Consider the following 51481-nt stretch of genomic DNA (forward strand, 5'->3'; position numbering starts at 1 on the left):
GTAAAAGCTAAGCATATTTTGGTAACTAGTGAAAAAGAAGCTAAAGATATTATTGCCGAGCTTAGTAAGTTAAGTGGAAAAGCTTTAAATGATAAATTTGCTCAACTTGCAAAAGAAAAATCAATCGACAAAGGTTCTTCGGCTCAAGGTGGTGATCTTGGATGGTTTGCTGAATCAACTATGGTAAAACCATTTGCTGATGCAGCTTTTTCTATGAAAAAAGGCACTATTTCTAAAACACCAGTAAAAAGTGATTTTGGATATCATATTATTTTAAAAGAAGATGCTAGAGCGAAAAGTACTATGAGTTATAATGAAGTAAAAGCAGGTATTGAAAGCAATATCAAAATGGAAGAATTTAAAGAACTTATGAATAAAAAAGCTCAAGAGCTTCGTCAAAAAGCAAAAGTGGAATATAAATAATGGGTGTATTAGATCTTGTCAAACCAGGTGTTTTAAGTGGCGATGATCTAAATACCGTATATAATTATGCAAAAAAAGAAGGATTTGCTATCCCTGCGGTAAATGTCGTGGGGACAAATTCTATTAATGCGGTTTTAGAAAGTGCTAAAAAAGTTAATTCACCTGTGATTATTCAATTTTCAAATGGTGGAGCTAAATTTGTAGCAGGAAAAGCTTGTCCAAAAGCTGATGTGCTTGGTGCTATAAGTGGTGCAAGACATGTGCATTTAATGGCAAAAGCTTATGGAGTTCCAGTAATTTTACACACAGATCATGCTGCTAGAAAATTACTTCCTTGGATTGATGCTTTGATTGAAGCAAATATTGAGTTTAAAAAAGAAACAGGTAAGCCTTTGTTTAGCTCTCATATGATTGATTTAAGTGAAGAGGATTTAGAAAGTAATCTAGGCACTTGTGAGAATTATTTAAAACAAATGTCTGAGCTTGGAATTTCTTTAGAGCTTGAGCTAGGATGTACGGGTGGTGAAGAAGATGGAGTGGATAATACTAATATTGATAATGCAAAATTATACACTCAGCCTGAAGATGTAGCATTAGCTTATGAGAGACTTTCTAAAATTAGTGATAGATTTTCAATTGCAGCTAGTTTTGGTAATGTACATGGAGTATATAAACCAGGAAATGTGATTTTAAGACCTGAAATTCTTAAAAACTCTCAAAATTATGTAAAAGAAAAATTCAATCTTGGTGATGATAAACCAATCAATTTTGTTTTCCATGGTGGCAGTGGTAGCGATATAGAGGATATCAAAGCAGCACTTAGCTATGGTGTAATTAAGATGAATATTGATACAGATACACAATGGGCTTTTTGGGATGGTGTTAGAGAATATGAGCTTAAAAATAAAGCTTATTTGCAAGGCCAAATTGGTAATCCAGATGGAGAAGATAAGCCAAATAAAAAATATTATGATCCAAGAGTATGGCTTAGAGCGGGCGAAGAGAGTATGATCAAACGCTTAGAATGTGCTTTTAGTGATTTAAATTGTATCGATAGAAACTAAGAGTTTTATAACTCTTAGTTGATTTTCCTGTGAAGATTTTAAATTTTTAGAGTAAAATTAACAAAGGTTTATAAAATGGAAGTTAAAACAACTGATGATTTTTCTGATCTTGTATTGCCTGAGGGAAAAGGTAGTACAGGAATTGTTGCTTATTTAAAGATTATTTTTATCCCTGCTATATTGTATATTTTAGTGCTTTTAGGGTATTTTGGAAAGATTGATTTTAAAGTAGAATTACATAGTGTTGTAATGATAGGGATTATTTTTTTAGTGGCTTTGATCTTTGCTAGACATAGTGCTGATTATGCTTCAAGTATTTTTGAGCAACAAAAAGATGAGTTTAAGCTTATATTAAAACGCTATATTATGAAGCATTTTTTAGTTATAGGTAAAGAAACAAAGTCAAATGCTAGTTTTGATGATTTTGCATATGCTTATGTAAAAGATTTAAGAAATGAAAATTTTGCTTCTGTGGGTGCAGCTATTTTTCCTATGCTTGGTATTTTAGGAACTTTTATAAGTATAGCCATGTCTATGCCAAATTTTAATTCAAGCGACACAGCAGGCTTAGAACAAGAGATTTCAGTTTTATTAAATGGAGTAGGAACAGCCTTTTATGTATCAATTTATGGAATTTTCTTAGCACTTTGGTGGATATTTTTTGAAAAATACGGTAGTAGTAAATTCCAAAAACTTCTAAATCGTCAAAAAAACGCAACAAGCGATTTTTTTTGGTCTAAAGAAGAAATTGATAGAAAATACCTTCAAGAAAGTTTGCAACATTTTGAAAAAATAGGCACGATTTTTGAACATGTAAGCAATGAGGAATTTTTTAAAGAACTAGATAATACAATAGATAGAAAATTCAAAGTTTTTCAAGAACTTGTAAATGCTGAAGAAAAAGCTGTAAGATTAAGCAGTGAGCATGTAAAACAAACTATGAGTGATTTATCTAAAACCCAAAGAGAGCAAAAAGATATTGTTAAAACTTATAGCGAGATTGCAAATGCGGTAAATATGTTAAATTCAAACATAAAAGATTTAACCTTAAGAATTTCAGAGCAATATAATAGACTTTTAGATGTGAGTTCAGATAAGATTGTGCATTTAGATAAAAGTGTGAGTGCTTTAGATGAAAAGGTAAATAATTTTTCAAATAATATTGAAAAATATCAAAATCTTATGCTTGATAATCAAACTAAGCTTTTTGAAGGCTTTAGGGCAAGTATTATAGAGGGTATGCATACTTTTAAAGAAGCTTATGAAGATGAAAAAAATATTGACGAAAAAATTTCACTAATGCAAGAATTTAAAGAAGAAAGCAAAGAATTAGATGAGCAAACCACACAAGTTATTGCAAAGCTTGAAAATCAAAAAGAAGATGAAAAAATAGATGATAAAAAATAATTCTAGCAATGAAGAAAATAATTTTTGGATAGCTTATGCAGATTTAATGGCAGGCTTGCTTTTTATATTTATTTTGCTTATTGGAGCTATAGTTGTTAAGTATGTTTTAACTCAAAGTGATTTACAAATCATAAAAGAAAATTTGCAAAAACAAGAAGAACGCTTAAGAGAGAATAAAGAAGAATTAAATCAAAAAGAAGATATTTTAAAAAGTCTTAGCCAAAAATTAAGTAATACCTCAAGTACGCTTGATAATATCAGCAAACAAAAACAAGCTTTAGAAGCTAATATTACTAAACTTAATCAAGATTTAAATTCAAGTTTAGATGAAAAAGATCAGCAAATTTTTGCTTTACTTGAAAGATTAAATAAAAAAGATGAGGAAATCAAAGAATTAGAGCGTAATTTTGATGAGGCGAAAAGCAAAATCAAAGAACTAGGATTAATCAAAGAAAATACTATCAAAAATCTTCAAGCAAAATTTGATACTAATATTACCTTAGATTCTAATACAGGCGCGATAGTTTTACCTTCTGAAGTGCTTTTTGATATAAATTCTTTTACTCTAAAAGCTCAAGCAAAAGAGAATTTAAAGGCAATTTTAACACAGTATTTTGACAATATCTTAAAAGATGAAAATATCTTAAATAGTATAGAAAATATAGTCATAGAAGGGCATACGGATAGTGCAGGCTCTTATATATATAATCTTGATTTATCACAAAAAAGAGCTTATGCTGTGATGAGTTTTATACACTCATTTTACAAAGATCCAAGATTGCAAAAACTTTTAATGGCAAGTGGTAGATCTTATTCTGATGTGATTATGAAAGATGGTAAAGAAGACAAAGAGGCAAGTCGTAGAATAGAGATTAAGTTTAATATCAATACAAATAATGCTTTAGAAAAGGTTGAAAAATACCTTGATAGCAAGTAGAATTGATGTTTTAAAATACAAAGATTTTGAATTTTTACTCAAAAGAGATGATTTATTAGGTTATATTAATGGAAATAAGGCTAGAAAACTAGCCTTTTTTGAAAAAAATAAACATTTATTTAAAAAAGGACAAAGATTTATTTCTTTTGGCTCCTCTCAAAGTAATGCTTTAGTTGCTTTAGCTAAGTTTTGTTACGAAAATGATTTTTTGCTTATTTTTGTTTGTGAAAAAATGAGTTCTTTTTTAAAAGAAAATCCCCATGGAAATTTAGAATTTGCATTAAAACACAATGTGGAGTTGATAGAAAATATAAATTATCCCACAAGAAGACTGCAAGCTTTAGCCTTGAAAAAAGATGATGATATTTTTATAGAAGAGGGTGCGGCTATAAAAGAAGCTGAATTTGGATACCAGCAACTAGCCTTAGAGCTTAGTGAGCAGTTAAGTGAAAATGTAAGTATTTTTTTACCTTCAGGTACAGGAACTTCTGCGGCTTTTTTGGCTAAACATAGTAAATTTAAAGTTTTTACATGTGCTTGTGTGGGCGATAGTGCATATTTAAAAGAGCAAATTTTAAGCTTAGAGCCAAATTATGATTTTGGTAATTTAACCATATTAAATTCACCTAAAAAATATCATTTTGCTAAGCCTTATTTAGAATTTTATGAGCTTTATAAGGATTTAAAAAAAGAATGTGGAGTGGAGTTTGATTTGCTTTATGATATGGTGGGTTTTAAAACTTTATTAGCTCATAAAGAGCAATTTGGTAGAAAAATCTTATATATCCATCAAGGAGGCCTTGAAGGAAATATAAGCATGTTAAAGCGTTATGAGTATAAATTAAAAAATTCCAAAATAAAAAATCACTAAAATAATCAAAGGTATAATAAATTTAACATAATAATACCATAGTTTAAAAATACTTCCTTTTAGGATATTTTGATTGGAAAGTTCATAAATAGCATCTTTTTTAAGCACCCAACCTACATAAATACAACAAAAAAATGCGGTTAAAACAAAGAATATATTTCCACTAATAAAATCAAAGCTATCAAAAATATTTTTTCCCTTGATGATAGTAATATCTCTTAAAGGACCATAAGTAAGTATGCATGGTAAATTTCCCAAAACAAAAATACTTCCAAGTGTTAGATTGATAGCAGTATTTTTAGCTAGTTTAAATTTTTCCTCCAAAACACTAATGATTACTTGATAAATTGGCAAGCTTGTAGTAAGTGCAGCGATGATTAAAAGTAAAAAGAAAAACACGCAAATTATACTTCCAAAAGGTATATGTGAAAATGCAACAGGTAGGGTTTTAAAAACCAAAGATGGCCCACTATCAGGGGTTAAACCTACGCTAAATAAAGCTGGGAAAATCATAAATCCAGCAAGCACTGCTATGAGAGTGTTTAAAATTCCTGTATAAACAGAAGTTTTGATTAAATTCTCATTTTTCTTAAGGTGAGATGATAAGGTTATCATTACACCAAAACCCAAAGATAAGGCAAAAAATACTTGCCCTAAAACATCTATAAACAATTTGGGAGTGATTTTAGAAAGATTAGGAGTAAGGTAAAATTTCACACCCTCGCTTGCTCCTTCGAGAGTTAAATTGCGCGCAACAACAACCAAAAGACAGATAAATAAAAATGGCATAAGGTATTTTACTGACTTTTCTATGCCATCAATCACACCTTTTTTTAAGATAATCCAATTAATTATCACAAATATAGTAGTAAAAATTCCTATTAATAAAGGATTATTTTCTATAGTAGAGCTATAAAATTCGCTTGTATATTGAGCGTTAATGGGACTTGAAAGATTAAAATCGCCTATGATAATTTTAAAAATATAAGCTAAAACCCATCCGCCTATTACCATATAATAAGCCATGATTCCAAAACTTCCCAAAAGTCCCATATAGCCAACACCTTGCCAAGAATTAGATATTTTAACTCCATCGCTTGTTTTTCCGCCAAAAGCATCGACTGAATTTAGCATTCTGCGTCTTCCTATGACATTTTCGACCAAAATCACAGGAATTCCTATAAAAATCATAGCTATACAAAATGCCAAAACATAAGCACCGCCTCCATTTTCACCCACTAAATATGGAAAACGCCAAGTGGCTCCAAAACCAATAGTCGCTCCTGCTACTGTAAGGATATAAGTTAGCGTATTGCTCCAAGTTTGTCTTTGCATGCTTTTTCCTTGTTAAATTTAAATAAAAAATATTTTAAGATAAAAAATAATACCATTATGCCAAATTTTTATTTATTTTTTTATCAAATTAAAGGAAAATCCATGCAAAAAAAGAAAATTTTGTTTTTAGGTGCAGGATATGCTACTTTATCGGTTATAAAAGCCTTACCTGATGAGTTTTTTGAAAAAGCACAAGTGAGTTTGATTAATAACAATTCTTATCATTATCATACTATTTTACTACACAAAGTAGCTTCAAATGAAGATATTTATAGTTCAAAATATGATCTTTTACCTTTATTAAATCCAAAAATCAACTTTATCCAAGATGAAGTTTTAAAAATTTCTAAAGACAAAGTTTTTACTAAAAATAATGAATTTGACTTTGATATTTTAGTATGTGGGCTTGGTTTTGCGAAGGAAACTTTTGGTATTAAAGGTATGCAAGAATATGCTTTGAGTATAGATAATTATGAAAATGCTTTAAAAATTAATGAAATAATATATGAGAAAATAAAAAATTACAAAACCACCCAAAATGAAGATGATTTAAAAATCGCAGTTTGTGGTGGGGGTTTAAGTGGGGTTGAATTTGTAGCTTCTTTAGCTAAAGAGCTTAAAATATTTTGTCAAAAAGAGCAAATTTCTTATGAGAAATTAGAACTCTCTATTATTGAAGCTATGGATCAAATTTTACCTATGTTTGATAAAAGTTTGGCTCTAAAAACAAAGCAAAGACTAGAAGCACTTGGTGTGAAAGTATATGAAAAATCTAAAATTATAGAATGTGAAAAAAATGGTATAAGGCTTGATGGGGGAGAATTTATTAAAGCTAATACTATCATTTGGACTGCAGGAGTTAGAGGTAATAGCGTTATAGAAAATAGCTCAGATTTTCCAAGCACAAGATCGCGTATAGAAGTAGATGCTTTTATGCATCCATTAAATGTTGAAAATTCATCAAAATACTTTTTTATAGGCGATAATAGTTTATTTAAAAACCCTAAAACTAACACTCCATATCCTCCAACAGCCCAGCTTGCATTAAGAGAAGGAGCTTATGTGGCTAAAGCTTTAATGGCTATGATTGATGAGAAAGATTTTAAACAAGAATTTTCTTTTGTGAGTGGAAATACCGTTTGTTCAATAGGAAGAGATTATGCAGTTGGCACGGTTTTACATAAACCAATTAGTGGTCTTTTGGCAATAAAACTTAAAATTTTTATAGAAAAACTATGGCAATATCAGCTTGAAGGATTGAAAGGTTTTTTGAAATAAAATTAATTTTAAATAGAGTCTTTTTAAGGAACTCTATTTAAAAATTCATTTGCATCTACATAGCCTATAACGCGTCCTTTTTCTTCACTTTTGTTAAAAAATATCATCACAGGAGGCCCAAAAACTCCAAATTCTTTCATAAGAGCTAAATCTTCTTGGCTATTATGTGTTACATCTGCTTTTAAAAGTGTGTAATTAGCAAGTAAATTTTGTACTTTAGCATCTGTAAAAGTATATTCTTCTAAGAGCTTGCAGTTTTCACACCAAGCGGCTGTAAATTCAAGCATAACAGGTTTGGTAGAATTTTGTAATTCTTGCTCAAGCTCTTTTAAATTTTTAATGGTTTTAAAACTTAAACTAGGGCTATTTTCTTTTGAAGTAAGGTTAAACTCAAGAGGTTTTAGTAAGCTTTTTGAACCCATTGAGCCGCCTAAAATTAGGCTTAAACTATAAGCTAAAATTAAAATCATACTTGCTTTTTTAAATTTATCAAAATTAGTTTTAGCTTCATCAAATAAACCCATAAAACTAACAAAAAATACCCCTATAATTCCATAAAGTATCAAAATGATATTTACACTAAGTATTCTTTCTAGCATCCAAACTGCCATAATGAGCATGATAAAACCAAAGAAAATCTTTATCTTAAGCATCCAAGCCCCACTTTTTAAAAGATTTCCTCCAAGACCTATTAAAAGTAAAGGCATGCCCATACCAAAACTCATCACAAATAAAGAAAGTCCTCCTAAAAATACATCGCCACTATTAGTAATATAAAGCAAAGCCCCTGCTAAAGGTGCAGCCACGCAAGGTCCTACAATAAGAGCTGATAAAAAGCCCATGATAGCTATACCAAAAACCCCGTTTTTGCCTTCTATTTTTTTATTGATAAAATTTTGAAATTTAAGTGGCAGTTGTAATTCATAAAAGCCAAACATAGAAAGTGAGAGCAATACAAAAATACCTGCAAAAGTAATGATAATCCAAGGTTGTTGTAATAAACCTTGCACATTAGCTCCTGCAAGGCCCACTAAAGCACCTGCTATAGCATAAGCTAAAGACATAAAAAAGACATAGATAAAAGATAAATAAAAGCTATGTTTTTTAGATGGTTTGTCTTTGAGTTTCATTGCGATTAATGATGAAAGAATAGGTATCATTGGTAAAATACAAGGAGTAAGTGCTAATAATAAGCCATAACCAAAAAAAGTTAAAAGTGTGATAAATATATTTTGTGTGCTTAAATCATTAGCAATTTGCTCATCTTCGTTTTGCTTTTTAAATTGATCTTTAGTGGATTTTATAGTATAAATTCCATTTTGTTTATTAAGTTCATAATTTACATATACAGGACGATAGCATAAACCTTCTTCTGAGCAACCTTGATAAGCTAGGGAAAGTTTTGCTTTGTTATTTTTAACAAAATCATCTAATAATAATTGAGGTATGAAAAGTTCAAGTTGGCTAAAGATTACTTCTTTGTTTTCTCTAGTTTGAGTTTGTGGGAAATTTAATAAAGAAGTAATGTCATTAGAGTCTAATTCTACTTTGATTTGATCTTTGTAAAGATAAATTCTATCTGCAAGATTGATTTTTAAAAAAATTCCTTGATTGTTGCTATGGGTATTGAGTTTAAAAGCTTCATTGAGTGATAATACTCCATTATTAGCAAAAGATAAATTGAAAAAAATAAAAAATACCGCTAAAAAACGCATTTTTCTCCTTGAAATTGAAAATTAAATTTGTTTTATTTTACTTATTTGTGGTAAATTTAAGTTAATAATTATCCTAAATTAAGGAGTTTGTTGTGGATAAGGATAAATTTACTCTTATTAAAGTGAAAAAATCAACACTTGAGTATGAAAGCGAGCTTAGAAGATTACAAATTGAGCTTTTAAAATTTCAAAATCATGTCAAAGATAAAGGATTAAAAGTTTTGATTTTAATTGAAGGGCGTGATGCAGCAGGAAAAGGTGGTGCTATTAAAAGATTAATTGAACATTTAAATCCTAGAGGTTGTCGTGTGGTAGCACTTGAAAAACCAAGTGATGTGGAAAGAACTCAGTGGTATTTTCAGCGTTATGTGACACATTTGCCTGCAGCAGGAGAGATAGTAATTTTTGATAGATCTTGGTATAATAGAGCGGGGGTGGAACCTGTGATGGGTTTTTGTACTCCAAATGAGCATAAAAAATTCTTGCGCGAGGTGTCTTCTTTTGAAGAAATGCTACTTGATAGTGGAATTTTGTTTTTTAAATTTTATTTTTCAGTTTCCAAACAAGAGCAAAAAAGGCGTTTTGAGCAAAGGAGAACAGATCCGCTAAAACAATACAAACTTTCTGTTGTTGATGAAAAATCACAAGAATTATGGGATAAATACACTCTAGCCAAATATTCTATGCTTTTAGCTTCTAATACACCAAAATGTCCTTGGGTGATCATTAATTCAGATAGTAAAAAGAAAGCAAGGATAAATTTATTTAAATATCTACTTAATTCTTTAGAGTATCCAAATAAAATTAAAAATAAGTATTTTAAATATGATAAAAAATTAGTCCGTAGCGGTGAGGAAGAAATTCGTAAGATGGAACTTAGTTTAAATGATGAAAAACTTAAAAAATTTGATAAAAAATAAAGGCTAGAATTGAATCATCTTTTTATAGTGCGTAATAAATTTAATGAGCATAAAAAAATCAGTCCAAAGGTGTTTGCGGTTAATGCCTTTTTGCTAGCATTTTTATTGTTTTTATTTTTTTATTTATCTTTTTTAAGTGCTAGTTATAATTTTGATTTTATGGCAATTTATGAGTATAAAGACAAAATGATACAAGGTTTTTTTACAAGTTTTTTTATTAGTGTTTTGTCTTTGATTGTAGGTGTGATTTTTGCTTTGATTTTGTGTTATATGAGTCTTTGTAAAATCGTGCTTTTTAATATGTTTGCAAGAGTTTTTATAGAGCTTATTAGAGGCACACCTTTGCTAGTGCAAATTTTATTGATTTATTATATTTTTGCAGATAATTTGGGGCTTGATAATCGCTATGTTTGTGGAGTTTTGATTTTAGCTTTATTTGCTAGTGCTTATATTTGTGAAATATTTAGAGCAGGGATTTTAAGTGTTGATAAAATGCAATATGAAAGTGCTAAGGCTTTGGGTTTGAGTGAGTTTGAAATTTATAAAAGTGTGATTTTTCCTCAAGCTTTAAAAAATATCTTAGCACCACTAAGTGGACAACTTAGTAATTTGATCAAAGATAGCTCTCTTTTAAGCGTTATAGCTATTTCAGAATTAACTCAAAATGCTCAAGAAATTAATGCTTTTACCTTTTCTACTTTAGAAATTTATATTCCCTTAGCGCTTTGTTATTTGGTTTTAACTTTACCTATTTCTATGTTTTCAAGAAAGCTTGAAAAGAGTTTTTCTTAAAAGAAAAACTCAAGCTTTTGTTCTTTGAAAACTTCTTGCATATCTTTGAGATATTTTTGACTTAGTTTATCAAAAAGACCATTTTTTTTAGATTTTAAAATAAACTCATTGAGCTCTTCTTTTAATTTGGTATTGTTTTTATTTAAAGCCATGGCCCATTGCTCAGGTGTTTTTTCAAAAGGGGTAAAAATAGCTTTTGTTTGCTCAGGATGTTTTTTCCATGCTTTATAAATACTCATTTGATCATAAATAAAAGCATCAGCTTTTGCTTGAATGACTTCTAAAATAGCTGCATTTTCTTTATCAAATACTAGGATTTTTGCATTTTTAAGATTTTTTTGAGCATATAAATGCGCACTTGAACCTCTTTTTAAAGCAAGGATTTTCCCTTTTTGATTTAAATCTTCTATGGAATTAATATTTGATTCTTTAGCGCTTAATATCGCTAAATTTGCCTTAGCATAAGGCAAGGTAAAATCTATTACTTTTTTTCTTTGCTCGCTTATACTCATAGAAGACATGATGAGATCTATTTTTTGAGTTCTTAAAGCAGGTATAAGTCCATCCCAAGCTATATTTTGAATTTTTAAATCATAGTTTTTTTCCTTAGCAAAGGCTTGTAAAAACTCTACACTAATACCACTTGGATTGCCTTTAGTATCACTCATTTCAAAAGGAGGGTAGGCCAGTTCCATACCTACGATTAATTCTTTTGCATGAAGTGTAAAAAATAAGCTTAGTAAAAAAAGTATTTTTTTCATTTTTTAACTCCAAATTTAGCCAAAGCCCTCTCATAATCTTCTTTTGTATCTATACCTATGCTTTGACTTTGTATTTTTAACATTTTGATTTTTTTGCCATTTTCTAAGGCTCTTAATTGTTCTAATTTTTCACATTCTTCCAAAGCTGAGTTTTTCAAAGTACAAAATTCTTGTAAATTTTTAACCCTATATGCATAAATTCCAAGGTGGGTTTTAAAATTTTGTTTATAATTTGCCCTTTCATAAGGAATTTTAGATCTTGAAAAATATAAAGCATAATCATTACTATCAGTAACTACTTTAACCAAATTTGGATCATCGCAAGCTTTTGCATCTACTTCTTTGTAGCAACTACTCATAAAACAAAGCTCATCTTCAAAAGCTTTTTGGCTAAATTCTTTAAAATCTTTAATATTTTGTGTTTCTATAAAAGGCTCATCAGCTTGGACATTAATAATTAGCTCATTTTCATTTAGTTTTAAAATTTGACAAGCTTCGTTGATTCTATCAGTGCCACTTTCATGATTTTTGCTTGTTAAAACTGCTTTTATATTGTGTTTTTGTGCTATTTTTAAAACCTCTTCATCATCAAGTGCCACATACACTTCATCAACTTCTTGCATTTTTTTAGCTGTATAAATAAACATAGGTAAATTATCAATCTCACATAAAATTTTATTTTCAAAACGACTTGATTTTAATCTTGCTGGTATGATTATCATTGTTTTATCCATTCTATAATAGTTTGTTTTAGATTTTTGAGTTTGCAAACTTGATTTTGTTTTTGAGTGCTTGTAAATAAGCTTGCAATATTTGGATGAATTTCTTGCTTAAATTCTTTTGCAAGTTCTTGCATACAAGCTTGTTCATCTTGACATTCTTTGTTATAAATTGCTTGATACATACTTGGGGTAAATTTACTCCATTGTGCTGTGGAAGTGATGAGTGTCGTGGTGTTAGAATCAAGCATTTTAAAGCAAGTGCAAGTGTGAGGATCTAAAAGTCCTAAGTGGCTGTATTGTTTGATATATTGCATGCACTCATTATCATTGCAAAAATCAGCTTCAAAGTCTTCTTGTAAAAGCTCTAGTTCTTTTTGGCTAAGCTCATAATATTTTTCATTCTTTAAAGCTTGCATTAACTCTTTGGTGCGTTCATCTTTGAATTTATCAAAAAGCAATCTTTCTATATTTGATGATATGAGTATATCCATAGCAGGGGAAATAGTCTTTTGTAAGTTTTTATTTCTTAAATCATATTTGCCTGTATTAAAAAACTCACTTAAGATATTGTTTGAATTGGAAGCAATTTTAATTTTACCTATATTTGCTCCCATTTTTTTAGCATAATAAGCCCCTAAAGCATCGCCAAAATTTCCACTTGGAATGATGATATCAATTGTTTTATCAATTTTCAAACTAGCATAATAATGATAGATGATTTGAAAAAGTATTCTTCCAAAATTAACTGAATTTGCAGCACTTAGACTTAACTTTTCTTCTTTTAAAGTATTTTTAAAATCTTCATCATTTAAAAGTGTTTTTAGAGCATTTTGCGCATCATCAAAATTACCTTCAATGGCTATGGATTTTAAATTGCTTGCATTTGAGTGTGTCATTTGTAAAGCTTGAGTTTTGCTTGTGCCTTCATTTGGGTAAATGCAAACTACTTTTATGCCTTTTTTATTTTCAAAGCTTTTTAGCGTAGCAGGCCCTGTATCGCCACTTGTAGCACACATGATTAAAAAATCATCATCTTTTTTTAAGTATTCTAAAAGCACGCCAAAAGGCTGCAATGCCATGTCTTTAAAAGCTCTTGTTGGCCCATGAAATAATTCATTAATATAAAGCTTATCATTAATTTTTCTTAAATTAATAGGGCAGGTTTTATCATCAAAACTCTCATAAGTTTTCAAAGCTTTTTCAAAAACTTCAGGCTCTAAATCAAAATCAAAAGCTGCGATGATTTTTAAGGCTAATTCTTTGTAGTTTAAATTTTTTAAAGCTTCATTATCAAGCTTTGGTAGATTAAGTGGTGCATATAAAGCATTATTAGGTGCACTAGGGCTAAGTAAGGCCTTTGAAAAGCTTACTTGGTGATTTTTATCTTGGGTTGAGTGTAGTAACATTTTTTTCCTTGTTGTTAAATTTATCAATATAATCTTGTAAAATTTGCTTAAAGCTGTCTTTTAAAATAATATCAAGATGAATTAATTCTGTTTTAAAGCCAAAATCTTTTACCTTGACATAGTCTTTAAAGGTTAGCATTAAGGTATCACAATTGTGTTTTTTTAAAAGTTTTTCTAATTCTTCTTTTTGAAAAGTGTAATGATCAGCAAAAAAATAACAAGCCCTAGCTTTGATAAAATGCTCATATAATCTAAAAGGCTTTGCAATAGAGCTTATTAAAATAGCTTTTTGATTTTCTTTTACATGAGAATAACGCACAAAATCTTCATTTTCTTTAGCTATAAAATCAGCCCTTTTAGTAAAAGATTTTGGCAAACGATAAGCCCCACTAGGTAGGGTAAAATCAAAAAAAGGCTCATCTTTGCTTTGTAATAAAATATTAAGTTTTTTAATATGAAATTTAGAAAAAGCATCGTCTAAAAGTATGATTTTTGCTCCAAGTTCGATAGCTTTTTGTATGCCTTTAACTCTATCTTCACTTACTATCACTCCGCTAATATGCTTTGTAAGTGCATACTCCATAGCTTCATCGCCACTTTCTTTAATGCTGCATAAAATTTTATCTTTGTGTTTAACGATGATTAAGCCTTTACTTTGTCTTTTATAGCCTCTTAAGATGATAAAACAATTTTCAAATTCAGCAGCTATGGCTTTACAAATGGGAGTTTTTCCATTGCCTCCTAGGGTTAGATTGCCTATGCTTATAATGGGTAAATTAAAATCAAGTTCTTTTTTAAATTTAGTATTTAAAATAGCTATAATCATATATAAAAAGCTAAAAGGTAAAAGCAAAAAGGCTAGAATTTTTTGCAAAAAATTAGGTTTAAAAAAATACCGATCAAGCCAAGTCATATGTATTCTTTAATGTTGTTGGAAGTTTTCTTTTAAAGGCATTATTTTGCATACGCTCTAAGACTAAATTTTTTAAATTTTCATCAAAATTTTCCAAACTTTGATTATTTTCTAAAGCTTTTAAAACTTCATCTAAAACTTCATATTTATAGCCAAGATCTTTTTCATCGCTTTGATTTGGCCAAAGATCAGCACTAGGGGCTTTTTGTATGAAATTTTCATGTACACCTATAAATTTAGCAAGCTCGAAAACTTCACTTTTATAAAGTGTAGCTAAAGGATTAAAAGCACAAGCTAAATCCCCATAAATAGTTCCATAACCAAGCATAAGTTCACTTTTATTAGAAGTGCCTACCACTAAAGCATTATGCAAGGCTGAATAATCATAAAGCAAGCTCATACGCACTCTTGCAGCTAAATTTCCAAAGCGTAAAGGGTTTAAGTCTTGACAAATTTTTTCATAAGCACAAAGTACTTCATCAATATAAATGATCTTGTGATGAATTTGCAAATGATCACATAGCATTAACGCATCATCTAAATTTTCTTTTTTAGAATGTTTTGTAGGCATTAAAAGCACAAAAAGTTTTTCACCTACTGCTTTTTTGCAAAGATGAGCTACTAAAGCTGAATCTATTCCACCGCTTAAACCTAAGATGAGATTTTTATCTCTTGCTTGTTCTTTTATAAAATTGATCAATAATTCTTGTAATTTTGTATAATTCATAAAAAATCTTTAAATATTAATTTTTTAAAATTATATTTGATTTAGTTAAAAGGAAGTTTATATGCGTATTTTGAAACAACCATGTGGAATGTATGAAACAAATTGTTATATTATAGATCATAATAACAAGCAAATTATCATCGATCCAGGAGAAAATGCTTATAAGTTTATCAAAGAAAATACAAGCAAACCTTTAGCTATTTTAAATACCCATGGTCATTATGATCATGTTTATGATAATGCTAAAGTTAAAATGGCTTATGAAATTCCAATTTTTATCCATAAAGATGATGCTTTTATGCTAAAAGATCCTTTTAATTATGGTTTTGAGCATTCAAGTGCTGATGTATTGATAGAAAATGAAAATGAATTTAGTATAGATGAGTTTAAGTTTAAATTTCATTATTTCCCAGGGCATACTCCAGGGTGTTGTATGATAGAACTTGTGGGCGAAGATGTGTTTTTTAGTGGGGATTTTTTATTTTATCGTAGTATTGGTAGGTGGGATTTTCCTTACTCAGATGCAACTAAGATGAAAGAGAGTTTGCTTAAAGTTTTAGCTTATGAAAAAGATTTTAAGCTTTTTCCAGGGCATGGAGAAGAAAGTTCTTTAAGAGAAGAGCAAAGTGCAATTCCTGCTTGGTTAAGGTATTTTCATTAATGGATAAGGTTTTATATTTTTTAAGTTTTTTACTGATTTTAAGTGCGATTTTGAGTTTTTTTAAACCCAAAGAAACAAAAAAGAAATTTTTTCACAAATGTCCATGTTTTAGAGCAGTAGAAAATGGTTTAATGAGTAGAATTTGCATTTATGTAGGAAGTTTTGGTTTTATGTATTCTGTGCTTTATATTGGTTTTGGAGTGTATGATAAAAAGCTTTTTATGATTTTGCTTTTATCTTTTGCGATATGGTATTTTGCTTGGGTTTTAAAAAAAGAATAGCTAGAATTAGCTATTCTTAAAAATTATTTTGTATTAATATATAAAGGTTCAAAAGGACCATAACGATGTTGCTCTATACTAAATTTATCATGTTTAGCATAAGGTTTTACATCCATATCTGCAGGTTTTACATCACGATCTGGAAAGTCTTTATTTCTATTCTTTTTAATAGGTCTTGGTTGAGAATTAATATAAGCTGCCACATCATAAGCTTGTTCTAGAGTTAAGGTTGCATCATCTTTTGGCATATTTGCTTTGATATAACTTGCAGCTTTGATAAGTCTATACATGCCAGCACCTGTGTTGTAACTATCATTTCCCCATAAAGCAGGATATATGTAATAACTCATACTAGGATTATTACTTTTTGTTCCCTCTCCATTTTCTCCATGGCAGGCTACGCACTTATTTTGATAAATTTCTTTACCTTTTTTAGGATCTGCTGCTCTTTTTAAAAAGGATATTTTAGGTAATCCTTGTCCTTGTGTTTTTGCTCCTACTTCTATACCTTGAGAAATATAATGCATATAAGCAAGTATGGCTTTCATTTGAGGAGAGTTGTTTGGAAGCCTTTTACCATTCATGGATCTTTCCATACAGCCATTAATTCTATCTTCTAGAGTGATTATTTTATCCGCTCTTGCATTATATTGTGGAAAGCGTGCATAAATTCCTACAAAACCTGATTGATTTTTTATAGTTCCAGCATTAGCATGACAGCTTGAGCAAGAAAGATTGTTACCTGCATAACGATTTTTAGGATTTTTTGCTTGAGGTCCTATATAGCTTGTGGTGTAATTTAAAATTTTATTACCCAAAATGACTGCTTGAGTATAAGGTGAATTTGGAAGCTTATCTTCAATGATAATACCATTTTCTATAGTATTTGGGACTTTCCATTGTGCACTTTGTAAATGGATACCTGTTTGCTTTTTTGCTTGAAGTTTTGCTTGATCAATGGCAAAAGCAGAACTCATTAAAAAAGATAAAGATAAGACAGAATATACAATTTTTTTCATTTTACCTCCTTGAACTTGTCTTATTTTCATCTTATAACTTGAAATTTAAAAAAATATTAAATATTTTTAATGTAAAAGTATCTTTAAATACTACTATGCCGTTTTTAAAGATAAAAATGATATTATTAATATTTTTTAGAATATGTAATTAATGTTACCTTTTTATACATTTTATCAAAGGAAATTATCAATGAGAAAAAGCATAGCAGAATGGGAAAAACAGGAACTACTTTTACTTTCATTACCCCATAAAAATAGCGATTGGAGCCTTTATTTAGAGGAAATTATGCAAAGCTATGAGGAATTTATTAAAGCTGTGGCAAATTTTCAAAAAGTTTTACTTATTGTTCCAAGTGAAAAAGATTTTCAAAGATTTAAACATATAAAAAATGTAGATTTTTTTAAATGTGATACTAATGATACTTGGATTAGAGATTTTGGTGCAATTGATGTGCGTGAAGATGATAAAATTATAGGGCTTGATTTTATTTTTAATGCTTGGGGTGATAAATTTCAAAGCACTTTAGATAATGCGGTAAATTCAAAGCTTTTTGCACAAAAATTATCTGGAAAATTAGAAAAAATTGATTTTATTTTAGAAGGTGGGAGTATTGATTTTAACGGGCAAGGAGTAATGCTTACAACGAGTGCTTGTTTGTTAAATGAAAATAGAAATTCACATTTAAATAAAGAGCAAATTGAAGCTAAGTTAAAAGAAATTTTTGGCTTAAATCAAATTATATGGTTAAATCATGGTTATATAAAAGGCGATGATACTGATCATCATATAGATACTCTAGCAAGATTTATCAATGAAAAAACCATTGCTTATTGTGTGTGTAAAGATGAAAATGATGAGCATTACGCACCTTTAAAGGCTATGGAAGATGAGCTGAAAAAAACAGGATTTGATTTATTAGAGCTTCCTTTACCTAAGCCTTTGTATTTTGAAGGTAAAAGGCTTGGTGCTACTTATGTAAATTTTGTTTTTGTTAATGGTGGTTTGATAGTGCCAACTTATAATGATGAAAATGATGCTTTGGTATTAGAAAATTTACAAAAAGCATGCAAAGATAGAAAAGTAGTAGGGGTTGATGCAAGGGTGTTTTTAAGACAAAATGGTTCTTTGCATTGTTCTTGTCAAAACCGCTATGAAGGTCAAAGATGAATTTACAAAAAAGCGCAACTATCATTGCAAGTGTATGTGCTATTTTTTTAGCTATTATAAAATTTGCAGTAGGATTAGCTTCGGGTTCTGTTGCAGTACTTTCTAGTGCGATTGATTCTTTGCTTGATTGTGTGATTTCGGGTTTAAATTTTTTAGCTTTGAAAAAAAGTTCTCAAGGCTCTAGCAAGGAATATAATTTTGGCCTTAGTAAAATTGAAGCTTTAATGGGGCTTTTTGAAGGTCTTGTTATTAGTGGGATTGGGGTTTATATTTTTTATGAGAGTGTTTTGAAAATTCACAATCAAGAAAGTGTAGAAAAACTTGATCTTGGAATTTTTGTCATGGCTTTTGCTATGGCTGTGACTTTGTGTTTGGTGGTTTTTTTAAATTATGTTGCTAAAAAAACAAAAAGCTTGATTATAAAAGCTGATAGCTTACACTATAAAATAGATTTCTTGACTAATGCTTTAACGCTTTTAGCACTTGTGATTATAGCTTTTACAAATTATCATTTTATTGATGGATTATTTGGCATAGCTATAAGTTTATATACGATTTTTTCAGCTTTTAAAATCATTAAGGAAAGTTCTAAAATTTTATTAGATGTAGCTATTGATAAAGAACAAGTTGAAGTGATTAAACAAATTATAAGTACAAATAAAGAAGTCAAAAGCTTTCATCATTTAAAAACTAGAAAAAGTCCTGATATACTTTATGTTAGTGTGCATTTAGTTTTTGAACCTACAATATCACTTTTAAAAGCTCATGAGATTGGTGATGAGATTGAAGATAGTATAAGAGAACATTTTAAAGATGATTTTTGGAATATCCATATACATTTAGATCCTTATGATGATTCAGAAGAAGAAAGGAGTAAAAATGAAATTAGCGCTCATTCAGCAAGAATTTAAACAAAATAAAGAAAAAACTATAGAAAAAACATGCGAACTTATTAAACAAGCAGCAAAAGAAAAGGCTGAGCTTGTGTGTTTGCAAGAGCTTCATCAAACGCAGTATTTTTGTCAAAGTGAAAATGCAAACTTTTTTGATTTGGCAAATGACTATGAAGAGGATGTTAAATTTTGGTCTAATGTAGCTAGGGAAAATAAAGTTGTTTTAGTAACTTCTTTATTTGAAAAAAGAAGTGCAGGGCTTTATCATAATACTAGTGTGGTATTTGAAAAAGATGGCTCCATAGCAGGCAAATACCGCAAAATGCATATTCCTGATGATCCTTGTTTTTATGAAAAATTTTATTTTACTCCAGGTGATTTGGGTTTTGAGCCTATACAAACAAGTGTTGGAAAGCTTGGGGTTTTAATATGCTGGGATCAATGGTATCCTGAAGCTGCTAGGTTAATGGCTTTAAAGGGAGCTCAAATTTTAATTTATCCTACTGCTATAGGTTGGTTTGATAAGGATGAAAAAGAAGAAAAACAAAGACAGCTTGAAGCTTGGATAGGCGTTCAAAGAGGTCATGCTATAGCTAATGGCTTACCTGTAGTAGCTATTAATAGAGTGGGTTTTGAAAAAGATGAAAGCGGTGTGGAAGAAGGTATAAGATTTTGGGGGAATTCTTTTGTTTTTGGGGCTCAAGGTGAAGAGCTTTTTAGGGCTGATGATAAACAAGAGCTTTGTAAAATCGTTGAAATTGATATGCAAAGATGTGAAAATGTGCGTAGATGGTGGCCATTTTTACGCGATAGACGCATAGAATATTTTCATGAATTAAATAAAAGATTTATCGACTAAAAGGAGAAAAATGAAAAAAGTTTTAGTGCCTTTGGCAAAAGGTTTTGAAGAGGCTGAATTTATAGGTATAGCTGATGTTTTAAAAAGAGCAGGGGAGGCTAGTGGAAATTTAGAAGTAATTATTGCTTCGCTAGATGATGAGTTTTTAGTGCAGGGAGCTAATGGAATTAGCATAAGGGCTGATGTGAGTTTGACTAGTGTTGATCAAGAAAATTTAGATGCAATCGCTTTGGCAGGTGGATTTGAAGGTATGATGAATTTAAAAAACAATTCACTTATCATAAAAATCATACAAGATTTACATGCTAAGAAAAAAATCGTAGCTGCTATTTGTGCTTCACCTATGGTATTGGCAAAAGCAGGGGTGATTAATGGCGAGTTTTCTTGCTATCCTGGTTGTGAAGTGGGTATTGAAGGTATAAGAGTAAATAAAGCAGTTGTAGTAAATGAAAATGTCATCACAGCAGCTGGGCCTGCTACGGCTATTTTATTTGGTTTAGAGCTTGCTAAACATTTATGCTCAGAAGAAATTTATCAAAAACTTTATGAAGGTATGCTTGTTCCTTTAACAAAATAAACCCTCGCTGATGAGGGTTTAGCTTACATTTGTTTCATAAGCTTGGTAATTTCACCCTCATGAGGAAATCTATCTACTTCACAATTAAACAAGTCTTTTTTAGAGTAAATGATTTTACCATCTACTTCTACTATAAAATGACCGCCACCTTTTTCTATGGTAGAAATTTGTGCATCTTTGAATTCATTTTGTATTTCTTCTGCAACCCTTGCAGCTTGTGGTTTGTAATTTCAAAGATTACAATAATAAATTTTTACTTCCATTTTTTACTCCTTTTTTGAAAGTAAGCTATTATACATTTTTTATGCTTGTAAGTTTTAAATTTAAGGTTTTTTTTTATAATAATAAAAAAATACAAGGAAAAATATGAGCCAATTTACACATTTGCATTTACATACAGAATATTCTTTACTTGATGGAGCAAATAAACTCAAAGAGCTAGCTAAAACGCTAAAAGCACAAGGTGCAACAAGTGTTGCTATGACTGATCATGGAAATATGTTTGGTGCTATTGATTTTTATAAAACAATGAGAGCTGAAGGAATTAAGCCTATTATAGGGCTTGAAGCATATTTACATAATCACGATGATTTAAGTGATAAAAGCTCAAGACAGCGTTTTCATCTTTGTTTATTTGCTAAAAATGAAATTGGTTATAAAAATTTGATGTATTTGAGCTCGCAAAGTTATATACATGGCTTGTATTATTACCCAAGGATTAATAAAAAGCTTTTAGAGGCTCATAGTGAGGGTTTGATTTGCTCTTCTGCGTGTTTGCAAGGTGAGGTTAATTGGCATTTAAATACCAAGAATGAAAGAAATATAAAATTTGGCGCAAAGGGTTATGAGGGTGCAAAAGAAGCAGCTTTATGGTATAAAAAGGTTTTTGGAGATGATTTTTACCTTGAAATTATGCGTCATGGTATTGATGATCAAAAATTTATTGATGATTCTATCATCAAACTTGCTAAAGATCTTGATATAAAAATTATTGCAACTAATGATACGCATTACACTTTTAAAGAAAGAGCGGCTGCTCATGAAGTATTTATGTGTATTGCTATGGGGGTTAAGCTTGATGATCCAGGGCGTTTAAGACATGAGGTGCATGAGTTTTATGTAAAAACGCCAGAGCAAATGAGCGAGCTTTTTGCTGATATTCCTGAAGCCATTGAAAATACTCAAGAAATAGCTAATAAATGCAATTTAGAATTAAAACTAGGCGATCCAACCCCACCAAATTTTAAATTTACCCGTGAATATGCAAAAAAATATAGTTTAAATCTAGCACAAGAAGATCAAGAATTTAGCTTTGATAATGATGATATAGTTTTTGAGTATCTTTGTAAAAAAGGCTTAGAAGAAAGACTTCAATTTATCGATGAGAGTAAGCACCAAGAGTATAAAGATAGGCTTGATTTAGAAATTAGTATTATTAAAAATATGAAATTTTCAGGTTATATGTTAATCGTTCATGATTTTATCGCCGCAGCTAAGGAAAAAGATATACCAGTTGGCCCAGGGCGTGGGAGTGCAGCGGGGAGTTTAGTTTCGTATTGTTTGAAAATTACAGATTTAGATCCTATACCTTATAATCTTCTTTTTGAGAGATTTTTAAATCCTGAGCGTGTATCAATGCCCGATATTGATGTGGATTTTTGTCAAGATAGAAGAGGGGAAGTGATTGATTATGTGATCGATAAATATGGAGCTGAAAAGGTTGCACAAGTCATTACCTTTGGTAAGCTTTTAGCAAAGGGAGTAATCCGTGATGTAGCTAGGGTTTGTGATATGAGCATACCTGATGCGGATGCTTTGGCAAAATTAGTTCCCGAAGAGCTAAAAATTACTTTAGAAAAAGCCTATGAGCAAGAACCAAAAATAGCTGAATTTGTAAATTCTCATCCAAAAGGGCGTCAAGTTTGGGATTTTGCTAAAGCACTAGAGGGTTTAAATAGAAACGCAGGTATGCACGCGGCCGGAGTTGTGATATCTAATGAAGCTTTGTGGAATAAAGCTCCGCTTTTTAGACAAAGCAAAAACGATGAGCGTCATTTGGTAACGCAGTATTCTAAAGAATATCTTGAAGATGTGGATTTAATTAAATTTGACTTTTTGGGTTTAAAAACCCTTACAGTAATTGATAATGCCATAAAACTAGTTAAAAAGCGTTATGGTAAAGATGTGATTTGGGAAAAGATTGATATGAATGATCCTAAGGTTTATAAAACTATACAAAGTGGTAATACCTTGGGTATTTTCCAAATAGAATCAGGCGGTATGCAAAGTTTGAATGCTAGGTTAAAGCCTGAAAGATTTGAAGATTTAATCGCGGTTTTAGCTTTATATAGACCGGGACCACTTGATAGTGGGATGGTGGATGATTTTATCGATATTAAACATGGTAGAAAGGCTGCTACTTATGCATTTGATGATTTAAAGCCTATACTTGAAAATACTTATGGGGTTATAGTTTATCAAGAGCAGGTTATGCAAATAGTGCAAAAAATTGGTGGTTTTTCTTTGGGTGGAGCTGATAATGTGCGTCGTGCTATGGGTAAGAAAAAAAGAGAAATTTTAGACAATCTTAAAGCAGAGTATTTAGAAGGAGCTAAAAAACAAGGCTATGATGAGAAAAAGGCTGATGATTTGTTTGAGCTTATTTTGAAATTTGCTGAATATGGTTTTAATAAATCTCACTCGGCTGCCTATGCGCTTATAACCTTTCAAACAGCGTATTTAAAAACTTATTATCCAAGTGAATTTATGGCTGCGCTTTTAACAAGCGAAGAAAGCAATGTGGATAAGGTCGCAAAATACATTGAAGAGATGAAAAGAATGAATATCAAGCTTTTGCCGCCAAATATCAATAAAGCTCAAAGAGAATTTAGTGCAACTAAGCTTGAAGATGGTTCTGAAGCTATTATTTATGGGCTTGGAGCGATTAAGAGTGTGGGAATTCCTGCGATAGAAAATATCATGACTATTCGCAAGGAAGAGGGCTTTAGTGATTTTGATGATTTTATAAGCTCTATTGATCCTACTAAGATTAATAAAAAAACTATAGAAAATTTAGCTAAATCAGGTGCTTTTGATGAGTTTGGTTATACTAGAAAATGTTTGGTGGATAATCTTGAGCTTATTTCAGAAACAAGTAGAAAAATAGCTGAAGTTAAAAGAAATTCTACTGCTTCTCTTTTTGGAGAAGAAGAAATAGCCGCAGATATCAAAGTAGGGCTTCATGATAGCAAAGTAGAATTTGAGTTAATGGAAAAACTAGGCTATGAAAAAGAAATCTTAGGAATTTATGTATCAGGCCATCCTTTGGATAAATTTGCAAGTCAAATAGAAGGTATAGATTATTTTAAAAGTATGGATTTTGAAACACTCAAAGGCGAGGGTGAGCTTTTGGTTGTAGGAAAGATTGAAGATTTTAAATCAATGATGAGTAAAAGTGGTAAAAGATATGCTAAGGCTGTGGTTTTAGACTTTTATTCTTCTTTTGATATGATTATTTTTGAAACTCAAGTAGAAAAAGTTGAAACACTTTTTAAAGAAAGCAAAGATGAAGCCTTTGCCTTTTTACTAAGATATAAAAACAATGACAATGACTTAAGCTTTAGTTTAAATGAAATTTATACACTAGAAGAAGCAAAAGAAAATGAGCTAAAATCTTTTAGTAAGAAAAAAAGCTTTGTAAAAAAAGAAAACAAAGAAGATTTTACACAAGATCCTATGAAATTTGAAGAAAATATCATAGAACTTGACATTAATAAGCTTAGTAAAGATATGGTGTATGAAATTTATGATCTAGCTAATACAAGACATAATCCAAAAGATGCTAATAATAAAAAGCTTGTGTTAAAAGTACTTGATATGGGTAGCTGCTTGCTTTATCATACAAATTTTGTTCTCTCGCAAGAAGCTATGGATGTGATAGCTCAAAAATGTAAAGGTTAAAATATAGACACTAAAAGTCCATTTTATATAGTATAATTATATCAATACAATATAAAAAGGATAAAAAATGGCTTTAGCGGTTGAGACTATTCAAGATTATACCATCCAAAAAGGTAAAAAATCTTTTTGGATGTGCTTTAACACTCCAAATAATGATTTTCATGTCAATAAAACAAAATATAGCGATTTGTTTGATAAAGACAAGACAGATTACAAAGCTAGAGATGAATTTTTAGCTTTTATGAAAGAAAATTTTCCAAAAACAAAACTAACTATGGTATTTGATACGGCTCCGGTGGGGTATTTGTTGTATCCTTATTTGGGTAGTCTTGCTGTTGATTGTGAGGAAAATGATGAGGTTTATAAGGCTATAAGCAAAAAATACGAAGATGAAAATTGCATGCCAAAATCCATGAATGCAGTTTTTTGGGAAATGAGCCTTGAAGTAGCCAAAGAGCTACATGAGGCTAGGAAATTTGATTATGAAAATTTTTAAAGGTAAAAAATGCAAATACAAACTTATATAAAAGAAGCTTTAGACAAAGCAGAGGTAATCATCATCACAGCTGGAGCTGGCATGGGAGTAGATAGTGGTTTGCCTGATTTTAGAGGAAAAGAAGGTTTTTTGGAGAGCTTATCCGCATTTGCAAAAACTAGGTATAGACTTTGAACGCATGGCTAATCCTACAAATTTTTATACAAACGCACAGCTTGCTTGGGCTTTTTATGGACATAGATTTAAATTATACAAAGATACTAAGCCACATAAAGGTTATGAAATACTTTTAAAACTTGCAAAAAGCAAACAAGATTATTATGTCGTTACGACTAATGTAGATGGACATTTTAAAAAGGCTGGTTTTGATGAGAATAAAATTTATGAATTTCATGGAAATATAAATTACTTGCAATGTTTTAATTATGCATGCGGTGATTTGATCTGGCAAATGCAAGAGGAATTAGATATAGATATGGAAAATTTCAAAGCCTTATCTTTGCCAAAATGCCCTAGATGTCAAGGTTTAGCAAGGCCAAATATCTTGATGTTTAATGATGGTAGTTTTAATGATAGCCGTTATTTTTTACAAAAGCAAAGTTATAAAAACTGGCTTAAACCCTTAGAGGATAAAAACATCTTGCTTATAGAGCTTGGAGCTGGTAAAGCTGTGCCTAGTATGCGTATGTTTAGTGAGGATTTTTGTAAAAAAAGCAAAGCTAGAACACTTTTAAGGATCAATCCAAATGAGTGTGATTTTCCAAAGTTTTTTAGAAATGGCATAGGGCTTAAGATGAAAGCTTTGGAAGCTTTGGAAATGATAGATAGCTTGATATAATAAGCTTAAAATTTAGAAAGGCTATAAATGATTGAAAAAGAAAACGAAGTAAAATCTTGCGTTGTGAGTTTGAAAGAGTTGGTGTGTGGAGATATAATTAATGGTAGTAATATTTTTGATAAAGCTTTTTCTTTAAACATACCTTATTATCAACGCCCTTATGCTTGGGGTATAGAGCAAGTTAAAATTCTTTTAAAAGATATAAGCGAACAAATAGATAAAAACCAAAAATATCTTTTAGGAAGTTTGATATTGCATAAGGGAAATACAGAAATAGTAGAAGGCCAACAACAGAAAGATAATGAATTTAATATAGTAGATGGCCAACAACGCCTTACCACCTTGGCTTTAATTTTAAGAGTTTTATGTAAATGTAATTTTTTAAATAATGTTAAATACTCTCATAATGAGTCAAAATACCATATCAAAGAAAATTACGAGTATATAAAAGCTTATTTTGAAAGTTATAGTGATAAAAAATGCGAGTTTTTAAATTTTCTTTTAGAGAATATAGAATTTATCTGCGTTTTAGCTCCAAGTGAAGATGATGCGTTTTTGTTTTTTGATAGTGCAAATTCAAAAGGAAAAGGCTTAAAATCATACGATCTTATAAAGGCTTTTCATTTGCATTCTTTAGAGAAAAATCAAGGTGGTATGCTAGGTTATTATGCAAGGAAATTTGAAAATCTTGCAAAAGATGAAAGGAAAATCACTATTTTATTTGATGAGCTTTTAGCACCTGCTAGAGCATGGTTAAAACATAAAAACATTAGAGTAGATAAAATTAAAACAGAACAAATATATGAAGAGTTTTGTAAAGAATTTTTTAGCGATAAATTCCTTTATAGTAAGGAAGGTTTAGGGGTTTTAAGTAGTTTTGCTAATGGGGTGGATTTTTTTGAGTATTTGTTTAAATACAATGAGCTTTTTGATAAATTATCAAATAATGCTTTATATCAAGAGTTAGATAAGATATGTGATATAGGATTTATTTATAATAAATACATTTATGCAATTGCTGTGATGATTTATTTTTCTAAATTTCCAAATGGCAATAGTGATTATTTTTTACTTTTAATTGCAAGAGCTGCTTTTAGCTTAAGAGTTTATGGCTTAAGTATTTCTAGAGCTACTCAAAATAATTATGCTTTGGAATTTTTAGAAAAAGTGTATTTTGTATCTTTTGAAGAAGAATTAGAGCAAAATTTACTTGATTTTATAGCTATAAAAAATGAAGAAGAAAGAAAATCATCACAAGAATTAGATGGTGGAAGAAGTGATTATGTAAAAATTGTTGAAAAATACTATCAAGGTAAAAATGCTCCATATAAAAACATCCCATCACATTATGTAAAAAATAAAAATAAAGGTATAAACAATGAGTAATAAAGCAAAAATCGAAAATATTAGTGGAGTAAAAGATATCTTTTTTGAAATTCCACCTTATCAAAGACTATATGAGTGGAATAAAGAGCAAATACAAACCTTACTTAATGATATAAAAACTAAATTTGATGAAAATAAGAAAGATGAAAATTACTTTATCGGTAATGTAGTGGTAAGTAAAAAATCTGTTAAAAAAGATCAGAAAGATGATGTTAAATATTTACTCATAGATGGCCAACAACGCTTAACAACTTTGTTTTTGATAGGATTTTATCTTTCTTATAATCAATCAAATAATCAATCAAATAATCAATCAAATAATCAATCAAATTGGAAAGAATTTATAATGCAAAGTGATAAACTTAGAATTTCTATGCCTATAAGAGAAAAAGAAGAAGAAGTTCTAAAAGAATTTGCTAAATTTTGTAAAGATAATCAAAATAATGTGAGAAAAAATGATATTTTTTTACAAGAAATTAAAAAATTTCCACAGGATATATGCCAAAACATACCACAAGCTTTAGAAATTATAGTAAATTGGTTTGAAGAAAATATCAAAGAAAATATCAAAGAAAATATCAAAGAAAATATCAAAGAATTTTCTGATTTTATTTATAACAATGTAAAATTTGTTTTTGTAGAATTAGCCCAAAATACTGACTTAAATCGCTTTTTTATCCGTATGAATAAGCGCGGCAAACAACTAGAAAAACATGAAATTTTAAAAGCAAGATTGCTTTCTAAAATTACTAATAAAGATGAAAAAACTCTAATTACTAATAAAGATGAAAAAACCCTTTATGCTCATATATGGGATATTTGCTCTCAAATGGATAGTTATATCTTTCAAAAAGCTAGTGATAGAGTGATTTCTAAATCAAATGAAAGTAGTGGAGATAATTATATAAATAATATCATACAACCTAAAAAATCATTTGACAAACCAAATCAAGATGAAGAAGAGCGGGAAAAATTTAAATCTATAGTAGATTTTCCTACTTTTTTATTGCATGTTTATAAGCTTACTTTTTTAGAAGAAAAGCAAAATGAAAATAATGATAAAAATTTTACCATAGACAAAAATAAGCTTTTAGAGATTATAAAAATAGAAGAAAAAGAAAGTAGAGAAAAAGCTAAAAAATTCATAGAAAATCTTTTAAAATATAGAATTTTATTTGATTATTTTGTTATTAAAAGTCAAGATGATATGGAAAATTCTTATAAGATTAGAAGATTAACTAAAAAATATAGTACATACACAATCAGCGAAGATTCTAATGCCATGCCTGATCTTGCTATAGTACAAAATTATCTACGCGTAGCAAGAAGTGGTATGTCTAATAATCATCATCACTGGCTTACTCCGTTTTTGAAATTTTTAGATAAATTATATAAAGAGATCAAATTTAACTTCTCATTTGATAAGTTAAGCGATGATGAAAATATAATCAATAAAATACAAATAAAAGATGGTGATATTAATTTTGATGATTTTATCACAAAGGATAAAAATGTTAATCAGAAAAATCTAATATCTTTTCTTGAAAATTTAGATACAGATTTAGCTAAAGAGCAATTGCAAGATAAAGTTAATGAAATTTTACAAGATTCACAAAAGAAAGATGATGAAAATTTTCAAATAGATAATTTTTTCAAAAAAGAAAAATGCATATTAGATCAAGGAACAGCGACTCCGCATTATTGGTTTTATCGTTTGGAGTATTATTTATGGAAGTATTCAGAAACAGATAAATTAAAAGAAACAGAATTAGATAAGAAAAAATTTAGCGATATTGCTAGCAGTTTCTATTTTAGAAATTTAAATTCCATAGAACATGTGCAAGCACAAAGTAAAGCACAAGAATGGAAAAATGACAAAGATAAAATAGATAATTTTGGAAATTTAGCTCTTATTAGCTCTAGTTTTAATTCATCTTTAAATAACCAAGATACACAAGATAAATATTTAGATTTGCAAAAATATATAAATAAAGATAGTGTTATATCTTTAAAACTTTGGTTAATTTATGCTTTAAGCAAAAAAGATCAGTCAAAATGGACTTTTGATAATGCACAAACACACAAAGAACAAATGTTAGGAATCTTAAAAAAATCGCTTAAAAGCAATTAAGATAAAGCCTAAGGCTTTATCTTTTCATAAATTTAGCAAGGACTTTATTTTTGCTTCTTATCTTACGAAAATACTCTTTTGATAAGATATCTTTTAAAATTTTAGCATTGTTGTAGCTTAGATTAGTTTTTCTTTGTATGTAAGAAATGGCTTTATTTGCTAAATTTTTCTCTCTTGATTTTTTTATCAAAGCCTTATCTAAAGTAGCTATTTTAGGCATGTTTTTGATAAATTTTAGATACTCTTCTTTGCTTTCAAAGGGAGAATCTTCAAAACTAAATGGAACCTGACTTGGTATTTTTTTCTTTTTCATTTTTTCCTCCATATTTTTAAAATGATATTCTAGCATAAAATATAGACAATATTAGTCTATAAAATTCTAATATAATTTCATTTTATAAAGGAAAATGATGAAAGATGTTAGGATTGTTATCGATGATGAATTTGATCATGTAAGAGATTTTCAAAATGGCTTTGCAGCGGTAAAAAAAGCTGGTAAGTATAGCTTTATAAATAGCAGTGGAGAATTAATTTGTGATTTTTTATATGATGAGGTTTTAAATTTTAGTCAAAATTTAGCAGGTGTTATGATAAATGACAAATGGGGTTTTATAGATACTAAAGCTAAAGTGGTGGTGGATCTTATATATGATGATGTTTGTAGTTTTGTAAATGATTATGCGCTTTTGCGACAAGGAAATGAAAATATCATCATAGATACTCAAGCAAATATCATTTTAAAGACTGAATATGATGGCATTATAAGACTTAGTGATAAGCTTTTTAAGATTAAAAAAGGCGATGTGTTTGCATTGATTGATCAGAATGGAAATTTTTTAAGTGATTTTGAGTTTTTAAGTATAAAAAGACTAAATGAAAAATTATTTTTATGCAAGCAAAAGATCAATGGCAAGTTTAAATGCGGAGTTTTAAATGAATTTGCAAAGCTTGTTTTAGAGGCTAAATTTGATGATATTAGCTTGATAAATGATGAGTATTTATTAGTGTTTGATGGGTTTTTGTATGGTTTGTTTGATGTAAATTTAAATTGTATTTTTGATCCTATGTATAAGGATGTGAAATTTATAGCCAAAGATATGATCAAAGTCAGGGTAGGGACTAAATATACTTTGGTAGATAAAAACAAAAATGAGCTTAGTAAGAATAGTTTTGATTTTATGAAGATTATTAATGATAAGCTTGTTTTGTTTTTAGAAAATTCTAAATTTGGTTTCATGGATCAAAATGGGATGTTAATTTGTGAAGCTAAATTTGATGAAGTTGGAGAATTTGTTGGTGGATTAGCTTGTGTAAAGATAGCTAATAAATACGGCTTTATATATAAAAATGCCAAAATCATCATCGATGTGATGTATGATGAGCTTAGGTTTTTTAGTGAGAATTTAGCAGCCTTTTGTGTAGCAGGAAAATGGGGTTTTATCAATACAAAAGGAAAAATCGCAATAGAAGCAAAATACGATGATGTAAGTAATTTTAGCGAAGGTTTAGCTGTAGTAAAAAAAGATGGTAAATACGGCTATATTAATAAAAAAGGAAAAATCATCATAGAAGCAAAATACGATGAGGCAAATAGCTTTAGCGAAGGTATAGCAAGTGTAAAAAAAGACAATAGATATTTTTTGATCAATCAAAATGATGAGATACTTTGTGAGCATGAGTATGAGTATATGTCTTGTTTTAGCTGTGGTTTGGCATTAGTTTTAACAAGTGATGGTTTTATTTATGTGGATAAAAATGCAAATATTGTTATAAAAGAGCATTTTGATGAGGCGTTTGATTTTAAAGAAGGTTTAGCACAAGTTTGTATAGATAATCAATGGGGTTTTATTAACACAAATGGAGAATTTGTGCTTGATTTGCAGTTTGAAAATGTAAATGATTTGGGCAATGGAATTTATGAGCTTAGTAAAAATGGACATAAATTTTACTTAGAATACAACGGAAAAATAACCCTTAATCCTTTTTCTCAAAGACAAATTGCATGTATAAGCAAGGATATAGGCTGGAAAATTTTAAGGTTGCTAGAGTCAAAAGAGTAAAGGAAAAATATGCGAGGAAATAATCTTAATGAAATGATAAGAATTTATGATAAATACATGTCTATTTATGGAGATAGTGGTGTGTTTAGACTAGATGATGATGATTTATTGTATGCAAGTGAAATTTTAAATAAAGGAGGATTTTTTTGCTATGATGAGAAAATAGTTGATAGAGAGTATGATTTGATGTGTTATTTTGCTGTGATATTTTTACCTAAAAATGATTTAGCAAAACACGCTATTAAAATTTTAAAAACTTTGGAGAAAAATAGAGTTGGAGAACGCATGAAATTTTGGTTTTGCGATGATGAAAATTACGCTAAAATAAAAATTATTAGTTTATATATGGAAAGGAAATAAATATGGAAAATTTTTTAGAACAATTTATGGAATTTAAGGAAAAAAACAAATCAAACTACAATCCTTTATTAAAGGTTTTGCCTGCTCATGATGAGGTGAATTTGCATAGTGGAATTTTAAAATCTTTACTTAATCCTAGTGAAAATCATAAACAAGGAAGGTTATTTTTAGATTTATTTTTAAAAGAGATAAGATTAAAAGATTGGTTTGGAGAAAGTGGTGATGTAAAAGTCTTAAAAGAATATAAAAATATAGATATTTATATACATAATGGCACCAAACACATTATACTAGAAAATAAAATTTGGGCGAAAGATCAAGACAAGCAAATTTCTAGGTATATAGAGATATTAAATAAAGAAGAAAATGTTTCTTATAAAGATATCAAAAATATTGAAAATATCGCGGTGATTTATCTTACTCCATATGGCGATAGAGATCCTAGTGAGAATAGTTTAAATGGTTGGAATATAGAAAATGTTGAAAATGAATTATTCTTAAAAAGAGGCAACGATAAAGTGTTATATAGACAAATTTCTTATGAGGAAGAAATTTTAACTTGGTTAAAAAAATCTCAAGAAAAGGTTAAAAATTTTTGCAATTTAAACCAAACTATAGAATTTTACAAAGATGCTATAAATAATGTCATAGGCAAAGGTAGTGATATAATAAGCTTTTTGCAAAAGGAAAGTAAAGTTGGTTTTGAACAATTGTTTAAAGATTTAGTTAATAATAAGTCAAAATTATTGCCAAAAATATCAATGTATGAAAGAGATTATATTATCAATAAGTTTTTAGAAGAAACTTGCAAAGAATTTAATGATTTTAGCATTGATAATGGCACAAACTATATTCAATTTATACTCAAACCAAAGAAATTAAGTAATAATGATGTATATTTTGCTTTTGCTTGGTTTGATACTACAAATTCTAAAAATTGGAAAAATTTTGGAATCAGACTTATAGGTGATATATCACAAGGAGATAGAGAAAAAATTCAAGAGAAAATACCTGAATTTAACGGATACACTTTATCTAATTATATAGTTTTTGATGAAAAATCTACAGCAGAAACAATACGAGATTTTATTAAAAAAAATAAAGAAAAAATCAAAGAATTAAATGAAAAATTAAACGGAGTAAAAAACAATGAGCACTCTTGATATTTTGCTAGAAAAATGGAATGATTTTCATAAAAACTTATGTAGAGAATTTGTTCATCATGAAGTTTTTAATAATCACAATATAATAGAAGCTTTAAAAGAAAGTGAAAATTATCATTGTGAAGTAAAAACCATAGATGAAGAGATAGTGTTAAATCCGCAAGCTAAAATTCATATTTTAAGTTTTAAGCTCAGTGATGATAGAAAACTAAAAATAATCAATCAGTTTTTAAAAAACAATAAATACACAGGATGTTATTATGATGTCTTTTATACAAATGAGGTAAATGTGTATGAGGTTTTAAAAATCGAATTTTAATCCATAGCTTTAAGCTATGGATTAAGCTTTTAAAATTTTTATCATGGTTAAATTTACAGCATTCTAGTAAGGCTTGGCGGAGAGCTTTTTTCATCTATATTTTGCATATCTTCAAAACTTTTCATAGCTTCGCTTTTATTATGGATTAAATTTAAATTTTTATAAGCTTGCTTTATATCAGGATTAAAGCTAGTAAAACTTTTTTATAAGACTTTTTTGCATTTTATAATAATCTTTATTTTTAAAAGGCTCCATAAGAACTTTGATATTTTTTTCTATATTTAACAAATGCTCGCAAACATTTTAAATCATATTTAGGTTTTTTAGTTTTAATTCTTCGCCTTTTTTAAGTAAAAATAAATTCGTATCAAGTTTTAGTATCTCATCATACTCAATCTCAATAACAATTTCTTCATTTTTATTTATCAAACCCCATTTTTCACCAAGCTTAACTTCAGCTAAGCCATCTTTAAACCCCAAAGCATTATCATATTTTGCTTCTATAGCTAAATTTCCTTTTTTATCTATAAATCCCCATTCTCCATTAAGCTCAACATTAGCTAAACCTTCATGAAAGCTATTGATATAATCATATTTTGCCTCTATAACTAAATTTCCTTTTTTATCTACAAAACCCCATTTTCCATTAAGTTTGACTTTTACTAATTCTTCTTTATGATAACTAATTTCATCATATTCGGTATTTATGATTATCTCCCCTTTTTCATCTATAAAACCATAGCCACATTTTCCAATAATCTTAACTATAGCTAAACCTTCACTAAATTTTCCAACATAATCATACTTTGTTTCTATAACTAAATTTCCTTGCTTATCTACAAATCCATATTTTCCATTAAGCTCAACTCTGCCTAAACCTTCTCTAAAATTATGAATATAATCATACTTTGCTTCTATAACCAAATTTCCTTGCTTGTCTATAAAGCCATATTTTCCATTAAGTTTAACTATAGCTAAACCTTCTCTAAAATCATTAATATCATCATACTTTGCTTCTATAACTAAATTTCCTTTTTTGTCTATAAAGCCATATTTTGTTTTTGTGCTACAAAATCCATATAAATCATCATTTAAGTGATAAATCTTGCCAGAGATTTTTTTAGTATATTTCCATTGATGTCAAATAAGATCGAATCTTCTTCAAAACTTGCATAATACATTTCATCTTTTTTTATAACACCACAATTTATTATTTTTTTATTAGCAAGATTTTTATCTAGTTTTAAAAGTGTTGTTTTCACATGTTTTCCTTTTTTGATTGATATAATATTTTATTATAATGTATTTTTATAGACTACTGCTGTCTAGTTTGATGATTTTTGCTTAGAGATTGATATAAAAACTCTAAGCAGTGGCTTTTAATATAGTTATTATTTTACAAGCTCTTCTAAATGTTTTAAAATTTTTACCATGGCTAAAGTATCAAGTTTGCAGTATTCTAGCAAGGCTTGGCGGCAAGCTTTTCTTTTGTTTTCATCCATATTTTGCATAGTTTCAAAACTTTTCATAGCTTCGCTTCCATTCTGGATTAAACCTAAATTTTTATAAGCTTGCTCCATATCAGGGATTAGAGCTGGTAAAACTTTTTTTATAGAATAACTCCCTTGCATTTTATAATGATAATAATCTTTATTTTTAAAAGGTATCATAAGATCTTCGATATTTTTTTCTATATTTAACAAATGCTCGCTAAATTCAGGAAAAATAAGTGCTAAATTTCTTATCACACCTTTTTCAAAACTAGCATTATAAGCTAGCACGCAAGCATCTTTTGGTATATCGTTGATCAAATTTTTTGCAAGCTCATATCTTGGATCTATCCCGCACTCGCTTAAAAATTCTTTATGTTCTAACTTGTTTTTATAGTCTATATGCAAAGAGTATTGAAAAGGTATTTGCATATAAGGTTTTACGCCTTTAAATTCAGGCACAGCTTGCATAAAAGTTTCAAAATCTAAATGATATATAGGATAAGTTAAAGTGTTTAAAAATTCTTTAATATTTTCTTTGTTTATGCGAATTTCTTTATTAAGTGAAGCTTTGATTTGGATTTGTTGATTTTCATTAAAGATAGATAGATCTTTTATATCTTTAAAATTGATTATATTTTTTTGATAGAGTTCAAATTTTTTATTTGCATTAAGCCTTGAAATGTTAAAAACATTCTCGTTTTCACATAAATTTCTTTGTTTAACCCAACAATACTCATATCCATCGCACTCATAAGGATCAAAACAATGTGTTCCTATGTCTATATTTGGCTCTTCATTTTTACTTAAAATTTCTTCAAAGTATTTTAAATTTTTTCTAACTTCTTCTTGGTTTTGGATAACTTTATCTGTGATGTCATTGAACTTAAAAAGTTGATTTATATCAAGAAAATCACCTCTATAGTATTCATTGTTTAAATGTATCAGGTTAACTTGTTTGATTTTATAATTTAAATTTGATAAAACATAATACTGCAAAGCACAATCATCTATATAAACATCTTTTAAAGATGTAGAGCTTTTTACTTCATTTATGATCAAACCATCTTTAGTATTTTGTAAAATATCTATCATGATCAAAATACCATCATAGCAAAAAGTAGCTTCGTAAATTACCTCTTGGTTATTTTCTAATAATTTCTTAGTTTGTTCGTATTTTTCATCAAAAGAACTGTCTTCAAACTCTATCTTTACTCCATTTGGAAAAAGCTCACAAGCTAGCTCGCCTACTTTGTTACCAGTTTTAAATTTATCTGAAGTATTCTCTGGGGTACTTAGTACTTCATCTTTGTAAGTTTTTAGCCATAAAGACTTAGCACATTGTGTGCCTCTTGTGTATCTTGATTTTGAAAAAAACATTATTTACCTTTTTTTGTTGTTTTATTTGAATTTTAGTCTATTTTTTTAAAATAGGCTAGAGTATTATTTCTTCAAAGGTTTATCTCACATTAGAGCATAAATTAGTCCGCTTGAAAAAAACAAAGCGTGCTAACGCATTTTGTTTTTCTTCTCTTCTTTGCGCTACGGTTTTAAGATTGCTTTTTCTCAAAACTGCAAAAATACTAAGTCCATACCATAATCCTAATGTTATTTTTAAAGGTAGTATTAAAATCATTAGTAATGGATTGTTACGATTATCTCTTAGTGTTGTGTATGCTATATATAATACAACGCATGCCCATATAAAAGCAATGACACCCATAATCATTAGCGCAGTATCTCTTTCTATTCGCATTAGAAATAATGTCATAAAGATTATAAAGGCTAAAGGCAATACAGCAAATAATCCAACACACAAGCTAAGATCTATTGTATTTCTATATATAACTACCTTGCCTTTTAATCCATAATACACAAGCACTGCAGCTATGATGATATATATTAAGATAGCTATGGTGATGATTATTGTATTGGTATAATCTTCTTGAGCTATTTTTGTGCTTGTATTGTTATCTATGGTTTTTTCTATTGTTATATCTTGTTGTGCTGTTGTATAATTTACTTCAGCATTAGTAAAAGTAAAGCATATACACATTAATATGCTTAAAATTAAAAATAGTTTTTTCATTTTATTCCTTTGTTTTTGATTTGTTATTTTAAATTTGATTTTTATTTTTTAACACCTCCATGACTTGATATTTTTATTTTACAATTGTAATTTATTTTAGTGGACTGTGTTTGTCTATTTTAAATTTTTTATTTTGGTATAATTAACAATGCAAAAATTAAGTTATAATTATAAAAATCAAAACTAAGGAAAACTATGAGTGATTTAAAAACTAGTTTAAATGCAATTAAAGATAAAAATTTTGGTTATTTTTTTGATAAAGATAAATGCTATATTTATCATACTAAATTTGGTAGGGAGAGAAAAGAAGAGATTTTAAAAAATGAAGATATTAAAACAAAATTTGAAAAATTAACCAAAAACATTTATAAAGAAAATGGTGATACATTTGGTACATTAAAAAAAGCTTTTAAGGAATATTTACAATATTTTGGTGATAAAGATACTATTCATATTAAATTTTATGAAAATGGAAAATTTTTACGAACAAAAAGCGAAATTGTGAATAAATTTAGCGAAACATTTGGTAAAAAAATAGACAAGATAGATTTCAATCAAGGTAATTTTAAAAAAGGTATTTTTGAAAAATGGTGGGACAAAAGTATAAATAGTGCTAGAATGCAAGGTAATGCTACAAATTTATTAAAAGATGAAACAAAATTAGTTGAGAATCTTAAAACAATAAACAAAGCAGCAAATGATAGTAGCAATTTAACAGAACTATTTGAAAAACTTAAAAAAGTAGAAGGTATGAAAGCTACTGCTAGAGAATTAGCATATTTTTTACAATTTGATAAAGATAAATTTCCACTTGCAAATGATGCTATGATAAATATGGCTAAATATATCTTTGAAATGCTAAATGAAGATTCAAAAAAGAAGCTTGAAGATATAAAAAAAGAGACAACTAAAACTAGAAATGAAGAAATATACTTTAACTTTGTTTTGGATGAACTTAAAATAAATGAAAATTCATATAATCTTCCAAAATACTATATTTTAGATCAATTTTTAAATTTGATTGATAAGATAAAAAAATCTGATTTGGCTTTGATTGCAAAAGAAAAATTAGCTGAAAATGATTTAGATCAAAGTGCGTATTATAAACTTTACAAAGCAGCTTATGATTTTGCAAATTTATGTGGCAAAGCAGATATAAAAAGCAATGATTTAGAAGGCTTTAAAAAGCTTTTAAAAACGCATAAAAACATCATTTTTCATGGAATTCCTGGAACTGGAAAAACCTACACTATAGTAAATAATGTAAAAAATATCATTAAAAATGAAAATCAAATGCTCATTACTCAATTTCACCCAAGTTTTTCTTATGAGGATTTTATAGAAGGTATTAAACCTGCAGGGATTGAAAATGGACAATTAAAACTTGAGCTTAAAAATGGAATTTTTAGAGAATTTTGTGATAAAGCAAAAGAAGAAGAAAAAGGATTTTTGGAAAAACTCGAAAAAGGAAATTTTAATGAAGCTCTAAGTGATCATGGGTATTTTTTCATAGCTGATGAGATTAACCGTGCGGAATTATCTAGGGTTTTTGGAGAATTACTTTATGCGCTTGAGTATAGAGGAGAAAAAGGTAAGATAAAAACACAATATGCCTCTATGAGAGATGATGAGGATTTTTATGTGCCTGAAAATGTATTTTTCTTAGGAACTATGAATGATTTAGATAAAAGTATAGATAGTTTTGACTTAGCGCTTAGAAGACGCTTTATATGGCAAGAAATGGAGTGTGATTATAATGTAATAAGAGATGAAATTTATGCAAATAATATTGAAGAATACACACAAGCTTGTCAAAAATTAAACAAAAAAATTAGTAAAGATATAGGTGAAAAATATCAACTTGGACATTCTTATTTTCTAAAAGTTGAATTTAAAAATGATGAGATTAAAGATAGTGATATGAAAAAACTTTTTAGCAACCGCTTTGAAGCGCTTATAAAAGAGTATTTAAGAAGCGAATATAATGAAAAAGAAATACAAACACACTTGGATAATTTAAAAAAACTTTTTGTTATAGAAAAAAACGATGATAAAAATAAATGATAATAGCTTTATAGAAATAGATCAAAAATCTTCAAGAATACAAGATTTTGATTTGTATTTTGAAGATTTTATAAAAAATGGAAATTTCTTTTCTTTTTTCAATGATGATGAAAAAATTTTAAGCAAAAATACTAAAAATCCTATCATTTCATTACGAACGATTGAAGAAAACAAAAAACAAATCACTAGTGGAAATTATATAGGAAAAATTTCTTATAATGGTTTGGAAGTTGAGATAAATTCCAGGTTTGGCAAGAAGTTTTTAGAAAGAATGCTAAATTATGCTAATGATGTATTTGTTGATGATGTGAGTATTTATCAAGATGTAAAAAAGGAAAGCAATATAAGTGAGTTTATACTTTTTTATATCTTTGTGCAAAAACTTGAAAAAAGTTTTTTGATAGGTTTGCCTAAAAATTATCAAAGTAAAAAATACAACGATTTGCGCTTTAAGGGAAATATCGATATGGTTGAATTTATAAAACACAATATCCCTTTAAAAGCAAAGGTTGCTACAAAAACAAGAGAGCAAATAGAGGATGTGCATATTATTAATGTATTATATAAAGCATTAGAAGTCATAGAAAAGAAAAATTCAGGCTTTTTAAAAAATGTAAAGCATATAAAAACCTATTTAGTGCAAAATAAAAGCGAGCATTGTTTTATAAAAGAAAGTTTAAACAAAGCCTTTTCTAGCAAAGCCTTGAGAAATCAAAACTATCAAAACTACAAAGAGCTTTTAAAATACGCAAAAATGATCATAGAAAGTCAAAATTTCACTAGTAAAAATAAAAATGATCAAAAAAGTTATGGTTTTATCGTTAATATAGCAGAGCTTTTTGAAATTTATATAAGCAAACTTTTAAGAAAAAATTTTGAAGAATATATGGTTGATTCTCCAAAGCTTGAAATTTATAAAAATAGCTTTTATAAACGCTATATAATACCTGATATTGTTTTGTCTAAAGATGATACATACATGGTTTTTGATACTAAATATAAAAGAATGAAAATGGAAGGTAGAAGCCAAAATGGCATGGGAGATTTAGACAGAAATGATTTGTTTCAAATTCATACTTATATGGGGTATTATCAAAAGATAGGCAAGGTGCTTTTAGGTGGACTTTTATATCCTATGCAAGAATTTGAAAAAGAAAAATGCCATAGTGAAAATTCTATCCTTTCAGATGAGTATAAATTTATAATTGATGGAATTTTTCTTGAAGATAGTCAAGATAAAGAAATCACTCTTGAGTATATTACCCAAAAAGAAGCGCAATTTATAGAAAGGATCAAAGAGCTACTAAAACAATCATTTTAGTAGCTTAGTAAAAGAAACCTTCTTTCTATATCCTCGTGAGCGATAGAGTTTATTTCTAGTTTATAGGGTTTAAAATTTTTCGTGCTAATATTAGCAAATAAAATATCCAAACTCACATCTAAAAGTTTTTTTAAACCTTTTGAAAAATCATAATCTTTTAAATAAAAATTATTTCTTATCAAATTTTCATTTTGTTTTATAATTTCTAGCAATTCTTGCTCTTTAATATAAAATAACCCTTCTATAAGCATGTTTTGATAAGGTGAGATGTCGTTGATGTTTAGCATTTTTTTATCTATCCAGCCATTTTTAGGAAAGGCATATGCGCTTGCAAGATGATAGAGTTTGCTTTTTGTGTTTGTTTTTTTTAATTTATAGTGTATTTTTGCATTATGTTTTATAAAATCAACAACATAAAAATGTTTAAAATCCGCATAATTTTGACTTAAAAAATTTTCAAAAGACAAAAGTTTGCTTTGAGTATTTACATCTAAAAAATATCCATTTTCTAAATGATAACTTTGGCTTAGTAGTTGTATATTTTCTGTGTTTTGAATTTGTGTTTGGAAATTAAACTCATCATTGTTTGTTTCATACAATGCTTTAATGTGTTCTTTTGCTTTTATATCATTAAATCCAAACATAAAGCTTTTGTGTAATGTTCCTTGAAGTGTTATGTTCATAGTTTTATCCTTTTTATAAAAATCCCATATTGATTTTTTCATCATCTGATTTGAGTTTTGATTCTTTTTCTAATTTTTCTAAAAACTCATCGGCGTTTTTGATTTTAAAAATTTTATTTTGTCTAAGAATTAGTGCAAAATCGCCCAAACAAATATTTTGAAGCCTTAAGAGTCTTTTTGCAATTTGCTTTTTATCAAAGCTTAAATTTAATTCTTTAGCAAAAAATTCAAAAGCATTTAAAAGTTTTTCTTGCTTTAGTGCTTGAAATTCTATCTTTAGATCAAATCTTCTTATGCTAGCTTTATCAAGGTTTTGTAGGTAGTTTGTAGAAGCTATGAAAATACCTTCAAAATTTTCCATTTGCATAAGCATTTCATTGACTAAGCTTTTTTCCCAGCTTTTATTTGCTTCGTCTCTACTATAAATTAACGCATCGATTTCATCAAGCTGCAAGATAGCATTATCATTAGCAGCTTTTTTGAAAATGTTTGCGATATTTTTTTCATTATTGCCCACAAAAGGATCTAAAATATCGCTAAGTTTATAAGAATGTAAAGTTTTATTTAAAACATTGGCTAGTTCTTTGACAAACTCGCTTTTTCCACTACCTGCTATGCCATAGCTTAAAATTCTCAAACTTGAATTTTTATCGATATTGTTTATTAGTTCTTGTAAATTTAAATCACATTCTATCAAGCTTAAATCGTATTTTTTGTCTTTTTTTGGCATTGAAATGTCCTGAAGTGATCTTGCTTTTAAATTTTCATTGATCAATCTTACAAATACTTCTTGGCTTTTGCCTTTAAAGATCTTAGCATTATTTGCACATTTTAAAATAACCCCTTGAGAAAGTTCAGGATGAGAAGCTATATTTTCTATAATGGCTTCATCTATTTTTATATTTTTCTTATTGAATAACTTTTTTATATTTTGAATTTTCTTTTCTTTAGGCATACTTTCAAGCTCTAAAATCACATCAAAACGCCTCAAATACGCCTCATCCATGTCTTTAGAATTTGATAAAAACACACAAACGCCATTTTCTTCATCTAAGATTTTATTGATTTTTAATTTTTCTTTTAAAGAATCATAGCAAAGGCTATCTTTACACTCATCAAAGACTATTATTTGCTTTTTTGGATTGAGTATCTTTTTAAGTGCGTAAAAATTTGAAATTCTACTTGATTTTTTATCATTTTCACAATCTTTAACGCACAATGCTTCTTTTCCAAGCTCTTTAGCTATGAGTGCGCTAAGCTCGTTTTTGCCCACACCTGCTTTTCCATATATAAAAATATTCCCCTTTTGGCGTTTTTTTTAAAAAAGTAATGATAGTATTTAATTCTTCTTGTATATAGTCAAAATCACTCAAATTTAGTCTAGTTTTAGGTAAAAAATAAGAAAACTCACCCATAAGTGTAGTTTTGCTAATATCTTGAGTGAAAATGCTTTCAAAATTATTTACATCTATACCAAAGGCATCACTATCATAATAGCACAAGGCATCTAGTTTAAAAAGCATAGAATCATCACTTAAGGCTTTATTGACATCTTTTGAAGTGTGGTTGAAAATTTTTTCTATGATTTTTTTGCCTAAAGCAGTGCTATAACCTTGGTGTAAAGCAAATCTACCTTTGTTTGCATAGTAAAAAAATGCAAACACATCACATTCTGCTTGAGTAAAATTTAAGTATTTTTTAAGATAACTTAGATTTTTCTTTAAAAAGCTAGGATAGATAAATTTGGAGTATTGTTTGTAGATAAAACTAGGGATTTTATTATCTTTTTCTAGTATTTCCTCAAATTCGCTGTAAAAATCTTTTTTGATTTGCTTGTTGTTTGAGAGCATTTGTGCGTGTAGTGAGATGACTTTTACATTATGTGAGTAATAATCAAAATCCGCAATGTGAGTAAGAGTAGAAGTATTTGTTTGCATTATAAACCTTTAAACTAAGATATATAATGTAATTATAAACAAAATAACTAGACTTTAGTTGTCTAGTTATGAGAATTATTTGGTGTTTTTTCTAATAATGCACTATAAAATTTTTTGATACTCTCGCTAAAATAATCTTTAAAGTCACTAGTACTTATCATATCGCTTTTTGCATTATTGCAAATACAGCAGGCTAAAACACAATTTTCTTCATTGTAGCCTTTATCTGGATCTAATCTTTCGATTTGCAATTTACCATTGAAGGCACGCTTTTTGGAATTTATAGGTTTGCTATCTCCAAATAAATTATTTAGATCACTTTGTGCTATTTCGCAGTAATAACATTTTTTTTCTTGTTTTTTATACCATGATATAAAATTATCAATTCCGTTGAATGGTTCTTTAATGTTATTTTTATTTTTTAGAGAATTGTATTTACTTCTTAGGTTGCAATCATTTTCAATTTCTTGCATTTTTTGGTAAAGTTTATCGTATTTTTCATTATCAAATTCTCCATACAACTCATTTAACTTAAAAACTATATAGTCTTTAAGTAACTTATGCTTTTTCTTTAGTTCGCTCTTTACTTCTTTTTCATCAAAATTTTTAAGTTCGTTTATCGCTTTATCCCATTCTGATAAAGCACTTTTTAGATAAAGCTCTTCAAATTTTTCTTCTAATGTTTGATTTTCCATTTTAATCCTTTAAATAAATTTAATCATTGTAAAATATTAGCACTAATGCAATGCAAGGCTCCACCTTTTTTGATAATAGGTTTTAGATGTATACCTATGATTTGTTTATTTTTATAGATATTTTGCAAAATGCTTAAAACCCTCTCATCCTCATCTATATCATAAGTTGGCACAAAAATCACCTTATCAAACTCTAAAAAATTTAAATACGCACCCCATTTGTATTTTTGCATAAATTCTTTAGAATAGCTCATTTTTGTAACTTTAAAATTTTTTAAAGCGGTGTTTAATTTCTCAAAAAATTGCACATTTTCTAAAGAAAAATCATTGATTAACACATGATCTTTACTTATAAATCTTACCATACTATCACTATGTGCGTATCTATCATAAGCTAGTCTTGGTAAAAAGACTATGTGTTTTAAATTTAGGCTTTGTTTTAAAGTATGGATAATGCTTTCCTTGCTAAGTGTTGGATTTTGGCTAAAAATTTTCTCACACATAAAGGCAACATCATGTTTTCTTATGAAATTACCTCCATCAAGGATTAAATTTAAGTGATTTTTTAGAGGTTTTATAGTGGTTTTTAAATGCGGATAATTTCTAAGATAATCAGGATCATAAATATAGCTTGTCGCCGTATTTTCATACACTAAAGGCATGAAACCTCTTAACCATATATCATTACTTGGAATTTCTTTAAAAGTGATGTTAAATTTAGTAAAATTTCGCACAAGATTTTGATAAATTCTTTTATGTTTTGATGATAAAAGTGTAGAAATGGCTATCATTCATCGCTCTTTTGCATGCTTAAAACTAACAACTCATCATCATAAATAATGTCATATTGTAAGATATATCCCCAAAGCTTTAATTTGCCTTGTGAATTTTCATAATGCTTTATAGCAAGTTCTTTGAGCTTTTGCATGATTTGCGTTTTATCAAGATAGAGCATATCATTGCTAATAGGAAAATTAAGCACGCGCAAATGAGATAAAAACATCAAAGTATGCAAAGGCTCGCTTTTACGTTTAAAATTTGTTTTTATGATGGCTTTTGTTTCTTGTAATTTTATGTGTTTATCTTTTAATAAAATACTTTGTTCTAAAATTGAATTTAAAATTTCTTTATCTAAGATAAAATCAAATTTTTGTATAAATTCTAAAGAGGAATTTACCATATCATAATGTCCTTTTAAAAGCCATTCTTGTATGCTTTCGCATTTTAAAAACAAAGTTTTTGTTTTAGTAAATTTTTCTACATTGTTATAGCCAAATTTCTTTGCAAGTAAAGTCTCATCGGTGTGAGTTAGGATGTGTTTCATGGTTTGAAGCATTTTTAATCCTTTTTTGAATGATTTGAAAAATCATAGCTAAAAAAGCAGACAATGGTAGTCTATATTTTTGTAGTATAATTGTGAAAATTATTTTAAAGGCATTGTGAATGAAAAATTTTATTGAAGAATTATTAAGTGTTAATGATAAATTTGAAGAAAATACCAAAAAAGGCATGAGTGATATAAATATTTTTGAAGCTTTGGGAGTTGAGTATAAAGAAAATTATCATTCTAAATTTATAGCTTATTTGTTCGATCCGCATGGTGATCATTATCAAGAGTTTTTTGCAAATGAGTTTCTAAAAAAGCTTGGAAGATATACAAAGGCTGGTAAATTTAAAAATCTTACAGCTCATGACATAGAAAGAGTAGAAACAGAAGCTTGTGTAAAAGATAATAGAAGGATCGATATACTTATAAGTTTAAAAGATAAAAGATATATCATCATAGAAAATAAACTTTATGCAAAAGATCAGCCAAATCAACTCAAAGACTACATAAAATACATAAGAGAAAAAGGTAAAAACATAGATGATTTTCATGAAAATATACTTACTATTTATTTGCATAAAAATGAAGAAGCCGAGCCTAGTAAGTATAGCTTAGGCACAAGAAATGGATTTAAAATAAATGATGATCTTATATATGATGGCTATGATAAAAAAATGAGTTATTATTTAAAATTAGATTATAAATGGATAAAAGAGTGGATTAATGCTTGTATAGGTGTGTGTGAGAATAAAGTTAAAAACAATGAAATTGATAAAAAATTTAAAAATGATATGCAAAATGTGATTTTTACTTTAAATCAGTATAAAAACATTTTAGAATGGTATGTAACAGATGAATATGTAGCTAGGGATTATGTATTAAATTTTCTAAAAGAAAGTAAAGAAAATTTAAAAAATACTAAGGCTTTGTATAGATATACTAAAAATAAAAGTGATTTTAAAGATGTGGATAATGATAAATATAAAAAAGCAAAAGAAATAGTAAGAGAGAAATGGGATGAAATTTGTGAAGAATTAGTAAATGATTTTTTTAATGAGCTTGAAAAAGAATTTGAAAAAGAACGAACTATATGTGATGAAAAATGGTTTGGATATAAGCTTGATGAGAAAAGAGTTAATTACGATTGGTTTGATTTTTATCCAAAAATTTATGAAGATGATAATGATGTGTGGCCTAGTGTGGGTGTTTTTTTTGGAAAAGGTGATTATGATAATTTTGGATTGACTTTTAAAATTAATTGTAATGAAGAGGATGAAAAATATAAAGAATTCTTTCAAAACTCAAATATAAGAAATGATAATATCCGCAGAAGTGGTGATCATTATTACTATGATGTATTTGAAAATTTTAACTTTAAAGAAAAATATGCTTTTGCGTATTGGCTAATAAATAATCATGGCAATTGGATGACAGAATTTTCCAAAATTTTAGAAGAGTTTTTAAATAAAGAAACTATAAAAAGCGCTTTAGAAAATATAAACAATGAATTAAAACCAAACAAATAAGCAATCATTTGCTTATTTGATCAAGGTATTCTCCAACTACTTCTTTGACTTTATTTGCTATGAAATCAGGTTCTAAAACCTTTACATAAGGTATGTAATAATACACTAAAGGTAAAATTTCCATTTCATGAGTTATCTCAAGCTCTATTTCTATGGAGCCATCTTTGTCTTTGCCGGTGATGATTTGTGAATTTAGAGGTTTTCTTTCAAAGTATTTTCGCACAGGTTCTTCTACTAAAAGCCTTACCGTAAAAGGCTTATCAAGGCTAAACCATATAGAATTTACTCTTTGAAGTTTTACTTCTAAACTCTCATCGGTTTGAAAATGCTCTTGGGTTAGGGTGATGTTTTGGATATTTTTTAAATAAAATTTTTTGAAAATATCACGTTTTTTCATATCAAAAGCAAGCAAATACCAAAAGCCACTAAAAAAAGCTAGTTTTAAAGGTTTTACTTGGAAAAGTTTATTTTCATATTTAAAGACAATTTGTGTTTTGGTGTTGATGGCTTGTTCAAGAATTTGAAAATTGCTTAAGTCTTTTTCTTCTAGCTTTTCTGCATCTAGGCTAGTATGGATGGGGTTAGAGATATTTTGAGAAAGTTTAGAAAGTAGGGGATGAGCCTTAGCATAAAAGCTGTTTCCAGCACTTTTTGCCATGGTATCAAGCACTTCAAGGATTATTTTTTCATCATCTTGCTCTTGAATGTCTTTGCTTGTATCGATACGCCATTTTCTTCCATTTTTAATAAGCCCTATAGGCTCAAAAACCCCTTGCATATCTCTTTTTATGGTTTTAGCGCTTACATTGAGTTCTTGGGCTAGCTCTTTTATGGTTATGCCATTTTCAGACTTTACTAATTTTTCATATAAAACTTCAAGGCGTGTTAGTTTGGAATTTGCAATGTATTTTTTAAGATCTTTCATGATTTTTCTCTAAATTTTTTTAAAATATTAACAACAATTGCTTTATAAACAAATAAAGTCTAGTTTATAAACGCTGCAAGACTTATAGTTTGGAAATGAAAGTTTATTTAGAAAATAATATTTGAGAGTAAAAGATGATAAATATATAATTATTAGAATACAAAAGGTTGTATTTTACTAGGTTTAACTAAGAGCGATGAAAGTATAGGACAAAGCAGACAAGCTTGTAAAAAATTATATGATTTGCTATATTAACAAGATTTATCAAATATAAAATTAGAAATCACAAATAAATTTTAGAAAGGAGATAAAAATTTAAGTAGGCCAAAGGTGGTATTCTAGCTCCCCTTTTAAAGGGGAAATCAAAGCTAATAAGCCTTGACTATAATTATACAAAGTAGTATAATTATTACTAGAATTTTATGGTTCAATTTAATCACCACCTAACTGAGTGTTGATTAACACCAAAGGTGGCCACCTTTGGTGTTCCACCCTTTGAAATTATACTCAAATCTTACTTAAACTTCTAAAACAAGAAATGATAAATCTTTTATTTAACAATACAAAGCTTTATATTGCTTTAGCCTTAATGCTTATACTTAATGTGTTTTTATATCTTAAGCTAGATAGCACTCAAGCAAAATTAGAAAAAAGTCAAAGTGATTTAAATTTAGCTTTGGGTGTAAATAATGAACTCACAAGGATTACTAGAGAGCTTAAAATAAGACACGAACAAGAGCCTAAAAGCACTCTTTTATGCAAATACTCAAAAAAGTCAAATCAAAGCAAGGGTTGATGATGTTAAAAACTATATATCCAAAAGCAATGAAACTAACACTACTAAGCTTTTTAATACTATGCTTGATAGGCTGTGGGAGCAAAACACAAGTACTAACCAAAATACAAATTCAAAAAGTGCAAATACCAAATGAGCTTTTAGAATTTGATAGAGCGCATAAACCTATAGTGCAAGATGAAAAAGATATATTAAAAGCTTATAGTGAGCTTTTTTATCACTATAAGCAATGTGAGATCAATATGGATAAAATTAATGAGTTAAGTGAGTGATTTTATCTGCTAATTTTTTGAGTTTCACAATATACTACTTTATTTTGGATTTCTAGTATATGCTGTGACAACATATCGTTTATTGAAATTACCATTCCAAAAGCTTAGATAATCTAGCGATAGATTCTAACAATGATAGTTTTAATGATACTTGTAATTCTTCAATACCACCTGCAAACAATTGTGTTAAAAGTAGGAAGGTATGTCCATTTAATGAAGAAAGAGAATGTGTTTTAACAGATAATAAGTATCAATGTTCTCCGTTTCCTTGCATAGAAGGTGCTAGCGATATTGAAGATGATGATACTCAAGTTGGTATTAATGATGAAAATAATAATGGTTGGGAAGATGATGGTTCTTGTGGAGGACAAATTTTTATCTTTAATGGAAAAGATAATAGATGTCGCTCTAAAGACAAATTTTTGGTTTAACTGGGGGTGGTTGCTGTGATAAAGATAAAGTATTTATAGGGCTTGTACCTTGTAAAGAAGATGAAAAAAAGCTAGCAAAACTCAATAAGCAAAATAGATGTGTAGAAGTTGGTGAATATTGCTCTAAAAAAATTAAATTCATAGGTTGTATTCAGCATAAAAAAACACACTGTTGTTTTAATTCAAAATTAGCAAGAATATTTAATGAGCAAGGACGCCCACAAATTAAAAGAGGTTGGGGTTCTCCAAAAAGTCCTGATTGTAGAGGATTTACTCCAGAAGAATTTCAAAAGTTAGATTTTAGTGAAATAGATTTAAGTGATTTTATTGCTGATATTGTTGGAAGTATTGATGTGGATAAAATACAAGCTGATTCTATAAAAATACAAGAAAAGATTGAAAGCAATCTTGAGAATTTAACAAGAAAACCTACTAATTAAAAAGAAAAATAAAACTATAGAAAGGAGATAGAGTTTAGTTAAAAGTTTGTTTGGTACCGCAGGTAGCTCACTCTAGTTGCCCCAAAAAGGGGCTTGGTTAATATATCTTGACTATAAATAGGCAAAGTAGTATAATAACCACTAAAATGAGCTTTACGAACCTCATTGAGTTACCTCCTTTCAGGGGTTTCACAATTTAGCCGTAGGGGGTCAGCCTGCGGCTTAAACCCTTAATATAATTATATCAAACAAACTCTTTAACTTCTTTAATACAATTGATGAAAAGATTTTACATTTTATTCCTTAGTGCTTTAATTTTTGCACCTTCTTTATTATTTGGTGCTACAAATATAGATGATAATCATATTATCTTTACTTGGGGCTATGGTGAAGTAGCAAATGATATTTTACAAGTTATAAAAGATGTTATATCTTTGCTTCAATTAACTAATAAAAGTAAAGAATCTTTTCATATCAATATCTTAATCAATAGTGATACACTTTATAAAAATCCTTTATTGCAATATAATATAAATAGAACAATTTCTAAAGATGAAAATATCATTTATGCTTTAAAAAATACTTCTAGTATAAATCAAGCTTTTAAAAACTTAAAAGAATTACAAGAAGTATTATTAAAAGAAAATATATTTTTAAATTTTATAGACTTAAATAGTAAAGAAAGTCTTTTAAGTTTTTATAATCAAATATTAAGTAATCATCATCTTAAAGATTATTTTTATATAAAAAATAATCAATTTTTTATTAAAGAAGATATAAAAAATAAAATTGTATTTCACAATATCAATTCTTCTTCTATTATAAGTAATTATCTTAGCTTGTTAAATGATTTTAATACTTTAAGCAAGATAGAACTTATAAATATATTAGAAAGTTTAAGTTTATACAATCTTTCAACTTTAATGCAAGATATACAAAAAAGATACTTAAAACTAGAATATAACTTAAAAAGCTTTGATAAAGATAGTATCTTTTTATCTAATATGATTATGAATGTGAGGTTGAAGTAGGTAAATGATAGATTTAGCAGGTGTGATTTGTTAATGAAAATAAAAACTCTTTTTTAATATTTTGAATATAATTTGCCAAAAAAACACTTGGGAGTAAAAAACAAATGGTGCCCGAGGTCGCCATGTAATTTGCTAACCAAACCCCTAAATATCCATACTTTAATGAAATATTTTTTCATTTGCACATACTTTTGCACATACTTTGTATTTTATTGTAAAAATGTGTAAAAAAGTGATATTGTTTTGCTAAATAGGTGATATATTAAATTTTTAGAGTGTGAATTTCAAGGAAAGAATATTGTGTATTTAAATTCTAACAAAGAAAAATACTGCCTAACTAATGAAGAGTAAGTGTTTAAATATATTCAAGAAACAATTTCAAAAATAGAATATTTGCTATTATATGAATTGCTAAAGTAGGTTAAATCTCATTTTAAAGATTTACCCCCCCCCTTTTTTTTTTGATACAACTTTAGCTATTTTTTCAATGGAAAATAATACATAACAAGATACACCCATAGAGTCTATCTTCTTATTTTTTGTTAATCTATCTAGTGTCGGAGTTGATACTCCAAGAATACTTGCGCACTCTTTTTTACTTAAAGTCATTTTTTTATACTTCTCAAACAAAAATTCTTTTGTTTCTAAATAGTTTTCATTCATGCTGATTCTCCTTTTTTTGACAATCAATCATGTGTTTATTATAACACTATTTTTATGCTAGTAAGAATTATTCTATAACTTAATACTCTTATATGCTTTTAAAATCAAATTTATAAAATATACTTAATATACTTAATATAAATCAGTCTAAAACTAAACTTTGTTTATTTTTATAGTATATATACTTAATTTAAATCTTAGCCACCTTTCATCTTCCATTAAACATTCTATATATTATTTTACCTATTACATAATTTATAAAAATACATAAACTATAATTAAATATATTTTTTTAATAAGTAATTTTAAGATTATAACAACTATTATCAAATTTATATAAAAACACTAT

At 28.3% G+C, this 51481-nt stretch carries 52 protein-coding genes and 1 pseudogene (1 of these 53 only partly in view); 31 read left to right on the top strand and 22 right to left on the bottom strand.

All coding sequences use genetic code 11. The features are described from left to right. From L8W40_RS00895 to L8W40_RS00915, 5 genes are all read left to right on the top strand, one after another. Positions 1 to 423 carry the 3' portion of a peptidylprolyl isomerase gene (locus L8W40_RS00895; RefSeq protein ID WP_263664431.1) on the top strand. It extends 393 nt beyond the left edge of the window, so the window shows 423 of its 816 coding nt (coding positions 394-816); its start codon lies off the left edge, out of view; the stop codon is at positions 421 to 423. Further along, positions 423 to 1487, top strand: a complete 1065-nt coding sequence (gene fbaA, locus L8W40_RS00900) for a class II fructose-bisphosphate aldolase (protein ID WP_263664432.1) — start codon at positions 423 to 425, stop codon at positions 1485 to 1487. Before L8W40_RS00895 ends, fbaA begins: the two co-directional genes overlap by 1 nt. Positions 1488 to 1562: 75 nt before the next feature. Then, a complete protein-coding gene (locus L8W40_RS00905) occupies positions 1563 to 2894 on the top strand; it encodes a MotA/TolQ/ExbB proton channel family protein (RefSeq protein WP_039626332.1) in 1332 nt (443 codons plus the stop codon). Continuing rightward, on the top strand, positions 2881 to 3831 hold the full coding sequence (locus tag L8W40_RS00910) for an OmpA family protein (RefSeq protein ID WP_263664433.1): 951 nt from the start codon (positions 2881 to 2883) through the stop codon (positions 3829 to 3831). Before L8W40_RS00905 ends, L8W40_RS00910 begins: the two co-directional genes overlap by 14 nt. Beyond that, positions 3818 to 4702, top strand: coding sequence for a 1-aminocyclopropane-1-carboxylate deaminase/D-cysteine desulfhydrase (locus tag L8W40_RS00915; protein WP_263664434.1), 885 nt, complete (start codon positions 3818 to 3820; stop codon positions 4700 to 4702). Before L8W40_RS00910 ends, L8W40_RS00915 begins: the two co-directional genes overlap by 14 nt. Here L8W40_RS00915 and L8W40_RS00920 read toward each other — a convergent pair. Continuing rightward, entirely contained in the window at positions 4673 to 6037 is a 1365-nt protein-coding gene (locus L8W40_RS00920) for a sodium-dependent transporter (protein ID WP_263664435.1), read from the bottom strand. The genes L8W40_RS00915 and L8W40_RS00920 overlap by 30 nt on opposite strands. Positions 6038 to 6139: 102 nt before the next feature. Between L8W40_RS00920 and L8W40_RS00925 the strand changes: the two genes are divergently transcribed. Further along, positions 6140 to 7315, top strand: coding sequence for an NAD(P)/FAD-dependent oxidoreductase (locus tag L8W40_RS00925; RefSeq protein WP_263664436.1), 1176 nt, complete (start codon positions 6140 to 6142; stop codon positions 7313 to 7315). Positions 7316 to 7338: 23 nt separating this feature from the next. Here the strand turns inward: L8W40_RS00925 and dsbD are convergent, their stop codons facing one another. Then, complete coding sequence (gene dsbD / locus L8W40_RS00930; RefSeq protein WP_263664437.1) at positions 7339 to 9030, bottom strand: protein-disulfide reductase DsbD; 1692 nt, start codon at positions 9028 to 9030, stop codon at positions 7339 to 7341. Between the two features lie 77 nt (positions 9031 to 9107). On the opposite strand from dsbD, the gene ppk2 reads away from it, so the two are divergent. Together ppk2 and L8W40_RS00940 are read left to right on the top strand one after the other, a co-directional pair. Continuing rightward, a complete protein-coding gene (ppk2, locus tag L8W40_RS00935; RefSeq protein WP_220567128.1) occupies positions 9108 to 9950 on the top strand; it encodes a polyphosphate kinase 2 in 843 nt (280 codons plus the stop codon). 9 nt (positions 9951 to 9959) lie between these two features. Then, positions 9960 to 10742, top strand: coding sequence for an amino acid ABC transporter permease (locus L8W40_RS00940; RefSeq protein WP_263660060.1), 783 nt, complete (start codon positions 9960 to 9962; stop codon positions 10740 to 10742). Here L8W40_RS00940 and L8W40_RS00945 read toward each other — a convergent pair. From L8W40_RS00945 to L8W40_RS00965, 5 genes are read right to left on the bottom strand one after another with little or no spacing between them, the layout of a single operon-like run. Further along, positions 10739 to 11503 carry a transporter substrate-binding domain-containing protein gene (locus L8W40_RS00945; protein WP_263664438.1) on the bottom strand — a complete coding sequence of 255 codons (765 nt, stop codon included), beginning with the start codon at positions 11501 to 11503 and terminating at the stop codon, positions 10739 to 10741. The two genes, L8W40_RS00940 and L8W40_RS00945, sit on opposite strands and share 4 nt — an antisense overlap. After that, positions 11500 to 12225 carry a 3-deoxy-manno-octulosonate cytidylyltransferase gene (gene kdsB / locus L8W40_RS00950; protein WP_263664439.1) on the bottom strand — a complete coding sequence of 242 codons (726 nt, stop codon included), beginning with the start codon at positions 12223 to 12225 and terminating at the stop codon, positions 11500 to 11502. The genes L8W40_RS00945 and kdsB overlap by 4 nt, the downstream gene beginning before the upstream one ends. Continuing rightward, on the bottom strand, positions 12222 to 13631 hold the full coding sequence (gene thrC, locus L8W40_RS00955; protein WP_263664440.1) for a threonine synthase: 1410 nt from the start codon (positions 13629 to 13631) through the stop codon (positions 12222 to 12224). The genes kdsB and thrC overlap by 4 nt, the downstream gene beginning before the upstream one ends. Further along, complete coding sequence (locus L8W40_RS00960; protein ID WP_263664441.1) at positions 13606 to 14544, bottom strand: tetraacyldisaccharide 4'-kinase; 939 nt, start codon at positions 14542 to 14544, stop codon at positions 13606 to 13608. Before L8W40_RS00960 ends, thrC begins: the two co-directional genes overlap by 26 nt. Continuing rightward, a complete protein-coding gene (locus L8W40_RS00965) occupies positions 14531 to 15271 on the bottom strand; it encodes an NAD+ synthase (RefSeq protein ID WP_263664442.1) in 741 nt (246 codons plus the stop codon). Before L8W40_RS00965 ends, L8W40_RS00960 begins: the two co-directional genes overlap by 14 nt. Positions 15272 to 15332: 61 nt before the next feature. Between L8W40_RS00965 and L8W40_RS00970 the strand changes: the two genes are divergently transcribed. Together L8W40_RS00970 and L8W40_RS00975 are read left to right on the top strand one after the other, a co-directional pair. Next, positions 15333 to 15932: an MBL fold metallo-hydrolase gene (locus L8W40_RS00970; RefSeq protein WP_220567094.1), complete on the top strand. Its 600-nt coding sequence runs from the start codon at positions 15333 to 15335 to the stop codon at positions 15930 to 15932. Beyond that, positions 15932 to 16213: a hypothetical protein gene (locus L8W40_RS00975; RefSeq protein ID WP_263664443.1), complete on the top strand. Its 282-nt coding sequence runs from the start codon at positions 15932 to 15934 to the stop codon at positions 16211 to 16213. Before L8W40_RS00970 ends, L8W40_RS00975 begins: the two co-directional genes overlap by 1 nt. A gap of 23 nt (positions 16214 to 16236) precedes the next feature. On the opposite strand, the gene L8W40_RS00980 is transcribed toward L8W40_RS00975, so the two are convergent. After that, the gene (locus L8W40_RS00980) at positions 16237 to 17232 is read right to left on the bottom strand and encodes a c-type cytochrome (RefSeq protein ID WP_263664444.1); all 996 of its coding nucleotides are present in this window, start codon (positions 17230 to 17232) and stop codon (positions 16237 to 16239) included. Between the two features lie 190 nt (positions 17233 to 17422). Here L8W40_RS00980 and L8W40_RS00985 point away from each other — a divergent pair, with 190 nt between their 5' ends. Genes L8W40_RS00985 through L8W40_RS01000 form a run of 4 tightly spaced genes read left to right on the top strand, consistent with a single transcriptional unit; the run spans position 17423 to position 20729 of the window. Further along, complete coding sequence (locus tag L8W40_RS00985; RefSeq protein ID WP_263664445.1) at positions 17423 to 18400, top strand: agmatine deiminase family protein; 978 nt, start codon at positions 17423 to 17425, stop codon at positions 18398 to 18400. Then, positions 18397 to 19311 carry a cation diffusion facilitator family transporter gene (locus L8W40_RS00990; RefSeq protein WP_263664446.1) on the top strand — a complete coding sequence of 305 codons (915 nt, stop codon included), beginning with the start codon at positions 18397 to 18399 and terminating at the stop codon, positions 19309 to 19311. Before L8W40_RS00985 ends, L8W40_RS00990 begins: the two co-directional genes overlap by 4 nt. Next, complete coding sequence (locus L8W40_RS00995; RefSeq protein ID WP_263664447.1) at positions 19280 to 20152, top strand: N-carbamoylputrescine amidohydrolase; 873 nt, start codon at positions 19280 to 19282, stop codon at positions 20150 to 20152. The genes L8W40_RS00990 and L8W40_RS00995 overlap by 32 nt, the downstream gene beginning before the upstream one ends. Positions 20153 to 20162: 10 nt before the next feature. Then, positions 20163 to 20729 (top strand): DJ-1 family glyoxalase III, encoded by a 567-nt coding sequence (locus L8W40_RS01000; RefSeq protein WP_263664448.1) that lies wholly within the window; start codon positions 20163 to 20165, stop codon positions 20727 to 20729. Between the two features lie 23 nt (positions 20730 to 20752). Here the strand turns inward: L8W40_RS01000 and L8W40_RS01005 are convergent, their stop codons facing one another. Continuing rightward, positions 20753 to 20992 carry a SelT/SelW/SelH family (seleno)protein gene (locus tag L8W40_RS01005; protein ID WP_257396702.1) on the bottom strand — a complete coding sequence of 80 codons (240 nt, stop codon included), beginning with the start codon at positions 20990 to 20992 and terminating at the stop codon, positions 20753 to 20755. A gap of 103 nt (positions 20993 to 21095) precedes the next feature. On the opposite strand from L8W40_RS01005, the gene dnaE reads away from it, so the two are divergent. The 6 genes from dnaE to L8W40_RS01035 all read left to right on the top strand — a co-directional run bounded on the left by dnaE (position 21096) and on the right by L8W40_RS01035 (position 29540). Next, positions 21096 to 24689, top strand: a complete 3594-nt coding sequence (gene dnaE / locus L8W40_RS01010) for a DNA polymerase III subunit alpha (RefSeq protein ID WP_263664449.1) — start codon at positions 21096 to 21098, stop codon at positions 24687 to 24689. 67 nt (positions 24690 to 24756) lie between these two features. Further along, positions 24757 to 25185 (top strand): hypothetical protein, encoded by a 429-nt coding sequence (locus L8W40_RS01015; protein WP_263664450.1) that lies wholly within the window; start codon positions 24757 to 24759, stop codon positions 25183 to 25185. A gap of 9 nt (positions 25186 to 25194) precedes the next feature. Then, a complete protein-coding gene (locus tag L8W40_RS01020) occupies positions 25195 to 25359 on the top strand; it encodes a hypothetical protein (RefSeq protein ID WP_263664451.1) in 165 nt (54 codons plus the stop codon). Next, entirely contained in the window at positions 25334 to 26023 is a 690-nt protein-coding gene (locus L8W40_RS01025; protein WP_263664452.1) for an SIR2 family NAD-dependent protein deacylase, read from the top strand. The genes L8W40_RS01020 and L8W40_RS01025 overlap by 26 nt, the downstream gene beginning before the upstream one ends. Positions 26024 to 26050: 27 nt before the next feature. Next, positions 26051 to 27409 (top strand): DUF262 domain-containing protein, encoded by a 1359-nt coding sequence (locus L8W40_RS01030; protein ID WP_263664453.1) that lies wholly within the window; start codon positions 26051 to 26053, stop codon positions 27407 to 27409. Further along, a complete protein-coding gene (locus L8W40_RS01035) occupies positions 27402 to 29540 on the top strand; it encodes a DUF262 domain-containing protein (RefSeq protein WP_263664454.1) in 2139 nt (712 codons plus the stop codon). Before L8W40_RS01030 ends, L8W40_RS01035 begins: the two co-directional genes overlap by 8 nt. 16 nt (positions 29541 to 29556) lie before the next feature. Here L8W40_RS01035 and L8W40_RS01040 read toward each other — a convergent pair whose 3' ends face one another. Beyond that, on the bottom strand, positions 29557 to 29853 hold the full coding sequence (locus tag L8W40_RS01040) for a hypothetical protein (RefSeq protein ID WP_263664455.1): 297 nt from the start codon (positions 29851 to 29853) through the stop codon (positions 29557 to 29559). A 97-nt stretch (positions 29854 to 29950) separates the two neighbouring features. Here L8W40_RS01040 and L8W40_RS01045 point away from each other — a divergent pair, with 97 nt between their 5' ends. The 4 genes from L8W40_RS01045 to L8W40_RS01060 are packed head-to-tail and all read left to right on the top strand — an operon-like array spanning position 29951 to position 33442. Beyond that, positions 29951 to 31600 (top strand): WG repeat-containing protein, encoded by a 1650-nt coding sequence (locus L8W40_RS01045; RefSeq protein WP_263664456.1) that lies wholly within the window; start codon positions 29951 to 29953, stop codon positions 31598 to 31600. A gap of 9 nt (positions 31601 to 31609) precedes the next feature. After that, positions 31610 to 31960 (top strand): hypothetical protein, encoded by a 351-nt coding sequence (locus L8W40_RS01050; RefSeq protein WP_115645616.1) that lies wholly within the window; start codon positions 31610 to 31612, stop codon positions 31958 to 31960. A 2-nt stretch (positions 31961 to 31962) separates the two neighbouring features. Beyond that, positions 31963 to 33123: a PD-(D/E)XK nuclease family protein gene (locus L8W40_RS01055; protein ID WP_263664457.1), complete on the top strand. Its 1161-nt coding sequence runs from the start codon at positions 31963 to 31965 to the stop codon at positions 33121 to 33123. Further along, the gene (locus L8W40_RS01060) at positions 33110 to 33442 is read left to right on the top strand and encodes a hypothetical protein (RefSeq protein WP_263664458.1); all 333 of its coding nucleotides are present in this window, start codon (positions 33110 to 33112) and stop codon (positions 33440 to 33442) included. Before L8W40_RS01055 ends, L8W40_RS01060 begins: the two co-directional genes overlap by 14 nt. A 303-nt stretch (positions 33443 to 33745) precedes the next feature. Here L8W40_RS01060 and L8W40_RS01065 read toward each other — a convergent pair whose 3' ends face one another. The 4 genes from L8W40_RS01065 to L8W40_RS01080 all read right to left on the bottom strand — a co-directional run bounded on the left by L8W40_RS01065 (position 33746) and on the right by L8W40_RS01080 (position 37021). Continuing rightward, positions 33746 to 34558 (bottom strand): WG repeat-containing protein, encoded by an 813-nt coding sequence (locus L8W40_RS01065; protein ID WP_318529474.1) that lies wholly within the window; start codon positions 34556 to 34558, stop codon positions 33746 to 33748. Further along, entirely contained in the window at positions 34534 to 34704 is a 171-nt protein-coding gene (locus tag L8W40_RS01070; RefSeq protein ID WP_158336224.1) for a hypothetical protein, read from the bottom strand. Before L8W40_RS01070 ends, L8W40_RS01065 begins: the two co-directional genes overlap by 25 nt. A 129-nt stretch (positions 34705 to 34833) precedes the next feature. Beyond that, positions 34834 to 36312 carry a DUF2779 domain-containing protein gene (locus L8W40_RS01075; protein ID WP_263664459.1) on the bottom strand — a complete coding sequence of 493 codons (1479 nt, stop codon included), beginning with the start codon at positions 36310 to 36312 and terminating at the stop codon, positions 34834 to 34836. Between the two features lie 79 nt (positions 36313 to 36391). Next, the gene (locus tag L8W40_RS01080; RefSeq protein ID WP_263664460.1) at positions 36392 to 37021 is read right to left on the bottom strand and encodes a hypothetical protein; all 630 of its coding nucleotides are present in this window, start codon (positions 37019 to 37021) and stop codon (positions 36392 to 36394) included. Positions 37022 to 37216: 195 nt separating this feature from the next. Between L8W40_RS01080 and L8W40_RS01085 the strand changes: the two genes are divergently transcribed. After that, positions 37217 to 39085, top strand: coding sequence for an McrB family protein (locus tag L8W40_RS01085; protein WP_263664461.1), 1869 nt, complete (start codon positions 37217 to 37219; stop codon positions 39083 to 39085). After that, positions 39069 to 40406: an McrC family protein gene (locus L8W40_RS01090; protein ID WP_263664462.1), complete on the top strand. Its 1338-nt coding sequence runs from the start codon at positions 39069 to 39071 to the stop codon at positions 40404 to 40406. Before L8W40_RS01085 ends, L8W40_RS01090 begins: the two co-directional genes overlap by 17 nt. Here the strand turns inward: L8W40_RS01090 and L8W40_RS01095 are convergent. The 6 genes from L8W40_RS01095 to L8W40_RS01120 all read right to left on the bottom strand — a co-directional run bounded on the left by L8W40_RS01095 (position 40403) and on the right by L8W40_RS01120 (position 45057). After that, entirely contained in the window at positions 40403 to 41089 is a 687-nt protein-coding gene (locus L8W40_RS01095; RefSeq protein WP_263664463.1) for a hypothetical protein, read from the bottom strand. The genes L8W40_RS01090 and L8W40_RS01095 overlap by 4 nt on opposite strands. A 13-nt stretch (positions 41090 to 41102) precedes the next feature. Continuing rightward, positions 41103 to 42362 (bottom strand): ATP-binding protein, encoded by a 1260-nt coding sequence (locus tag L8W40_RS01100; protein WP_263664464.1) that lies wholly within the window; start codon positions 42360 to 42362, stop codon positions 41103 to 41105. After that, on the bottom strand, positions 42343 to 43026 hold the full coding sequence (locus L8W40_RS01105) for a hypothetical protein (RefSeq protein WP_263664465.1): 684 nt from the start codon (positions 43024 to 43026) through the stop codon (positions 42343 to 42345). The genes L8W40_RS01100 and L8W40_RS01105 overlap by 20 nt, the downstream gene beginning before the upstream one ends. 62 nt (positions 43027 to 43088) lie before the next feature. Beyond that, positions 43089 to 43721 carry a hypothetical protein gene (locus tag L8W40_RS01110; RefSeq protein ID WP_263664466.1) on the bottom strand — a complete coding sequence of 211 codons (633 nt, stop codon included), beginning with the start codon at positions 43719 to 43721 and terminating at the stop codon, positions 43089 to 43091. A 23-nt stretch (positions 43722 to 43744) separates the two neighbouring features. Further along, positions 43745 to 44512 carry an agmatine deiminase family protein gene (locus L8W40_RS01115; RefSeq protein WP_263664467.1) on the bottom strand — a complete coding sequence of 256 codons (768 nt, stop codon included), beginning with the start codon at positions 44510 to 44512 and terminating at the stop codon, positions 43745 to 43747. Further along, positions 44509 to 45057 carry a hypothetical protein gene (locus tag L8W40_RS01120; protein ID WP_263664468.1) on the bottom strand — a complete coding sequence of 183 codons (549 nt, stop codon included), beginning with the start codon at positions 45055 to 45057 and terminating at the stop codon, positions 44509 to 44511. The genes L8W40_RS01115 and L8W40_RS01120 overlap by 4 nt, the downstream gene beginning before the upstream one ends. Positions 45058 to 45164: 107 nt before the next feature. On the opposite strand from L8W40_RS01120, the gene L8W40_RS01125 reads away from it, so the two are divergent. After that, positions 45165 to 46574: a PD-(D/E)XK nuclease family protein gene (locus L8W40_RS01125; RefSeq protein ID WP_263664469.1), complete on the top strand. Its 1410-nt coding sequence runs from the start codon at positions 45165 to 45167 to the stop codon at positions 46572 to 46574. Between the two features lie 4 nt (positions 46575 to 46578). On the opposite strand, the gene L8W40_RS01130 is transcribed toward L8W40_RS01125, so the two are convergent. Further along, on the bottom strand, positions 46579 to 47499 hold the full coding sequence (locus tag L8W40_RS01130; RefSeq protein WP_263664470.1) for a helix-turn-helix transcriptional regulator: 921 nt from the start codon (positions 47497 to 47499) through the stop codon (positions 46579 to 46581). Positions 47500 to 48037: 538 nt separating this feature from the next. On the opposite strand from L8W40_RS01130, the pseudogene L8W40_RS01135 reads away from it, so the two are divergent. The 4 genes and pseudogenes from L8W40_RS01135 (at position 48038) to L8W40_RS01150 (ending at position 50469) form a co-directional block, all read left to right on the top strand. Beyond that, positions 48038 to 48431, top strand: a pseudogene (locus L8W40_RS01135) (hypothetical protein). Beyond that, positions 48415 to 48567, top strand: a complete 153-nt coding sequence (locus L8W40_RS08090; RefSeq protein WP_263664471.1) for a hypothetical protein — start codon at positions 48415 to 48417, stop codon at positions 48565 to 48567. Before L8W40_RS01135 ends, L8W40_RS08090 begins: the two are co-directional and overlap by 17 nt. A gap of 466 nt (positions 48568 to 49033) precedes the next feature. Then, on the top strand, positions 49034 to 49438 hold the full coding sequence (gene traN, locus L8W40_RS01145) for a conjugal transfer protein TraN (protein WP_263664477.1): 405 nt from the start codon (positions 49034 to 49036) through the stop codon (positions 49436 to 49438). Between the two features lie 278 nt (positions 49439 to 49716). Next, a complete protein-coding gene (locus L8W40_RS01150) occupies positions 49717 to 50469 on the top strand; it encodes a hypothetical protein (protein ID WP_263664472.1) in 753 nt (250 codons plus the stop codon). Between the two features lie 441 nt (positions 50470 to 50910). Here the strand turns inward: L8W40_RS01150 and L8W40_RS01155 are convergent, their stop codons facing one another. Beyond that, positions 50911 to 51132, bottom strand: a complete 222-nt coding sequence (locus tag L8W40_RS01155; RefSeq protein WP_263664473.1) for a hypothetical protein — start codon at positions 51130 to 51132, stop codon at positions 50911 to 50913. Between the last annotated feature and the right edge of the window lie 349 nt (positions 51133 to 51481).

The organism is Campylobacter sp. IFREMER_LSEM_CL1846 (assembly GCF_025772105.1).
GTDB classification, from domain to species: Bacteria; Campylobacterota; Campylobacteria; order Campylobacterales; family Campylobacteraceae; genus Campylobacter_D; species Campylobacter_D lari_D.

Bases quoted from the DNA above. Each gene is read 5' to 3' on its own strand.
- L8W40_RS01095 (WP_263664463.1), bottom strand. From the start codon at position 41,089: ATGAACATAACACTTCAAGGAACATTACACAAAAGCTTTATGTTTGGA.
- kdsB (WP_263664439.1), bottom strand. From the start codon at position 12,225: ATGATAATCATACCAGCAAGATTAAAATCAAGTCGTTTTGAAAATAAA.
- L8W40_RS00905 (WP_039626332.1), top strand. From the start codon at position 1,563: ATGGAAGTTAAAACAACTGATGATTTTTCTGATCTTGTATTGCCTGAG.
- L8W40_RS01015 (WP_263664450.1), top strand. From the start codon at position 24,757: ATGGCTTTAGCGGTTGAGACTATTCAAGATTATACCATCCAAAAAGGT.
- L8W40_RS00945 (WP_263664438.1), bottom strand. From the start codon at position 11,503: ATGAAAAAAATACTTTTTTTACTAAGCTTATTTTTTACACTTCATGCA.
- L8W40_RS00910 (WP_263664433.1), top strand. From the start codon at position 2,881: ATGATAAAAAATAATTCTAGCAATGAAGAAAATAATTTTTGGATAGCT.
- L8W40_RS01105 (WP_263664465.1), bottom strand. From the start codon at position 43,026: ATGCAAACAAATACTTCTACTCTTACTCACATTGCGGATTTTGATTAT.
- L8W40_RS00980 (WP_263664444.1), bottom strand. From the start codon at position 17,232: ATGAAAAAAATTGTATATTCTGTCTTATCTTTATCTTTTTTAATGAGT.
- L8W40_RS01155 (WP_263664473.1), bottom strand. From the start codon at position 51,132: ATGAATGAAAACTATTTAGAAACAAAAGAATTTTTGTTTGAGAAGTAT.
- L8W40_RS00970 (WP_220567094.1), top strand. From the start codon at position 15,333: ATGCGTATTTTGAAACAACCATGTGGAATGTATGAAACAAATTGTTAT.
- L8W40_RS01075 (WP_263664459.1), bottom strand. From the start codon at position 36,312: ATGTTTTTTTCAAAATCAAGATACACAAGAGGCACACAATGTGCTAAG.
- L8W40_RS00985 (WP_263664445.1), top strand. From the start codon at position 17,423: ATGAGAAAAAGCATAGCAGAATGGGAAAAACAGGAACTACTTTTACTT.
- L8W40_RS01060 (WP_263664458.1), top strand. From the start codon at position 33,110: ATGAGCACTCTTGATATTTTGCTAGAAAAATGGAATGATTTTCATAAA.
- dnaE (WP_263664449.1), top strand. From the start codon at position 21,096: ATGAGCCAATTTACACATTTGCATTTACATACAGAATATTCTTTACTT.
- fbaA (WP_263664432.1), top strand. From the start codon at position 423: ATGGGTGTATTAGATCTTGTCAAACCAGGTGTTTTAAGTGGCGATGAT.
- L8W40_RS01090 (WP_263664462.1), top strand. From the start codon at position 39,069: ATGATAAAAATAAATGATAATAGCTTTATAGAAATAGATCAAAAATCT.
- L8W40_RS00990 (WP_263664446.1), top strand. From the start codon at position 18,397: ATGAATTTACAAAAAAGCGCAACTATCATTGCAAGTGTATGTGCTATT.
- L8W40_RS01055 (WP_263664457.1), top strand. From the start codon at position 31,963: ATGGAAAATTTTTTAGAACAATTTATGGAATTTAAGGAAAAAAACAAA.
- L8W40_RS01035 (WP_263664454.1), top strand. From the start codon at position 27,402: ATGAGTAATAAAGCAAAAATCGAAAATATTAGTGGAGTAAAAGATATC.
- L8W40_RS01030 (WP_263664453.1), top strand. From the start codon at position 26,051: ATGATTGAAAAAGAAAACGAAGTAAAATCTTGCGTTGTGAGTTTGAAA.
- L8W40_RS01120 (WP_263664468.1), bottom strand. From the start codon at position 45,057: ATGCTTCAAACCATGAAACACATCCTAACTCACACCGATGAGACTTTA.
- L8W40_RS00995 (WP_263664447.1), top strand. From the start codon at position 19,280: ATGAAATTAGCGCTCATTCAGCAAGAATTTAAACAAAATAAAGAAAAA.
- L8W40_RS01130 (WP_263664470.1), bottom strand. From the start codon at position 47,499: ATGAAAGATCTTAAAAAATACATTGCAAATTCCAAACTAACACGCCTT.
- L8W40_RS00975 (WP_263664443.1), top strand. From the start codon at position 15,932: ATGGATAAGGTTTTATATTTTTTAAGTTTTTTACTGATTTTAAGTGCG.
- L8W40_RS01040 (WP_263664455.1), bottom strand. From the start codon at position 29,853: ATGAAAAAGAAAAAAATACCAAGTCAGGTTCCATTTAGTTTTGAAGAT.
- L8W40_RS01020 (WP_263664451.1), top strand. From the start codon at position 25,195: ATGCAAATACAAACTTATATAAAAGAAGCTTTAGACAAAGCAGAGGTA.
- L8W40_RS00920 (WP_263664435.1), bottom strand. From the start codon at position 6,037: ATGCAAAGACAAACTTGGAGCAATACGCTAACTTATATCCTTACAGTA.
- dsbD (WP_263664437.1), bottom strand. From the start codon at position 9,030: ATGCGTTTTTTAGCGGTATTTTTTATTTTTTTCAATTTATCTTTTGCT.
- L8W40_RS00960 (WP_263664441.1), bottom strand. From the start codon at position 14,544: ATGACTTGGCTTGATCGGTATTTTTTTAAACCTAATTTTTTGCAAAAA.
- L8W40_RS01080 (WP_263664460.1), bottom strand. From the start codon at position 37,021: ATGAAAAAACTATTTTTAATTTTAAGCATATTAATGTGTATATGCTTT.
- L8W40_RS01115 (WP_263664467.1), bottom strand. From the start codon at position 44,512: ATGATAGCCATTTCTACACTTTTATCATCAAAACATAAAAGAATTTAT.
- L8W40_RS00925 (WP_263664436.1), top strand. From the start codon at position 6,140: ATGCAAAAAAAGAAAATTTTGTTTTTAGGTGCAGGATATGCTACTTTA.
- L8W40_RS01000 (WP_263664448.1), top strand. From the start codon at position 20,163: ATGAAAAAAGTTTTAGTGCCTTTGGCAAAAGGTTTTGAAGAGGCTGAA.
- L8W40_RS01125 (WP_263664469.1), top strand. From the start codon at position 45,165: ATGAAAAATTTTATTGAAGAATTATTAAGTGTTAATGATAAATTTGAA.
- L8W40_RS01050 (WP_115645616.1), top strand. From the start codon at position 31,610: ATGCGAGGAAATAATCTTAATGAAATGATAAGAATTTATGATAAATAC.
- L8W40_RS01045 (WP_263664456.1), top strand. From the start codon at position 29,951: ATGAAAGATGTTAGGATTGTTATCGATGATGAATTTGATCATGTAAGA.
- L8W40_RS01110 (WP_263664466.1), bottom strand. From the start codon at position 43,721: ATGGAAAATCAAACATTAGAAGAAAAATTTGAAGAGCTTTATCTAAAA.
- L8W40_RS01085 (WP_263664461.1), top strand. From the start codon at position 37,217: ATGAGTGATTTAAAAACTAGTTTAAATGCAATTAAAGATAAAAATTTT.
- L8W40_RS00965 (WP_263664442.1), bottom strand. From the start codon at position 15,271: ATGAATTATACAAAATTACAAGAATTATTGATCAATTTTATAAAAGAA.
- L8W40_RS01150 (WP_263664472.1), top strand. From the start codon at position 49,717: ATGAAAAGATTTTACATTTTATTCCTTAGTGCTTTAATTTTTGCACCT.
- thrC (WP_263664440.1), bottom strand. From the start codon at position 13,631: ATGTTACTACACTCAACCCAAGATAAAAATCACCAAGTAAGCTTTTCA.